The organism is Catenuloplanes atrovinosus (assembly GCF_031458235.1).
Lineage (GTDB): Bacteria > Actinomycetota > Actinomycetes > Mycobacteriales > Micromonosporaceae > Catenuloplanes > Catenuloplanes atrovinosus.
The window spans coordinates 6023556-6079117 of record NZ_JAVDYB010000001.1; the positions used below are offsets into that span (position 1 = coordinate 6023556).

At 72.7% G+C, this 55562-nt stretch carries 56 protein-coding genes, 1 pseudogene and 1 riboswitch (2 of these 58 cut by a window edge); of the genes and pseudogenes, 25 read left to right on the forward strand and 32 right to left on the reverse strand.

What is annotated here, in order from left to right; genetic code table 11:
- The 3 genes from J2S41_RS26620 to J2S41_RS26630 form a co-directional block, all read right to left on the reverse strand.
- On the reverse strand, nt 1-556 hold the 5' end (the start) of the coding sequence (locus tag J2S41_RS26620) for a glycine--tRNA ligase (RefSeq protein ID WP_310371563.1). Its footprint begins 824 nt before the window's first position; 556 of the gene's 1380 nt are visible here — the first part of the coding sequence; the start codon lies at nt 554-556; the stop codon falls past the left edge of the window.
- A 68-nt stretch (nt 557-624) separates the two neighbouring features.
- Nucleotides 625-1128, reverse strand: coding sequence for a hypothetical protein (locus J2S41_RS26625; protein ID WP_310371565.1), 504 nt, complete (start codon nt 1126-1128; stop codon nt 625-627).
- A 23-nt stretch (nt 1129-1151) separates the two neighbouring features.
- Nucleotides 1152-1493, reverse strand: a complete 342-nt coding sequence (locus J2S41_RS26630) for an antibiotic biosynthesis monooxygenase family protein (protein WP_310371566.1) — start codon at nt 1491-1493, stop codon at nt 1152-1154.
- A 62-nt stretch (nt 1494-1555) separates the two neighbouring features.
- Between J2S41_RS26630 and J2S41_RS26635 the strand changes: the two genes are divergently transcribed.
- The 8 genes and pseudogenes from J2S41_RS26635 to J2S41_RS26670 all read left to right on the forward strand — a co-directional run bounded on the left by J2S41_RS26635 (nt 1556) and on the right by J2S41_RS26670 (nt 7152).
- The gene (locus tag J2S41_RS26635) at nt 1556-1801 is read left to right on the forward strand and encodes a hypothetical protein (protein ID WP_310371567.1); all 246 of its coding nucleotides are present in this window, start codon (nt 1556-1558) and stop codon (nt 1799-1801) included.
- 63 nt (nt 1802-1864) lie between these two features.
- On the forward strand, nt 1865-2860 hold the full coding sequence (locus J2S41_RS26640; protein ID WP_310371569.1) for a metal ABC transporter substrate-binding protein: 996 nt from the start codon (nt 1865-1867) through the stop codon (nt 2858-2860).
- Entirely contained in the window at nt 2860-3633 is a 774-nt protein-coding gene (locus J2S41_RS26645) for a metal ABC transporter ATP-binding protein (protein WP_310371570.1), read from the forward strand. The genes J2S41_RS26640 and J2S41_RS26645 overlap by 1 nt, the downstream gene beginning before the upstream one ends.
- Nucleotides 3630-4505, forward strand: a complete 876-nt coding sequence (locus J2S41_RS26650; RefSeq protein ID WP_310371572.1) for a metal ABC transporter permease — start codon at nt 3630-3632, stop codon at nt 4503-4505. The genes J2S41_RS26645 and J2S41_RS26650 overlap by 4 nt, the downstream gene beginning before the upstream one ends.
- A 28-nt stretch (nt 4506-4533) precedes the next feature.
- Nucleotides 4534-4827, forward strand: a pseudogene (locus J2S41_RS26655) (ArsR/SmtB family transcription factor); the annotation flags it as partial.
- Between the two features lie 74 nt (nt 4828-4901).
- Entirely contained in the window at nt 4902-5315 is a 414-nt protein-coding gene (locus J2S41_RS26660; RefSeq protein WP_310371574.1) for a Fur family transcriptional regulator, read from the forward strand.
- 121 nt (nt 5316-5436) lie between these two features.
- Nucleotides 5437-5919: a hypothetical protein gene (locus J2S41_RS26665; protein WP_310371575.1), complete on the forward strand. Its 483-nt coding sequence runs from the start codon at nt 5437-5439 to the stop codon at nt 5917-5919.
- Between the two features lie 648 nt (nt 5920-6567).
- Nucleotides 6568-7152 carry a hypothetical protein gene (locus J2S41_RS26670; RefSeq protein WP_310371577.1) on the forward strand — a complete coding sequence of 195 codons (585 nt, stop codon included), beginning with the start codon at nt 6568-6570 and terminating at the stop codon, nt 7150-7152.
- Here J2S41_RS26670 and J2S41_RS26675 read toward each other — a convergent pair.
- The 6 genes from J2S41_RS26675 to J2S41_RS26700 all read right to left on the reverse strand — a co-directional run bounded on the left by J2S41_RS26675 (nt 7121) and on the right by J2S41_RS26700 (nt 13021).
- Complete coding sequence (locus tag J2S41_RS26675) at nt 7121-9064, reverse strand: acyl-CoA dehydrogenase family protein (protein WP_310371578.1); 1944 nt, start codon at nt 9062-9064, stop codon at nt 7121-7123. The two genes, J2S41_RS26670 and J2S41_RS26675, sit on opposite strands and share 32 nt — an antisense overlap.
- Nucleotides 9065-9127: 63 nt before the next feature.
- Nucleotides 9128-9652 (reverse strand): DUF6328 family protein, encoded by a 525-nt coding sequence (locus J2S41_RS26680; RefSeq protein WP_310371581.1) that lies wholly within the window; start codon nt 9650-9652, stop codon nt 9128-9130.
- Between the two features lie 55 nt (nt 9653-9707).
- A complete protein-coding gene (locus J2S41_RS26685) occupies nt 9708-10496 on the reverse strand; it encodes an AAC(3) family N-acetyltransferase (RefSeq protein WP_310371582.1) in 789 nt (262 codons plus the stop codon).
- On the reverse strand, nt 10493-11305 hold the full coding sequence (locus tag J2S41_RS26690) for an alpha/beta fold hydrolase (RefSeq protein WP_310371583.1): 813 nt from the start codon (nt 11303-11305) through the stop codon (nt 10493-10495). Before J2S41_RS26690 ends, J2S41_RS26685 begins: the two co-directional genes overlap by 4 nt.
- A gap of 52 nt (nt 11306-11357) precedes the next feature.
- A complete protein-coding gene (locus tag J2S41_RS26695; protein WP_310371585.1) occupies nt 11358-12083 on the reverse strand; it encodes a TIGR03943 family putative permease subunit in 726 nt (241 codons plus the stop codon).
- Complete coding sequence (locus J2S41_RS26700) at nt 12080-13021, reverse strand: permease (protein WP_310376552.1); 942 nt, start codon at nt 13019-13021, stop codon at nt 12080-12082. Before J2S41_RS26700 ends, J2S41_RS26695 begins: the two co-directional genes overlap by 4 nt.
- 151 nt (nt 13022-13172) lie before the next feature.
- Nucleotides 13173-13281, forward strand: a riboswitch (TPP riboswitch).
- Between the two features lie 74 nt (nt 13282-13355).
- Here J2S41_RS26700 and J2S41_RS26705 point away from each other — a divergent pair.
- The 5 genes from J2S41_RS26705 (at nt 13356) to J2S41_RS26725 (ending at nt 18440) form a co-directional block, all read left to right on the forward strand.
- Nucleotides 13356-13943 (forward strand): ECF transporter S component, encoded by a 588-nt coding sequence (locus J2S41_RS26705; protein WP_310371587.1) that lies wholly within the window; start codon nt 13356-13358, stop codon nt 13941-13943.
- Nucleotides 13944-15335, forward strand: coding sequence for an ABC transporter ATP-binding protein (locus J2S41_RS26710; RefSeq protein WP_310371589.1), 1392 nt, complete (start codon nt 13944-13946; stop codon nt 15333-15335).
- Nucleotides 15332-16102: an energy-coupling factor transporter transmembrane component T family protein gene (locus tag J2S41_RS26715; RefSeq protein WP_310371590.1), complete on the forward strand. Its 771-nt coding sequence runs from the start codon at nt 15332-15334 to the stop codon at nt 16100-16102. Before J2S41_RS26710 ends, J2S41_RS26715 begins: the two co-directional genes overlap by 4 nt.
- Before the next feature lie 104 nt (nt 16103-16206).
- The gene (locus J2S41_RS26720) at nt 16207-17928 is read left to right on the forward strand and encodes a PHP domain-containing protein (protein ID WP_310371592.1); all 1722 of its coding nucleotides are present in this window, start codon (nt 16207-16209) and stop codon (nt 17926-17928) included.
- Entirely contained in the window at nt 17928-18440 is a 513-nt protein-coding gene (locus J2S41_RS26725; RefSeq protein ID WP_310371594.1) for a hypothetical protein, read from the forward strand. The genes J2S41_RS26720 and J2S41_RS26725 overlap by 1 nt, the downstream gene beginning before the upstream one ends.
- Before the next feature lie 15 nt (nt 18441-18455).
- Here the strand turns inward: J2S41_RS26725 and J2S41_RS26730 are convergent, their stop codons facing one another.
- From J2S41_RS26730 to recO, 4 genes are all read right to left on the reverse strand, one after another.
- Nucleotides 18456-20582 (reverse strand): putative bifunctional diguanylate cyclase/phosphodiesterase, encoded by a 2127-nt coding sequence (locus J2S41_RS26730; protein ID WP_310371596.1) that lies wholly within the window; start codon nt 20580-20582, stop codon nt 18456-18458.
- Nucleotides 20563-21384 carry an SAM-dependent methyltransferase gene (locus J2S41_RS26735; RefSeq protein WP_310371598.1) on the reverse strand — a complete coding sequence of 274 codons (822 nt, stop codon included), beginning with the start codon at nt 21382-21384 and terminating at the stop codon, nt 20563-20565. The genes J2S41_RS26730 and J2S41_RS26735 overlap by 20 nt, the downstream gene beginning before the upstream one ends.
- Before the next feature lie 109 nt (nt 21385-21493).
- On the reverse strand, nt 21494-22318 hold the full coding sequence (locus J2S41_RS26740; RefSeq protein WP_310371600.1) for an isoprenyl transferase: 825 nt from the start codon (nt 22316-22318) through the stop codon (nt 21494-21496).
- An 18-nt stretch (nt 22319-22336) separates the two neighbouring features.
- Complete coding sequence (recO, locus tag J2S41_RS26745; protein WP_310371602.1) at nt 22337-23098, reverse strand: DNA repair protein RecO; 762 nt, start codon at nt 23096-23098, stop codon at nt 22337-22339.
- A 90-nt stretch (nt 23099-23188) separates the two neighbouring features.
- Between recO and J2S41_RS26750 the strand changes: the two genes are divergently transcribed.
- Complete coding sequence (locus J2S41_RS26750; RefSeq protein WP_310371604.1) at nt 23189-23965, forward strand: DUF4097 family beta strand repeat-containing protein; 777 nt, start codon at nt 23189-23191, stop codon at nt 23963-23965.
- Here J2S41_RS26750 and J2S41_RS26755 read toward each other — a convergent pair.
- The 6 genes from J2S41_RS26755 to J2S41_RS26780 all read right to left on the reverse strand — a co-directional run bounded on the left by J2S41_RS26755 (nt 23924) and on the right by J2S41_RS26780 (nt 29483).
- Nucleotides 23924-25012 carry an acyltransferase family protein gene (locus tag J2S41_RS26755; protein ID WP_310371606.1) on the reverse strand — a complete coding sequence of 363 codons (1089 nt, stop codon included), beginning with the start codon at nt 25010-25012 and terminating at the stop codon, nt 23924-23926. The genes J2S41_RS26750 and J2S41_RS26755 overlap by 42 nt on opposite strands.
- Before the next feature lie 287 nt (nt 25013-25299).
- A complete protein-coding gene (gene era / locus J2S41_RS26760) occupies nt 25300-26184 on the reverse strand; it encodes a GTPase Era (protein WP_310371608.1) in 885 nt (294 codons plus the stop codon).
- Nucleotides 26181-26561 (reverse strand): cytidine deaminase-like protein, encoded by a 381-nt coding sequence (locus J2S41_RS26765; RefSeq protein ID WP_310371610.1) that lies wholly within the window; start codon nt 26559-26561, stop codon nt 26181-26183. The genes era and J2S41_RS26765 overlap by 4 nt, the downstream gene beginning before the upstream one ends.
- A complete protein-coding gene (locus J2S41_RS26770; RefSeq protein ID WP_310371612.1) occupies nt 26554-27918 on the reverse strand; it encodes a hemolysin family protein in 1365 nt (454 codons plus the stop codon). The genes J2S41_RS26765 and J2S41_RS26770 overlap by 8 nt, the downstream gene beginning before the upstream one ends.
- The gene (ybeY, locus tag J2S41_RS26775) at nt 27918-28400 is read right to left on the reverse strand and encodes an rRNA maturation RNase YbeY (RefSeq protein WP_310371614.1); all 483 of its coding nucleotides are present in this window, start codon (nt 28398-28400) and stop codon (nt 27918-27920) included. Before ybeY ends, J2S41_RS26770 begins: the two co-directional genes overlap by 1 nt.
- 39 nt (nt 28401-28439) lie before the next feature.
- Nucleotides 28440-29483 (reverse strand): PhoH family protein, encoded by a 1044-nt coding sequence (locus tag J2S41_RS26780; protein ID WP_310371615.1) that lies wholly within the window; start codon nt 29481-29483, stop codon nt 28440-28442.
- A gap of 352 nt (nt 29484-29835) precedes the next feature.
- On the opposite strand from J2S41_RS26780, the gene J2S41_RS26785 reads away from it, so the two are divergent.
- From J2S41_RS26785 to J2S41_RS26795, 3 genes are all read left to right on the forward strand, one after another.
- Nucleotides 29836-30150 carry a DUF3311 domain-containing protein gene (locus tag J2S41_RS26785; RefSeq protein ID WP_310371616.1) on the forward strand — a complete coding sequence of 105 codons (315 nt, stop codon included), beginning with the start codon at nt 29836-29838 and terminating at the stop codon, nt 30148-30150.
- 8 nt (nt 30151-30158) lie between these two features.
- Nucleotides 30159-31865 carry a sodium:solute symporter family protein gene (locus J2S41_RS26790; protein WP_310376553.1) on the forward strand — a complete coding sequence of 569 codons (1707 nt, stop codon included), beginning with the start codon at nt 30159-30161 and terminating at the stop codon, nt 31863-31865.
- A gap of 179 nt (nt 31866-32044) precedes the next feature.
- Entirely contained in the window at nt 32045-33082 is a 1038-nt protein-coding gene (locus J2S41_RS26795; protein WP_310371617.1) for an SseB family protein, read from the forward strand.
- 42 nt (nt 33083-33124) lie between these two features.
- Here J2S41_RS26795 and J2S41_RS26800 read toward each other — a convergent pair whose 3' ends face one another.
- Both J2S41_RS26800 and J2S41_RS26805 read right to left on the reverse strand, forming a co-directional pair.
- Entirely contained in the window at nt 33125-34474 is a 1350-nt protein-coding gene (locus J2S41_RS26800) for a serine hydrolase domain-containing protein (RefSeq protein WP_310371618.1), read from the reverse strand.
- Entirely contained in the window at nt 34471-34824 is a 354-nt protein-coding gene (locus J2S41_RS26805; RefSeq protein ID WP_310371619.1) for an HIT domain-containing protein, read from the reverse strand. Before J2S41_RS26805 ends, J2S41_RS26800 begins: the two co-directional genes overlap by 4 nt.
- Nucleotides 34825-34904: 80 nt before the next feature.
- Between J2S41_RS26805 and J2S41_RS26810 the strand changes: the two genes are divergently transcribed.
- Nucleotides 34905-37313 carry a beta-glucosidase gene (locus J2S41_RS26810; RefSeq protein WP_310371620.1) on the forward strand — a complete coding sequence of 803 codons (2409 nt, stop codon included), beginning with the start codon at nt 34905-34907 and terminating at the stop codon, nt 37311-37313.
- A 44-nt stretch (nt 37314-37357) separates the two neighbouring features.
- On the forward strand, nt 37358-37879 hold the full coding sequence (locus J2S41_RS26815) for an NUDIX hydrolase (RefSeq protein ID WP_310371622.1): 522 nt from the start codon (nt 37358-37360) through the stop codon (nt 37877-37879).
- Here the strand turns inward: J2S41_RS26815 and J2S41_RS26820 are convergent.
- The 5 genes from J2S41_RS26820 to hrcA all read right to left on the reverse strand — a co-directional run bounded on the left by J2S41_RS26820 (nt 37846) and on the right by hrcA (nt 43300).
- The gene (locus J2S41_RS26820) at nt 37846-39732 is read right to left on the reverse strand and encodes a hypothetical protein (RefSeq protein WP_310371624.1); all 1887 of its coding nucleotides are present in this window, start codon (nt 39730-39732) and stop codon (nt 37846-37848) included. The genes J2S41_RS26815 and J2S41_RS26820 overlap by 34 nt on opposite strands.
- Before the next feature lie 101 nt (nt 39733-39833).
- On the reverse strand, nt 39834-40355 hold the full coding sequence (locus J2S41_RS26825; protein WP_310371626.1) for a GNAT family N-acetyltransferase: 522 nt from the start codon (nt 40353-40355) through the stop codon (nt 39834-39836).
- Nucleotides 40356-40360: 5 nt separating this feature from the next.
- The gene (locus tag J2S41_RS26830) at nt 40361-41092 is read right to left on the reverse strand and encodes a 16S rRNA (uracil(1498)-N(3))-methyltransferase (RefSeq protein WP_310371628.1); all 732 of its coding nucleotides are present in this window, start codon (nt 41090-41092) and stop codon (nt 40361-40363) included.
- A gap of 3 nt (nt 41093-41095) precedes the next feature.
- Entirely contained in the window at nt 41096-42232 is a 1137-nt protein-coding gene (dnaJ, locus tag J2S41_RS26835; protein ID WP_310376555.1) for a molecular chaperone DnaJ, read from the reverse strand.
- Between the two features lie 45 nt (nt 42233-42277).
- The gene (hrcA, locus tag J2S41_RS26840; protein ID WP_310371630.1) at nt 42278-43300 is read right to left on the reverse strand and encodes a heat-inducible transcriptional repressor HrcA; all 1023 of its coding nucleotides are present in this window, start codon (nt 43298-43300) and stop codon (nt 42278-42280) included.
- Nucleotides 43301-43520: 220 nt separating this feature from the next.
- Here hrcA and J2S41_RS26845 point away from each other — a divergent pair, with 220 nt between their 5' ends.
- Entirely contained in the window at nt 43521-44306 is a 786-nt protein-coding gene (locus tag J2S41_RS26845) for a DUF4870 domain-containing protein (RefSeq protein WP_310371631.1), read from the forward strand.
- Between the two features lie 57 nt (nt 44307-44363).
- On the opposite strand, the gene hemW is transcribed toward J2S41_RS26845, so the two are convergent.
- On the reverse strand, nt 44364-45584 hold the full coding sequence (gene hemW, locus J2S41_RS26850; protein WP_310371633.1) for a radical SAM family heme chaperone HemW: 1221 nt from the start codon (nt 45582-45584) through the stop codon (nt 44364-44366).
- 17 nt (nt 45585-45601) lie between these two features.
- Here hemW and J2S41_RS26855 point away from each other — a divergent pair, with 17 nt between their 5' ends.
- A complete protein-coding gene (locus J2S41_RS26855) occupies nt 45602-46366 on the forward strand; it encodes an enoyl-CoA hydratase-related protein (protein ID WP_310371635.1) in 765 nt (254 codons plus the stop codon).
- A gap of 64 nt (nt 46367-46430) precedes the next feature.
- On the forward strand, nt 46431-47288 hold the full coding sequence (locus tag J2S41_RS26860; protein WP_374728166.1) for a hypothetical protein: 858 nt from the start codon (nt 46431-46433) through the stop codon (nt 47286-47288).
- A gap of 155 nt (nt 47289-47443) precedes the next feature.
- Here the strand turns inward: J2S41_RS26860 and J2S41_RS26865 are convergent, their stop codons facing one another.
- The 3 genes from J2S41_RS26865 to lepA all read right to left on the reverse strand — a co-directional run bounded on the left by J2S41_RS26865 (nt 47444) and on the right by lepA (nt 50165).
- Nucleotides 47444-47722, reverse strand: a complete 279-nt coding sequence (locus J2S41_RS26865) for a GlsB/YeaQ/YmgE family stress response membrane protein (protein WP_310371636.1) — start codon at nt 47720-47722, stop codon at nt 47444-47446.
- An 86-nt stretch (nt 47723-47808) separates the two neighbouring features.
- Nucleotides 47809-48303 (reverse strand): NUDIX domain-containing protein, encoded by a 495-nt coding sequence (locus J2S41_RS26870; protein ID WP_310371638.1) that lies wholly within the window; start codon nt 48301-48303, stop codon nt 47809-47811.
- A gap of 2 nt (nt 48304-48305) precedes the next feature.
- On the reverse strand, nt 48306-50165 hold the full coding sequence (lepA, locus tag J2S41_RS26875; protein WP_310371640.1) for a translation elongation factor 4: 1860 nt from the start codon (nt 50163-50165) through the stop codon (nt 48306-48308).
- Between the two features lie 253 nt (nt 50166-50418).
- Here lepA and J2S41_RS26880 point away from each other — a divergent pair, with 253 nt between their 5' ends.
- The 3 genes from J2S41_RS26880 (at nt 50419) to J2S41_RS26890 (ending at nt 52427) form a co-directional block, all read left to right on the forward strand.
- Entirely contained in the window at nt 50419-51414 is a 996-nt protein-coding gene (locus J2S41_RS26880; RefSeq protein ID WP_310371642.1) for a phosphotransferase, read from the forward strand.
- Between the two features lie 136 nt (nt 51415-51550).
- Nucleotides 51551-51820 carry a 30S ribosomal protein S20 gene (gene rpsT, locus J2S41_RS26885; RefSeq protein ID WP_310371643.1) on the forward strand — a complete coding sequence of 90 codons (270 nt, stop codon included), beginning with the start codon at nt 51551-51553 and terminating at the stop codon, nt 51818-51820.
- An 82-nt stretch (nt 51821-51902) separates the two neighbouring features.
- Nucleotides 51903-52427, forward strand: coding sequence for a GNAT family N-acetyltransferase (locus J2S41_RS26890; RefSeq protein ID WP_310371646.1), 525 nt, complete (start codon nt 51903-51905; stop codon nt 52425-52427).
- Between the two features lie 1042 nt (nt 52428-53469).
- Here J2S41_RS26890 and J2S41_RS39940 read toward each other — a convergent pair.
- Complete coding sequence (locus J2S41_RS39940) at nt 53470-54966, reverse strand: chromosomal replication initiator protein DnaA (protein WP_374728167.1); 1497 nt, start codon at nt 54964-54966, stop codon at nt 53470-53472.
- On the reverse strand, nt 54963-55562 hold the 3' portion of the coding sequence (holA, locus tag J2S41_RS26900) for a DNA polymerase III subunit delta (protein WP_310371648.1). Its footprint extends 384 nt past the window's final position; 600 of the gene's 984 nt are visible here — the last part of the coding sequence; its start codon lies off the right edge, out of view; its stop codon occupies nt 54963-54965. Before holA ends, J2S41_RS39940 begins: the two co-directional genes overlap by 4 nt.

The window sequence follows — 55562 nt, forward strand, 5'->3', positions numbered from 1 at the left end:
CGATGCCGAACGGCGGCTTCTTGCGCGCGGCGGTCATCACGTTCGCGAAGTTGACGAAGATGCCCTGCGCGGTCTCCGGGCGCAGGTAGTGCAGGCCCTCGTCGGACTCGACCGGGCCGAGGTAGGTCTTCATCAGGCCGTTGAACATGCGCGGCGCGGTGAACGTGCCCTTGTTGCCGCAGTTCGGGCAGTTGATCTCACCCAGGTCGGTGGGCGTGCGGCCGTGCTTGGCCTCGAACGCCTCCTCCAGGTGGTCCGCGCGGAAGCGCTTGTGACAGGACTGGCACTCGGTCAGCGGGTCGACGAACGCGTCGAGGTGGCCGGAGGCGGCCCAGACGTCCTTGGCCAGGATCACGGCCGAGTCGAGGCCGACGATGTCGTCCCGCTGCTGGACCATGGTCTTCCACCACTGCCGGCGGACGTTGTCCTTGAGCTCGACGCCGAGCGGACCGTAGTCCCAGGCCGACCTCGTGCCACCGTAGATCTCGCTGGACGGGAAGACGAAGCCGCGGCGCTTGGCGAGGCTGACGACGGAGTCAATGCGATCGGCGGGCATGATTTCCTTCTACGCCGGCTGGCGGTCGGCGCTTTGTTGTAGACGACATCGTGCGGAACCGTTGAAGGTTACCCCTGGGTCCCGCAGACTTCGAGCTGAGCCGTGCTCGTGTCCTGTACCAGGATGTACTGCACCCGGACCTGCTGGCCACCGGAATACGTCAGCTGCGCCGGCATGAGCAGATCCGTCTGGTACGGGTCCAGTTCGCCCAACTGGTACGACGAGATCACCGGCCGGCCGGCCATCGAGTCGATGAACTCGCGCCGGGTCTGGTTGTCCTGCTCCCGGTCGCACAGGTAGCTGTAGGCCAGCGAGTAGTCCTCGTCCGCCAGCGCGTCCAGGTATTCACCGACCTGGGCCCGCGCCTGCTCGGTGAGCGCCTGCGTGGTGGTCAGCCCGATGCCGAGCACCGCGACCGCGCCACCGCCGCAGCAGAGCGCCGCCACGGCCGCGGCGATGCCGACGCCGAGCCAGATCCGCCCGGCGCGCCCCTCGGCGGGCGGCGCCGGGAACGGCGGCGCGACCCCGGGCCCGGGCGGGGGCGGCGCGGCTTCGGATCCGGCGAGGCTCATGGCTTCAACACTAATGGCTCGATCTAGCGGTGGGGGTGCGCGGCCCGATCGCTGCCGGCCACCCGCACCTCGCCGCCCGGCTCCGCGGTCGCCAGTTCCTCGAACGCGGACGGCTCGTCGATCGACTCGGCCATCAGCGGGATCGCCGAGACCTTGACGTCGAAGTCGCTCAGCGCCCGCCGGTACGCCCCGACCGAGGCCCACTCGGTGACCAGGCTCCAGTGGGCGGGGTCGTCGAGCGCGCGGGTGAGCCGGCCGGCCTGGTAGCCGGGCCGGGCGGCCAGCGCCGCGAGCGCCGCGCGCCCCCGCTCCTCGAAGCCGCCGGCCGCGTCCTCGGCCACGACGAAGCGGTTGATGACTAGCACCGGCGGATCCTCTCGGCCGACAATCGAAACCCCCATACGGTACGACGAGGAGCAGGTGCCCTGTGACCGGAGTCTTCGCGCGGTTGTCCCGGCTGAACCCGACCGGCGTGTTCCTCGCCACGCTGCTGGTGGTGCTGCTCGGGCTGCTGATCCCCGGCCCGGCCGGCGGCGTGATCCTGCTGGTGCTCGCCGCGGCCGTGACCGCGCTGGCCGCGGCCGCCTGGCGGGTCACCTCGCCGTCGCTGCGCCCGGTGCGGATCGCGATGGTGGCACTGCTGATCGTGGCCGCGATCTGGAAGCTCGGCTGAGCGCGCGTCACATGCACCCATGCGTCTTTGACAATGATTTCCACGCTCCGGACAGTGGAAATCATGTCAAGCAGCAACACCCCCGGCTCTCGGACATCTAGGATATTCCGCCCGCGCCTGGCCGCCGTCGCCGCCACCGCACTGCTCGGTGCCACCGCGCTCGCCGGCTGCGGCGACGACGGCGGCGCCGCGGCCGCGGCCGGCGACCGGCTCGGCGTGGTCGCCGCGTTCTACCCGTTGCAGTTCGTCGCGGAGCGCGTCGGCGGCGACGCGGTCTCCGTCACCAACCTGGTCAAGCCCGGTGCCGAGCCGCACGACCTGGAGCTGAACCCGCAGCAGGTCGGGCAGCTGACCGACGCTCGGCTGGTGGTGTACCTGAAGGGCTTCCAGCCGGCCGTGGACGAGGCGGTCGCGCAGAACAACCCGGACCGCGCGTTCGACGCGAGCACGGCCGTGCCGCTGCTGACCGCGACCGAGAGCGCGCACTCCCACGAGGAGGGTGAGGAGGAGCACGCGGAAGAGGAGGAGGCCGCGGAGGGCGGGAGCGACCCGCACCTGTGGCTGGACCCGACCCGGCTCGCCACGGTCGCGGACGCGGTCGCGGCGAAGCTCGGCGAGGCCGACCCGGGCCACGCGGCCGACTTCACCGCGCGCGCCGCCGCGCTGCGCACCGAGTTGACCGCGCTCGACGCGGAGTTCACGGCCGGCCTGAAGACCTGCGAGCGGCGGGAGATCGTGACCAGCCACACCGCGTTCGCGTACCTGGCCGAGCGGTACCAACTCGAGCAGATCGGCATCTCCGGCATCTCCACCGAGGACGAGCCGTCGCCGCAGCGCCTCGCGGAGGTCGCCGCGGAGGCGAAGGAGCACGGCGCCACCACGATCTTCTTCGAGACGCTGGTCAGCCCGAAGCTGGCGGAGACGATCGCGCAGGAGGTCGGCGCGAAGGCCGCGGTGCTCGACCCGATCGAGGGCCTGGCCGACGGCGCGAGCGGCGACTACTTCACCGTCATGAGGACCAATCTCACGTCGCTGAAGGCCGCACTAGGCTGTTCGTGATGGACATCGTCTCGGTTGAGCACGGGGTGGTCGGCTACGACGGCCGCCCCGTGCTTCGCGACGTCTCACTGACGGTCTCCGCCGGTGAGGTGGTCGCCGTCCTCGGCGCCAACGGCTCCGGCAAATCCACGCTGATCCGCACGATCCTCGGCCTGGTTCCGCTCTCCGGCGGGAGCGTCTCGCTGTTCGGTACGCCGCTGCGGCGCTTCCGGCAGTGGCACCGGGTGGGATACGTGCCACAGCGACTCGACGCGGGCGGCGGCGTGCCCGCCACCGTGGGCGAGGTCGTCGCGGCCGGCCGGCTGGCCCGCCGCGGCATCCTGCGACCGCCGGGCGCGGCCGACCGGGCCGCGGTCGCCGCCGCGCTCGAGGCGGTCGGGCTGACCGGCCGCGCCAAGGACCCGGTCGCCACGCTCTCCGGCGGCCAACAGCAGCGCACGCTGATCGCCCGTGCGCTGGCCGGCCAGCCGGAACTGCTGGTGCTGGACGAGCCGACCGCGGGCGTGGACTCCGCCAGCCAGGTCGCGTTCGCGGCCGCGCTCCGCGGCTTCCTCGGCACCGGCGGCACCGTGCTGCTGGTCGCGCACGAACTGGGCCCGCTGCAACCGCTCATCCGGCGCGCCGTGGTGGTGCACGACGGGCGGATCGCGTACGACGGGCCGGACGTGCCCGCGCCCGCCGGCCACCACGCCGACGCCGGGCACGACCACCAGCATCAGCACTGCGCCGAGGACCCGAGCCTGGCGATCGTCCGGGGAGCGGTGGACGGGTGACCCTGTTCCAGTACGACTTCATGATCCGCGCGCTGGTCGGCGCGCTGGTGATCGGCCTGACCGCGCCCGCGCTCGGCATCTACCTGGTGCAGCGCAAGCTCTCGCTGATCGGCGACGGCATCGGGCACGTGGCGCTCACCGGCGTCGGCGTCGGGCTGCTGACCGGCCAGTCCCCGGTGCTCACCGCCGTGATCGTGGCCGCGATCGGCGCGATCGGCGTGGAGCTGGTCCGCGAGCGCGGGCGCACCTCCGGCGACCTCGCGCTGGCCGTGCTCTTCTACGGCGGCATCGCGGGCGGCGTGGTGCTGGTCGGCCTCTCTCCCACCGGCACCGGGAACAGCCTCACGGCGTACCTCTTCGGCAGTCTCACCACCACCTCGGTCGACGACCTGACCGTGATCGTGGCGCTCGGCCTCGCGGTGCTGATCACCATGGTCGCGCTGCGGCCCGCGCTGTTCGCGGTCTGCCACGACGAGGAGTACGCGCGCGTCTCCGGCCTGCCCGTGCGCGCCCTCAACCTGCTGCTCGCCGCCACCACCGCGGTCACCGTCACGATCGCCATGCGCGCGGTCGGCCTGCTGCTGGTCAGCGCCCTGATGGTGGTCCCGGTCGCGGCCGCGCAGCAGGTCACCCGCGGGTTCCGCGCCACCATGGCGCTCGCCATGCTGATCGGCGTGGCCTCGGCCGGCGCCGGTGTCACCCTCGCGGGGGAGGCGAACACCGCGCTCGGCGCCACGATCGTGCTGCTCACCATCGCGGTCTTCCTCGGCCTGGCGGTCGGCGCGGGCGTGTGGCGCCTGGTCCGCCGCCGGATGATCCCCGCCGCCCCCGTCACCAGCACCGAGCCACCGGACGTGGTGCTCAATCATTGACCGTGCCGGTCGGTTGTACGGTTGCTAGGTGACCGGAGCGACGGGGTATGGGGCCTACGAGGCCGCGAGTGAGCTCCTCCGTGCCCTGTCCGCGCCGATCCGCGTCGCGATCGTCACCGAGTTGGCCAAGGGCGAGCAGTGCGTGCACGACCTGGTGGAGACGCTGGGCGCGCCACAGCCGCTGGTCTCCCAGCACCTGCGCGTGCTGCGCGGTGCCGGGGTGGTGCGCGGTTCCCGCCGCGGCCGGGAGATCGCCTACACGCTCGTGGACGAACACATCGCGCACATCGTGGCGGACGCGGTGAGTCACGCCGGCGAGTCCGGCGCCACCGTCGTCACCAGCCGCCCCCAGGACACCGTGCACAGCCACGCGCCCACGCCCGCCGGAGATGCCCGATGATCGCTGAGAACACGGCCGGTTCGGCCGCCGTCCGCAACACCCGCCAGCGCCACGCGGTCAGCTCGCTGCTCGCCGAGGTCGAGGGCTTCCACAGCGCCCAGGACCTGCACGCGATGCTGCGCGACCGCGGCGAGCGCGTCGGCCTCACCACGGTCTACCGCACCCTCCAGGGCCTCGCCGACAGCGGCGAGATCGACGTGATGCGCCCGCCCGGCGGCGAGCACCTCTACCGCCGCTGCAGCTCCGGCCACCACCATCACCTTGTCTGCCGCTCCTGCGGCAGCACGGTCGAGGTCGAGGGCCCCGCCGTCGAGTCCTGGGCCGACCGGGTCGCCGCCCAGCACGGCTTCGTCGACGTCAGCCACACCCTGGAGATCTTCGGCACCTGCAAGTCCTGCGCCGACGCCTGATCCGCTCTCCCGGCACCGCACCCACTCGGCACGCCAGGGCGCGAGCCGCCACCGGCACCGATGTGCGGAGCGCTACACGGCCGCACCGGTCGACGTCGCGATCCGGGAGCACGGATTCGCCGTGAAAGCGACGATGTCGCGTCGTGTGGTATTCGACCGCAGCGTTTTTGTCGGCCACGGCACTCTCCTTGACCGCGGCACTCTCCTTGACCGCGGCACTCTCCTTGACCGCGGCACTCTCCTTGACCGCGGCACTCTCCTTGACCGCGGCACTCTCGGCAACCGCGGCACTCTCGTTGACCGCGGCACTCTCGTTGACCGCGGCACTCTCGTTGACCGCGGCACTCTCGTTGACCGCGGCACTCTCGTTGACCGCGGCACTCTCGGCAACCGCGGCACTCTCGGCAACCGCGGCACTCTCGTTGACCGCGGCACTCTCGGCAACCGCGGCACTCTCGTTGACCGCGGCACTCTTGGCAACCGCGGCACTCTCGTTGACCGCGGCACTCTTGGCAACCGCGGCACTATCGGCAACCGCGGCACTATCGGTAGCCGCGGCGCCCTCGTCGACCACGGTGCTCTGTTGACAGCGGTGCTGTGTTGACAGCGGTGCTGTTGCCGACCGCCGCCGAAAAATTTTGCCCGAAATTTCCGCTTATGTCGGCCTGACGACCTCCTATCCGTCAATCCACATGCGCCGTGCGCCGTGCGCCGTGCGCCGTGCGCCGTGCGCCGTGCGCCATGCGCCATGCGCCATGCGCCATGCGCCATGCGCCATGCGCCATGCGCCATGCGCCATGCGCCATGCGCCATGCGCCATGCGCCATGCGCCATGCGCCGATCATAAGTTCGCATTGCCGCCGGCCAAATCCGATATTTCGGCGCCATCGGCGCGATCGCCGATAAGTAGCGTGACTATGTGAGCCGCAGGCACCTTATTTGACTCGAATAACGTGCCTACGGCTCACGTAGTCACGCTACTCATGGCTCCTCGAAAGGATGGTCAGCGTCGGAGCGGCCATCCTTTGCGACCGACACCGCCGCAAATCACCACCGAAGCCAGCCAGCAACATTTATAACGATATTTCGGGCGCAGCGCGCCCGAAATATCGCCACCGCCGGAAGCCGCTCCGTGACGCGGACGTGATGGCCCCCGGAACGAGTCCCCCGCGCGGGGAAGGGCGGTGGGACCCGGCGTGCGACCGCACACCGCGTGGGGGACCCTGGGCGCGTGAAGATTTACGCGGATCGTATGCCCGTGTTCGTCCGTCAGGTTGTCACGGATCTGCTGGTGGTGGCGTGGGTCTATGCCTGGATCAGGTTGGGGCTCTGGCTGCGGGACCTGATCGAGAAGCTCGCCGTGCCCGGTCAGAAGCTGGAAGAGGCCGGCCAGGGCATGGCCGGCAATCTGACCGACGCGGGCAACAAGGTGGGGCGCGTGCCGATCGCGGGTGACGAGCTGACCGCGCCGTTCACGCAGGCGGCGGAGGCGGCACGGGGGCTGGCGAACGCGGGGCGCGATCAGCAGGAACTGGTCGCGGACCTGGCGTGGGCGCTGCCGTTGGCGCTGGTGGCCGTACCGCTGGGGCTGGTGCTGTTCGCCTGGCTGCCGCTGCGGCTGCGGTGGATGCGCCGGGCCGGGTCGGCGGCGGAGGCGCGCGGGTCGATCGCGGGGCGGGATCTGCTGGCGCTGCGCGCGCTGACCGGCCAGCCGGTGCGCCGGCTGGCGAAGCTGAACCCGGACGTGGCGGGTGCCTGGCGGCGCGGCGACGAGGCCACGCTGGACGCGCTCGCGGCGCTCGAACTCAGGTCGTTGGGGTTGCGGGGGAAGCGGTAGGCAGGCGCCGCCGGACGTCCGGGACCGTAGCCGGGCCGGGTTGCCACGGCGCCACCCACTCCCCCGCGCCGCCGGGCGGGATGATGCCGCGCTCGAGGAACGCGTACCGCCCGGCCAGGATGCGCCGGGCGGCGGCGTTGTCGACCGAGTCGGTGTTCTCCCAGAGGGTGGCGAAGAGCGCGTCCGCGCGCAGCCGGGCCTGGCGGCTGAACAGGTCGGCCAGCTCTATCACCTCGGGGTGGGCGGCGGCCTCGGCGCGCGCCCGCACGCAGGCGGCGGAGATGGCGAAGAGTTCGGCGCCGATGTCGACGATGCGGGCCAGGAACGCCTGCTTCCGTTCGAGCCTGCCCTGCCAGCGGCCCATCGCCCAGAACGTGGACCGGGCCAGTTTCCGCGAGCAGCGCTCGACGTAGCGCAGGTGCGTGGCCAGGTGCCCGAAGTCCGCGTACGCCCCGGGGGTCTGGCCCTTGCCCACGGCCAGCGTGGGCAGCCACTTGGCGTAGAACGCGCCGGCCCGGGCACCGGCGCGCGCCTTGCCGGTCAGGCCGACGTCCGGGTCGATGATGTCGCCGGCGACCTGGAGGTGGGCGTCGACCGCCTCGCGCGCGATGAGCAGGTGCATGATCTCGGTGGAGCCCTCGAAGATGCGGTTGATCCGCAGGTCGCGCAGCTGCTGCTCGGCGGCGAGCGGGCGTTCGCCGCGCGCGGACAGCGACGCCGCGGTCTCGAAGCCGCGCCCGCCGCGGATCTGCACCAGCTCGTCCGCGACCTGCCAGGCCAGCTCGCTCGCGTAGAGCTTGGCGAGCGCCGCCTCGATCCGGATGTCGCCGCGGTCCTCGTCCGCGAGCAGGCAGGACAGCTCCAGCATGGACTCCATGCCGTAGGTGGAGGCGGCGATGAAGGACAGCTTCTTCGCGACCGCCTCGTGCCGGCCGACCGGCTGTCCCCACTGGACCCGCGCGGCGGACCAGTCGCGCGCGGCTGCCAGCGACCACTTCCCGGCGGCGACACACAGCGCGGGCAGCGAGAGCCGGCCGGTGTTGAGCGTGGTCAGCGCGATCTTCAGTCCCTTGCCGACGCCGCCGACCACGTTGCGGTCGGGGACGAAGACGTCGTGGAAGCGGGTGACGCTGTTCTCCAGGCCGCGCAGGCCGAGGAACTCGTTGCGGCGCTCGACCGTGATGCCGTCGCTGTCCGCCTCGACCACGAACGCGGTGATCCCGGCGTCCGGCACGCGTGCCATCACGACCAGCAGCGACGCGATCGTACCGTTGGTGGCCCAGAGCTTGATGCCGTTGAGGCGGTAGCCGCCCTCGACCGGCGTGGCCGTGGTGCGCAGCCGGGCCGGGTCGGAGCCGGAGTCCGGCTCGGTGAGCAGGAACGCGGACACCTCGCCGGCGGCGAGCCGGGGCAGGAACGCGCGCTTCTGCGCGTCCGTGCCGAAGAGCTTGAGCGGCTGCGGTACGCCGATCGACTGATGCGCGGACAGCAGCGCGGCCAGCGCCGGGCTGACGGACCCGACCAGGGTGAGCGCGCGGCAGTAGTGCAGGTGGGAGAGGCCGAGCCCGCCGTACCGGGAATCGATCTTCATGCCGAAGGCGCCGAGCGCGGCGAGGCCCTGGAAGACCTCGTCCGGGATGCGTCCCTCCCGCTCGATGCGCTCCGCATCCACCTCGGCGCGCAGGAACGCCTCCAGCCGGCCGAGGAACTCCGCGGCGTCGCCGGCCCGGGCCGGGTCGTCGTCCGGCCACGGGTCGATCAGGTCGAGGCGGAACCGGCCGAGGAACAACTCCCGGGCGAAGCTGGGCCGGTCCCAGTCCTGGGTGCGGGCCTCCTCCGCGACCCGGCGGGCCTCACGCGCGGTGACGTCGGCGCCCTGGCCGGCGGGCGTGTTGCGCTCTGTGGTCGTCACGGCTTAACCCCTGACACGGTACGGGCGCGCGCCGTACCCTCCTGGACAAGACGCTACCCGCTGTCAGCGCGGGTTGGGCAGCGCCGGCTCCCTCTTCTCCTCCGCATAGGCGACGTCATCGTCGTCATCGTCCGCCCACGCGCGCCGCGACCAGGGCAGGAACGCCCAGAACGTGGCGAACCACAGTCCGGTGACGACGGTGAGCACGATCGCCCAGGTGACGTTGAGCAGGAAGTCGGTTATCACGAAGACGGAGCTGACCATCGCGATCAGCATGAACGCGAGCCCGCCGGTGGCCATCCGGTGCGCGAACCGGACCAGTTCAGGCTTGCGGCCCTGGCGGAACAGCGCCCGGTGGAACGCGACCGGCGAGATGATCATCGCGGTGGCGAACGCGGCGGCGACCAGCGCGACCAGGTAGACGTCCTTCTGGAGCTGCGTGGTCTGCCCGAACCCGGAGGCGAACGGCAGCGTCAGCAGGAACGCGAAGAGGATCTGCACGCCGGTCTGCGCCACCCGCAGCTCCTGGAGCAGATCCGCGAAATTGCGGTCCCAACGCTGCTTCTCGGTCTCCTTGCTGTGCGCCATGCCCGCCCTCCGTACGTTCCATCAGGGCTCTGTGGATGCCCCTGCGGAATGAAGATCAAACCCGGTGAAGCGGCAGCCAGCGAGCGGCGAAGTCGACGACGGCGGGCAGCGCGGCGAGCGTGCCGGTCCCGGTGCCGGCCGGCCCGGTGCGGACCGGGACGAACTCGGCGAGATCAGCGCCGATCAGCTCGAAATCGGACTCGTCGAACGCCACGTCCTCCCAGGTCGCCCACGTGCGCGCGCCGTCCGGGCCGCGAACCGCGCCGCCCTCGGTGTGCCGGGGCGCGGCACCCCAGCGGTACTCGGCAAGGTGGAACGCGGTGCACGTGTCCCAGCCGGTGCCGAGCATCAGCACGTCCGCGCCGAGCCGGTAGAGCCCGCCCAGCGGCGAGGTCTCGCCGAGCCCGTCATCGAGCGCGTGCCCGGCCGTGATCTCCGCGGCGCGCGGCCCGAGCGCGGCGAACGACACCTGCGGGTGGTCGCTGCGGCGCGCGCCCGGCCAGGTGCGCACCTGCTCCGCGACCGCGCCCATGGCCCGGCTCGGCGTGCGCGCCGGGTCGAACGCGGGCGTCTCGGCGCGGATCACGTCCCACCACTCCACCGGCACCGGCGGCGCGGCCCAGCGGGCCGGGTCCGAGTTCACCGGCGTGTGCGTGGGGACGACCAGCGTGCCGTCCGGGCCGAGCACGTCGCGCAGCGCCAGCACCACCGCCTCCGCGCCGCCGCACACCCAGCCGATCGCACGCAGCGAGCAGTGCACCAGCAGGACGCCGCCGGGACGGACGCCGAGCGCGGCCAGGTCCGCGGCCAGCGAGGACCGGGTCGGCGGCAGCAGTGAGATCACTTCGGGACGATACCGGCCCTGGTCAGGATCGCGTCGGCCAATTCCCGGGGCGCCCGCTCCGGAATCCAGTGGTCGACGCCGGGCAGCTCGACGAACCGGTAGTCCGCGCGCACGTACCGCGCGGTGCGTTCCGCGCCGGTGCGGCCGAGCGCGGGGTCGCGGTCGCTCCAGACCAGCGCGGTGGGCACGTCGATCGGCGGGGTGCGGAGCGTGCTCTGCGCCCGGTACCAGTTCAGCGCCGCGGTCAGCGCGCCGCGCTCGCGCATGCGGGAGACGTACCGGTCGGCGCGCGCGGCGATCAGCATGCCGCGCAGCGCGCGGGCGCCGAACGCGAGCAGCACCGCCTCGGCCAGGAACCGCCGCCGGAACAGCAGCATGTACGCGGAGCGCCGGCGCTGGTCACGGTCGTTGCGCACCGCCCAGGCGAACGCGTGCGGGTGGGGCACGGAGACCGCGGTGAGCGTGCGCACCCGGTCCGGGTGTTCGCCGGCCAGCGCCCAGGCCACGGCCGCGCCCCAGTCGTGCCCGCAGACGTGCGCGGACTCCAGGCCGAGCGCGTCCAGCACCGCCACCGCGTCCGCGACCAGCTCGTCGATCCGGTACGCCGCGGCGCCGGACGGCCGCGCGCCGGGCGAGTATCCGCGCTGGTCCAGCGCGTACGTCCGCATCCCGGCCGCGTGCAGGTGCGGCACCACCAGGTCCCACTCCGCGCTGTGCTGCGGGAAGCCGTGCAGCAGCAGGATCGGCTCGCCGTCGGCCGGCCCGCCGGCGAACACGTCGAACGTCAGCCCGCGAGCCGCTATGAGCATTTCTCGACCTGCCGTTCCGGGGGCGGCCCGCTTGGGAGTGGTGGAGAAACACTCATTCGTACTGCTGCTTCGGGGCCGGAATCTCCTGCCACGTCTCGACCTCCAGGTATGGCACCGTCGCCTCGTTGACCGGGTCCTTGGCCGTCTGTGCGGTGTACGCCCCGGTGACCTCGATCCAGGTGTCCGAGGGCACGTTCGCCGGCACGTTGCCGCTCAGCCCGACCTTGATCGGCCGGCCGTCGGCGGCGCAGCAGCTGAGGATCATGCGCGCCAGCATGGGCTGCCCGTCCGGGCCCTGCGTGACGAAGCCGGTCAGCAGCAGCCGGCGGTCGGTCAGCGAGCGCCCCTCGTCGAAGACCGCGCGGGAGGCGTAGTCGAGCATGGTGATCTCGACCGGGTCGCCCTCGGGCAGCGGCGGGTAGTCGGACTCGGCCTGCCGGCCGGCGAGCGCGGTGCCGGACTGACCGGCCGCGTACGCCCCGAGCGCGGGCGGCGCCACCAGCAGCAGCCCGAGCACCGGCAGGATCAGCAGCCAGCCGACGCGCGGCTCGTGGTGCGCGTGGCCGTCACCGTGGTCGTGATCGTGGACCTCGGCGCGGGACGGGCGCAGGTCGTACCAGAGCGTCATCACGCCGGCCGCGATGAGCAGCAGCGCCGAGGCGATCAGGAACGGTTGCAGCGCCTCCTTGACGTACCTCAGATAGAGGTCGCCGATCGACGCCTTCAGGATCGCGCCGCCGAACAGCAGCATGATCACCGCTTGAGCCTGCCGGTTCACAACAGCACCCACCCCATGCCGGAAGCCACCAGCACCGCCGCCACGAACGTCGCCGGCGCGAACCGGGTGGCGAAGCGGCGCCCGAAGACACCGATCTGCATCGAGATCAGCTTGAGGTCGACCATCGGGCCGACCACCAGGAACGCCAGTCGCGCGGTGAGCGAGAACTGGGACAGCGAGGCGGCCACGAACGCGTCCGCCTCGGAGCAGATGGACAGCAGCACGGCGAGCACGGCCAGCGCGAGCACGGCCAGCACCGGCTGCTCGGCCAGGGTCTGCAGCCACGCCTCCGGCACCACCACGTTGATCGTGGCGGCCGCGGCGGCGCCGACCACCAGGAAGCCGCCCGCGTGCGTGATGTCGTGCCGGGCCGCGGCCCAGAACGCCTGCATCTTGGAGACGCCCTCCAGGTCCGGGCGGTGTGGCAGCTTGATCCACTCGGCCTTGCCGACGCGCAGCCAGAGCCAGCCCATCAGCATCGCCACGATCAGGCTCGCGGCGGCGCGAGCCACCACCATCTCCGGATTGTTCGGGAACGCGACCGCGGTCGCGGCCAGCACGATCGGGTTGATCGCGGGCGCGGCCAGCAGGAACGCGAGCGCGGCGGCCGGGGTGACGCCGCGCCGGATCAGCGACCCGGCGATCGGCACCGACCCGCACTCGCAGCCGGGCAGCACCACGCCGGCCGCGCTGGCCACCGGGACCGCCAGCGCCGGGTGCCGGGGCAGCGCCTTCGCCCAGAACGAGCGCGGGACGAACACCGCGATCACCGCGGACAGCAGCACGCCGAAGACCAGGAACGGCACGGCCTGCACCATCACCGAGACGAAGACCGTGGTCCAGGTCTGCAGGATCGGTGCGGAGATCAGGCCACCGAGTGGGTTGCGGAAGATCACCAGCAACACGAGCAGGACGGCGAGCACCTCGACCGACCCGATCCGGTCGCCGAGCCACTTCCGGCGCGGCGGTTTGGGATCGGGTGGCGGCGGGGCCGCCCAGTCGATCTCGTCGCCCGAGAAGGTCTGCGTCACACCCACAACCCTAGCCGGAACCCCCCGCTCACCCTGAGGTAGCGTCGGGAGACAACTTCACATCCGACAGGGGAGCGCACAGCGCTGAGAGTGCGGCAGAGTCGCCGCAGACCCTCAACCACCTGATCTGGGTAATGCCAGCGCAGGGAGTTCGGTCGTCACCTCATCGCCGCGCCACGAGTCCGTCCACCGGGCCCGTGGCGCGCGTCTTCCCCCCATCGTGTTCAGGGGGCATACCGTCATGAGCAACTCTTCCAACAGATGGCGCACCGTCGACATCGTCGTCGCCTCGGTGATCGCCGCCGCGTTCGGCGTGGTCTTCTGGGCGTGGAACCTGCTGTGGGGCGCCACGGACGCGGCGTTCGCGTTCTTCCCGCCCGTACACGCGGTGATCTACGGCGTCTGGCTCGTCCCCGGCGTACTGGCCGGGCTGATCATCCGTAAGCCCGGCGCCGCGCTCTACGCGGAGACGCTGGCCGCGATCATCTCCGCACTGCTCGGCAACGCCTGGGGCACCACGGTGATCCCGCAGGGCCTGCTCCAGGGGTTCGGCGCGGAGCTGGCGTTCCTGGCGACCGGCTACCGCTCGTTCCGGCTGCCGGTCGCGGTGCTGTCCGGGCTGCTGGCCGGGCTCGCGGCCGGGCTGTGGGACACGTTCGTCTACTACGCCGCGAACGAGCTGTGGGCGTTCCGGGTCCCGATGATCGTGATCACCGCGCTGAGCGCGGCCGTGATCGCGGGCGCCGGCGGCTGGGCGCTGACCCGCGCGCTGGCCGCCACCGGCGTGCTGGACCGGTTCCCGTCCGGCCGCGACCGGGCCCCGGTCTAGATGCGGGCCGACGTCCGGGGCTTCGGGTGGCGGTTCGCCGGCCGGCGGGACTGGGCCGTGCGCGGCCTGGACCTGACCGTGGAGGCCGGCGAGCGCGTGCTGCTGCTCGGTGCCTCGGGCGCCGGCAAGTCGACACTGCTGGCGGCGCTCGCCGGCCTGCTCCCCTCCGACTCCGGCGAGTCCGAGGGCACGATCAAGGCCGACCGTCCGGGGCTGCTCTTCCAGGACCCGCAGGCGCAGCTGGTGATGAGCCGCAGCGGCGACGACGTGGCGTTCGGGCTGGAGAACCTGGGCACGCCGCCGGGCGAGATCTGGCCCCGGGTGGACGAGACGCTGGCCCGCACCGGCTTCCGGTACGGCCGGGACCGGTCCACGGCCGCGCTCTCCGGCGGCGAGGCGCAGCGGCTGGCGCTGGCCGGCGTGCTCGCCATGCGGCCCGGCCTGCTGCTGCTCGACGAGCCGACCGCGAACCTGGACCCGGCCGGCGCCGTGCTGATCCGCGACGCGCTGGCCCGCGCGCTCGCCCCGGACACCGCGCTGATCGTGGTCGAGCACCGGGTGGCCGAGGTGCTGCCGCTGGTCGGCCGCGTGGTGGTGCTGGCGCCGGGCGGCGGCGTGCTGGCGGACGGCCCGCCGGACCGGATCTTCGCGGAGCACGGCGCCACGCTGGCCGAGGCCGGCATCTGGGTGCCCGGCCGTCCGATCGCGCCCCGGCGGGCGTCCCGCGCGGCCGGCGACGAGCTGCTGCGCGCCTCGCGCGTCGCGGTCCCCGGCCGCCTGCCCGAGACCGACCTGGCGGTACGCGCCGGGCGCGTGCACGCGGTCCTCGGCCCGAACGGCGCCGGCAAGTCCACGCTGGCCCGGCTGCTCGGCGGCCTGCTCGCCCCGGGCGCGGGCGCGGTGCGGGCCGCGCCGGCGCTGGCCGGGCCGGACGCGTCCCGTCCGCCGCACCGGTGGCGCGCCGCCGCGCTGGCCGGCCGGATCGGCTCGGTCTTCCAGAACCCGGAGCACCAGTTCCTCGCGGGTACGGTCCGGGACGAGCTCGCGCTCGGCCCGCGCCGCCTGCGCCGCCCGCCCGCGGAGGTGACCGCGACCGTGGACGGCCTGCTCGACCGGCTGCGGCTGACCCGGCTGGCCGGCGCGAACCCGTTCACGCTCTCCGGCGGCGAGGCGCGGCGGCTGAGCGTGGCGACCGCGCTCGCGGCCGGCCCGTCCGTGCTGGTCCTGGACGAGCCCACGTTCGGCCAGGACCGTCGCACCTGGACCGAGCTGGCCGACCTGCTCGCCGGGCTGCGCGACGACGACGGCGCCGCGGTCGTCGCGGTCACCCACGACCCCGACTTCGTCACCGCGCTCGCCGACGACGTCACCACGCTCGGAGCCGGCTCGTGACGCCGGTCCTGGCCCGGCGGAACCCGGCCGCGAAGCTCGCCGCCGCGCTGCTGTTCTCGCTGCCGCTGATCGTGACGCTGGACCCGGTCGCGCCGGCCGTGGCGATCGCGGTCGAGCTGGCCGTGCTGCCGCTGGCCGGCGTGCGCCCGCTGACCCTGCTGCGCCGGGCCGCGCCGCTGCTGCTCAGCATCGGCGGCCTGCTGGTCACCGTGCTGCTGTTCGCGGCCGACCGGTCCGGCGCCGTGCTGCTGGACGCCGGCCCGCTCACGCTCACCACCGGCGTGCTGTGGACCGCGCTCGGCCTGACCCTGCGCGTGGTGGCGGTGGCGCTGCCCGGCCTGATCGTGCTGGCCACCACGGACCCGACCGACCTGGCCGACGCGCTGATCCAGAACGCCCGGTTCTCGCCGCGGTTCGCCATCGGCGCGCTGGCCGCGTTCCGGATGGTGCCGCTGCTCACCGACGAGTGGCACGCGCTGGCCGCGGCGCGCCGGGCCCGGGGCGTGGACGCGGGCGGCAACCCGCTCACCGCCGTACGGATCTTCGCCTCGACCGCGTTCGCGCTGCTGGTGGGCGCGATCCGGCGGGGCGTGCGGCTGGCCACCGCGATGGACGCGCGCGGCTTCGACGCGCGCACCCCACGGACCGTGGCGCGGCGGCAGCGCTTCGGCCCGGCCGACGCGGTGCTGATCGTCGCGGCCGGCGGGCTCAGCGCGACGGCGCTGACCGTGAGTGCGCTGGTCGGCACGTTCCGGCCGATCTTTTGAAGATCAATGCGCATGTTCGCATACGTGCCCACGACACGTCACCCTCCGTTTGCCCGGGAAGACGAGCGTGACCATCGGATCATCGCGAACTCAGGAGATGCGACATGGGCCACGGCCACCCGCACACCCACGATCATGACCACGGTCACTCCCACGACCACGACGGCGCTCCCACGCCGGAGGCGCTCGACCTGTCCATCCCGGACAGCGAGCTCTCCCCCGCCGACGTGAGCCGCCGGGGCTTCCTGCGCAGCGCGGGCCTGCTCGGCGCCGCGGCCGGCCTGACCGGCGCGGGCACCGCCGCGGGCGTGCTCGGCACGCCGGAGATCGCGGTCGCGCACAGCGGCTCCACCAAGCAGGGCGACTTCACCTGGCGCGCCGGCGACCACCACATCCACACGCAGTACAGCAGCGACGCCAAGTACCGGGTCGCCGACCACGTGCAGCACGGCGTGGCGTACGGGCTGGACTGGCTGGTCATCACGGACCACGGCGGCGCCACGCACGCCAAGATCGGTGTCGAGAAGGTCAACCCCGACATCGTCGCGGCCCGCGAGCTGTTCCCCGAGGCGCTGGTCTTCCAGGGTCTGGAGTGGAACATCCCGGCCGCCGAGCACGGCACGATCATCGTCCACCCCGGCAAGAAGGAGGTGGAGGTCCTCAAGGAGTTCGAGAACAACTTCGACGGCAGCGTCAAGGGCGCCAGCTCCCAGTCCGCCGCGAACGAGGCGCTGGCCATCGCCGGCCTCAACTTCCTCGCCGCCGCGAAGAAGGCCCGCCGGGTCAACGACGCGATGTTCTTCGCGAACCACCCGTCCCGCAAGGGCCTGGACTCGCCGCACGAGATCCGCGGCTGGCGCGACGCGCAGCCGGAGATCGCGCTCGGCTTCGAGGGCGCGCCCGGCCACCAGGCCGCCGCCATCCCCACCGCCAACTTCGGTCCGGGCGGCGGCCGTGGCTTCTACGACAGCAGCCCGGGCGCGGACTCGTTCCCGGGGTACCCGCTGGAGAGCTACCGGACCTGGGGCGGCTTCGACTGGATGACCTCCACGGTCGGCGGCCTCTGGGACAGCCTGCTCGCCGAGGGCAAGCCGTGGTGGATCACCGCGAACTCGGACTCGCACAACGTCCTCTGGGACACCTCGGTCCGCGGCGCGAACAGCGACTTCAACGCGAACGGCCGCTACAACGACCCGCAGCACGGCTTCAAGCCGGACGTGACCGCCGGTGACTTCTGGCCGGGCTTCTACAGCCGCACCCACGTCGGCGCCGCCGGCGGCGACTACCGCCACCTCATGGACGGCCTGCGCGCCGGCCGCGTCTGGGTGGACCACGGCGGCCTGATCAAGTCGCTGGACGTGCGCGCGCGGGTGCAGGGCGACCGCAACCGCAAGGGCGGCACCCCGCTCGGCGGCGTGCTGAAGGTCCGCAAGGGCACCCCGGTCGAGGTCACCATCGACGTCGAGCTGGCCGACAAGCCGAACTGGGCGCAGTTGCTCCCGGTGCTGGCCCGGGTCGACCTGATCATGGGCGCGGTCACCGGTGCCGCCGCGAACCGCGACGTGTTCACCGCGCCGCAGACCAAGGTGGTCAAGTCGTTCGAGGTCGCGAAGGGCAAGAAGACCGTCTCCTTCACGTACTCGTTCGGCCGGGTCTCCTCGCCGTTCTACTTCCGCGTGCGCGGCACGGACGGCAACTTCACCCAGACCGGCATCTACGGCGCCGCCGTCGACCCGGTCGGCCCGAAGCTCGACGTGGTCGGCGACGCTGACCCGTGGCTGGACCTCTGGTTCTACGCGAACCCGATCTGGGTCCTGCCCTACTGATGTCCACCGTCCATCTCGGGCTGAGCCTGGGACACGCCACCGACCCGGACGCCGAGCACTGGCTGTCGGACCACCTGCCGGCCGCGCTCGCCGTGCCGGGCCTGGTGGCGTGCACGCACAACGTGCCCTCGCCGTACCCGCACGTCGCTCTGAGCTTCGCGGCTCCCGAACACGTCGACCTGCCCGAGACGGACCCGGAATTGCGGGCGGCGGCCGACGAGGCCGCCGCCCGGCACCGGGACCGCGTGTCCGGACGCGCGGTCATCTTCCCGGGCGTCGAGGCGCTCACCGGCACGCTGACCGCGGCCGAGATCCTGGAGCTGAGCGCGATCGAGCGCGTCGCCGTGCTCGGCGGCGCCGACGCCGCCCCGGACGCGGTCGTCGAGACCCGCGACTTCGTCCGCCCGCTGATCCGCTCCGGCAGGCTGGAGCTCGTGCTGGTCCCGATCGTCGGCGGCCGGTTCGCGCCCTTCGAGGTGCCCAACCCGACCCCCTGCTGCGCCGACCACTGAGCGGGACCGGCGCCGTCAGGGCGTGGCGGCCAGGCGGGCGCTGAAGGCGTCGGCGGGCTCCGCGCGGGCGTAGTGCCAGCCCTGGACCATGTCGCAGTCGAGGGTACGAAGCAGCGCCGCCTGGTCGGCGGTCTCGACGCCCTCGGCGACGACCGTGAGGCCGAGCGCGTGCGCCAGCCGTACCAGGGCGGCCAGGATCTCCCGGTCGACGCGGTCCGGGAGGTCGGCGCGGGTCTTGCCGGTGACGAACGTGCCGGCCAGCTTCAGGCCGGTGACCGGCAGGTGGCGCAGGTAGGCCAGGTTCGAGTAGCCGGTGCCGAAGTCGTCGATCGCGATCCGCACGCCCAGGTCGGCCAGGGAGCGCAGGCGGCGCAGCGGCTCGCCGGTGGTGCCCATCAGCGTGCTCTCGGTCAACTCCAGCTGCAGCGCGCCCGGCTCCAGGCCGGTGGCGGCCAGCGCCTCGCGCACGTCGGCCACGAAACCGGGCTCGCGGAGCTGGCGGACGGCCACGTTCACGCTGACCAGCAGCGCCTTCTCGGGGTGTGCGGCGCGCCAGCGGGCGGCCTGGCGGCACGCCTCGCGCAGCACCCAGCGGCCGAGCGGCACGATCACGCCGGTCTCCTCGGCCAGCGGCACGAACAGGTCCGGGCGGAGCAGCCCCAGTTCCGGGTGCTGCCAGCGGACCAGCGCCTCCACGCCGGCCAGGCCGTCGTCGCCGAGCCGGACCAGCGGCTGGTACTCCACGAAGAACTCGTGCTGGGCCAGCGCGCGCGGCAACTCGGCGGAGAGCCGGTAGCGGCTGATGTCGGTGGCGTACCGCTCCGGGTCGAAGAACGCCCAGCGGTCGCGGCCGTCCGCCTTCGCCCAGTAGAGCGTGGTGTCCGCGGCCTTCATCAGCTCGGCCGCGCTGGTGTCGCCGCCGGCCGGCCGCTCGATCAGCCCGGCGCTGGCGGAGACCGTGAGGGAGCGGCCCTCCAGCCGGACCGGGCGGCGCACCGCGGCGAGCGCGGCCTCGGCCACGCCGACCAGTTCCGCGGTGCCGGACGAGCGCGGCACCAGCACGACGAACTCGTCGCCGCCCATCCGCGCGACCAGCGTGCCGTTCGCGGCGCCGCCGGAGACCGCGGCGGCGAGCCGGCCCGCGACCGTACGCAGCAGCTGGTCACCGGCCGCGTGCCCGAGCGTGTCGTTGATCGCCTTGAAGCCGTCCAGGTCGAGGTAGCAGAGCCCGACCCGGCCGTCCGTCTCCGGGTCGGCCAGCGCCTCCTCCAGCCGGGTGAACAGCAGCGTCCGGTTCGGCAGGTCGGTCAGCGGGTCGTGCAGCGCCTGGTGCTCGAGCTGGAGCTGCAGCCGGTGCCGCTCGGTGATGTCCTCGACCATGGCGACCACGTACCGCGGGGTGCCGTCGTGCGCGCGGACCAGCGACACCACCAGGTCGGTCCAGATGCTGCCGCCGCCCTTGCGCGCGTACGGCTTCTCCAGCCGGAAGTGGTCGAGCTTGCCGTCGATCAGGTCGCGGTACCGGTCCCAGACACCGGGCGCGTCCTGGGGGTGGATGAACGTGGTGACGTTCTGCGTGAAGAACTCCTCACGCGTGTATCCGAACATGTCGCAGATCGCGGAGTTCACGTCGATGATCGAGCCGTCCAGCTCGGCCACGCCGATGCCGATCACGGCCTCCGCGAAGATCGCCCGGAACCGCGCCTCGCTGGTCCAGCGGGCCTCCTCCGCGGCGGACCGGGCGGTGAGCGCGGCGTCCCGGATGCTCTCCTGTTCGGCGAGCGTGCGGTCCTTCAGCGCGCGGGCGAACCCGGCCGCGAGCGCGCCCTGCATGGCCGCGAGCCGCGGGGTACGCCCCAGCTCCGCGGCCGGCCCGGCCAGCTCCTCGCCGAGCACGGTGAGCGTGCGGTCCAGCGAGGCCGGCTCCGTGAAGTGGTCCTCGACCAGCGCGAACCCGATGCTGTACGGCGTGACCGGGTCGTAGCGGTCGGCCTCCAGCGTGCCGGCGAGCCGCTTGGCCGAGTCGGTCAGATAGTCGATCAACTCTCGGTGCGCCATCGACACGTAGCTGGTGCGGCTGATCGCCCGGGTCCAGGCCCGGGCGAGGCGCTCCGCGAGCGGTTCAGCCGATTCGGGCGACACCCGCAAACCCCGGGTAGGTGGCGGCGTCCGGGCCGACGTCCTCCGGCGAGTCCGGGCGCCACAGCGGCATCTGGACCACGCCCGGCTCCACCAGCTCCAGGTCGCCGAAGAGCGCGGCGATCTCCGCCCGGTCCCGCATGCGGAACGGGCTGGCGGTCCGGTTGTAGATCTCCTCCGCCTTGTCCGCCTGGTCCGGCTGCCCGGAGCGGTCGTTACTGGCGTGCGAGATGACCACGAAACTGCCCGGTGCCACGCTCTGCGCCAGCGTCGCCACGATCGCCTCCGGCTTCTCGTCGTCCGGCACGAAGTGAAGCACGGACACGATCAGCACCGCCACCGGGCGGCTGAGGTCGACGGCCTCGAGCAGCGCCGGCTCGTCCAGCAGTTCGGCGGGGCGGCGCAGGTCACCGGCGACCACGGTCGCGTTCGGATTGCCGGCCAGGATGGCGCGGCTGTGCGCGAGCGCGACCGGGTCCCAGTCCACATAGGCGATCCGGGCGTCCGGGTTGAGCGCCTGCGCCACCTCGTGCACGTTGCCGACCGTGGGGATGCCGGAGCCGAGGTCGATGAACTGGTCGATGCCCTCGGCGACCAGCGCCCGTACCGCGCGGCGCAGGAACGCGCGGTTCTCCTGCGCGTGCTTCGGCAGGTCCGGCATCGCCTCGAGGACCTTGGCGGCGAACGCCCGGTCCACCGCGAAGTTGTGCGATCCACCCAGGTAGTAGTCGTACACGCGGGCGACACTGGGCTTGGTCAGGTCGACCTCGGCCGGCGCCCAGACGGGACGTTCCGCACCTTCCATGGGACAACCTTCCATCGCGGCAATGGGTCCGCGACAGCATAGGGGTCGTCCACATCAGAACGTGTATCGAAGTTCGCGTCTTCGGATGATGCACAAACCAACTGAGTCGTCAGTCATTCTCCGGCTTCGGCGGGGGCACCGGGTTCGGCAGCGCGCCACCGAAGCGGCGGTCCCGCTGGGCGTAGAGCTCGCAGGCGTACCAGAGGTGGCGGCGGTCGAAGTCCGGCCAGAGCGTGTCCAGGTAGACCAGTTCGGCGTAGGCGGACTGCCAGAGCAGGAAGTTCGAGATGCGCTGCTCCCCGGACGGGCGCAGGAACAGGTCGACCTCCGGCACCTCGGGGTGGTAGAGGTACTTCGCCAGCAGCTTCTCGTTGACCTTCTCCGGCTTGACCCGGCCGGCGGCCACGTCGCGCGCGATCGCCTGCGCCGCGTCCGCGATCTCCGCCTGACCGCCGTAGTTCACGCAGAACTGCAGCGTCAGCGTGGTGTTCTTCCGGGACATCTCCTCGGCCGTGGTCAGCTCGCCGATCACGCTCTTCCACAGCCGGCCGGCCCGGCCGGACCAGACCACGCGCACGCCCAGGTCGACCAGCTCGTCCCGGCGGCGGTGGATGACGTCGCGGTTGAAGCCCATCAGGAAACGCACCTCGTCCGGCGAGCGCCGCCAGTTCTCCGTGGAGAACGCGTACGCCGACAGGTACGGGATGCCCAGCTCGATCGCGCCCTCGATGGTGTCGAACAGCGAGTGCTCGCCCGCCTCGTGCCCCTTGGTCCGGGCCAGGCCGCGCTCCTTGGCCCACCGGCCGTTGCCGTCCATCACGATCGCCACGTGCTTCGGCAGCGAGTCCGCGGGCAGCGACGGCGGACGCGCACCGGACGGGTGCGGCGTGGGCGGGCGGACGGGCGCCGTACTGCGCCGGGTGAGGGCACGCATGATATGTCGGTTTCCTAACTAACTGCGGTCGACCAGCGGCAGGGAGCGTAACCCGCGCTCCAAATGCCACTGCAGGTGCGCCGCCACCAGGCCGCTGCACTCGCGCTGGTGGGAGGGGTCCGCGCCGTCCGCCGTCCGCCAGTCGCCCTTGGCCAGCGCGCTCATCAGCTCCAGCGTGGCCGGCGCGGGGTGCGCGGCGCCGGGCGGGCGGCAGTCCGGGCAGACGCTTCCCCCGGCCGGTACGGAGAACGCGCGGTGCGTGCCGGGCTCGCCGCAGACCGCGCACTCGGTGATCGCCGGCGCCCAGCCCGCCAGGCCCATGCCGCGCAGCAGGTAGGCGTCCAGCACCAGGGTGGCCAGGTGCTCGCCCGCGGCCAGCGCGCGCATCGCGCCGAGCGTGAGCTGGAACATGCGCAGCGACGGCTCCCGCTCCACCGGCGTGAGCCGTTCCGCGGTCTCCGCCACCGCGCTCGCGGCCGTGTAGCGCGGATAGTCGGCCAGGAACCGCTTGCCGTACAGCTCGACGGCCTCGACCTGGCTGACCGTGTGCAGGCCGCCGCCGTGGTCCTTGGGGTCGCCGGCCAACTGCAGGTCGACGTGACCGAACGGCTCCAGCCGCGCACCGAACCGGGAGGTGGTGCGCCGCACGCCCCGGGCGACGGCGCGCAGCCGGCCGTGGTGCCGGGTCAGCAGCGTGATGATCCGGTCCGACTCGCCCAGCTTCTGCACGCGCAGCACGAGTCCGTCGTCGCGGTAGAGCTGCCGGGGTATGCGGGCCACCCTCCCATTCTGCCCCCTGAGCACTATCAGGGAGTTCTCAGGGGAAAGCTTGGATCCGGGGTACGGGACGCGCGCACTACGGTCGGGGGCATGACCAGACGTACCACGGCGGTGGCCGGGATCGCGGTGCTCGCCGCGCTCAGCGCCGGCTGTGACCCGCGGAACCTCCGCGAGATGGAGTTCCGGACCACGGAGACGGTCGGTATCACCGAGGTGCGCATCGTCGGCGGCGACGGTGGCGACGTGATCGTGACCACCGCCGACCGCACGGACACCCAGGTCGACCGCGTGGTGCACTACAGCACCGCGACCGCGCCGGACACCGCGTACCGGATCGAGGGCACCGCGCTGGTGATCGACGCGGACTGCGGCCCGCAGTGCGGCGTCGACTACACGGTCAGCGCGCCGCGCGGCGTGCGGGTCACCGGCCGCAGCGACTCCGGCGACGTGCGGCTGACCGGCGTCGGCGCCGTGGACCTGAAGGTCGACTCGGGCTCGCTCACGGCCGACGGCGTGTCCGGCCCGGTCCGCGTCGAGTCGGACTCCGGCGACGTACGGCTGGCGAACGTGACCGGCACGACCGACCTGCGTGTGCAGTCCGGGACGCTGGAGGGCCGCGGGCTGGCCGGCACGGTGACCGCGGCCGTCGAGTCCGGGGACGCGGACCTGGCGCTCGCCGCGCCCGCCTCGGTCACCGTGACCGTGGACAGCGGCGATCTGACGCTGCGGGTGCCGGACGGGAAGTACCGGGTGCGCACCGCCGCCGACTCCGGGCAGGTGGACGTGGGCATCGACAACGACCCGGCCGCCACCGCCGTGCTGGACCTACGCGCGGACAGCGGCGACCTGAACGTCTTGCGCGGCTGAGACCAGCACCTCCTCCGCTGGCAGCGGCTTGCGGGGCCGCACCGGCACGGCGCCGCCCGGGATCAGCTCGGGGCGGCGCCGGGCCGCGACGTCCTCGATCCAGCCGAACGCGGCGACCGCCACCGCGAGCAGCAGCAGCACGGCCGCGAGCTTGACCGTGACCGCCGGCGCGCCGGTCTGCGGCCAGCCGAAGCGGGTCGCCACCCAGCCGAGCCCCACGATGATCGGTACGTGCCAGAGGTAGATGGTCAGCGCGCGGCTGTTGAGCAGCGTGACCAGCCGGTCGAGGCGCGGGCGGCGGCTGAGCCAGGGCAGCGCGTCCGGCGCCAGGCCGAGCGCGATCAGCACGAACGCGGTGGACCAGAGCGCGTTGCCGATCCGGATGTCGTTGAGGTCGTATCCGCGCGGGCCCGGATGGGTGAGGAACCAGGCCGCGCCCGCGACCGCCAGCACGCCCGCGATCGGCACGAGCCGGCGCCAGGTGAGGCGGCGCAGCATGCCGTCGTGGTGGGCGAAGCCGAGCAGCCAGGCGCCGAAGTAGAGCCCGATGTCGCGCAGCACGTAGTTGTCGATCGCGACCAGCTTCAGCTCGGTGACGACCAGCAGCACGAACGGCGCGGCCAGCGTGGGCAGCGGGAACCGGCGGAACAGCGGGAGTGCCAGCGGGGAGAGCGCGACGAACCATAGGAAGTCGCGCAGGTACCAGTTGGCGGAGAGCGCGGCCAGCCCCAGGCCGCTGGCCGGCGGGTCGATGAACGGCGCCACCCAGAACAGGATGCGCCAGTCCCAGTCGAGCCCGGTGGCCAGCATGACCGGCAGGAAGATCGCCATCACGGCCCAGAGCGAGGGCAGCAGCCGGCGCATGCGGCGGCCGATCGCGGAGACGCCGAAACGATCGACCGAGGCGGCCATGAGCGAGCCGCCCAGCGCGAACATCACCGACATCGCGGGCAGGACGACGGTCAGCGCGGCCAGACCGGTGACGTGATAAACGACCACCCGGAGGACGGCGGCCGCACGCAAAAGGTCGAGATATCGATTTCTCATCTACCCAAGCCTGGTCGGGCCCGGCGCGGTCCGCCCCGGACGGGAATCAGCAACGGGAAGCCGGTGAGCCTTTACCCCGAAAGGGCGACCGTCGAACCGTGGGCCGCGCCCCGGTTCAGACGGACAAAATGCTCCAAAATGCTGCGGAAGGCTCCATTTACGCGCATCACGGCAAGCCTACCGGGGTACGGATGAGTAACCACGGACGGGCGGAGTGGACAAGAACACTCCTACCCGCCCGAACCGTTATAGAGATCGTTTCGTGCGCGAAATGCGCATAGACGCAGCTAAAAGCCCAGGCGGCGGAGCTGTTTCGGGTCGCGCTGCCACTCCTTGGCCACGCGAACGTGCAGGTCCAGGTAGATCCGGCGGCCGAGCAGCTTCTCGATCTCCACCCGGGCGCGCGTGCCGACCTCCTTGAGCCGGCTGCCCTTCGCCCCGATCATGATGGCCTTCTGGCTGGAGCGCTCGACGTACACGTCCGCGTAGACGCGCAGCACCGACTCCTCCTCCACCATCTCCTCGACCAGGACCGCGATCGAGTGCGGCAGTTCGTCCCGCACGCCCTCCAGCGCGGACTCGCGGATGAGCTCGCCGATCAGCACGCGCTCCGGCTCGTCGGTGAGGATGTCGTCCGGGTAGAGCTGCGGGGACTCCGGCAGGTACTTCGCCATCACGTCGGTGAGCGTGCCGACCTGGTCGCCGGAGACCGCGCTGACCGGCACGATCTCCGCGAAGTCGCCCAGCTCGTGCACGGCCAGCAACTGCTCGGCGAGCTGCTTCTTGGAGACCAGGTCGGTCTTGGTGACCACGGCCAGCACGGTCGCCTTCAGCTCCGCGATCTCGCCGGTGATGAACCGGTCGCCGCGGCCCACCGGCTCGTCCGCCGGGATGCACAGGCCGATCACGTCGACCTCGCTCCACGTGGTGCGGACCAGGTCGTTCAGCCGCTCACCGAGCAGCGTGCGCGGCCGGTGCAACCCCGGCGTGTCGACCAGCACGATCTGGCCGTCCGGCCGGTGCAGCACGCCGCGGATGACGTGCCGGGTGGTCTGCGGCTTGCTCGACGTGATGGCGATCTTCTGCCCGATGATCGCGTTGGTCAGCGTGGACTTGCCCGCGTTCGGCCGGCCCACGAAGCAGGCGAAGCCCGCCCGGTACGCCGCCCTCATTCCACGACCGTGCCGAGGACGGTGCCGTCCGGGCCGGCCACCACGATCGGTGCGTCCGCGGCCAGGTCGCGCACGGCCGCGTGCCCGGAGCCGTCCAGCGCGGACGCCTCGGTCACCACGGCCGCCGCCTCCAGCCGGGTCGCGCCGGCGGCGACCGCGGACGCGACCGCCAGCTGCAACGCGGTGATCGCCAGGGACGGCAGCGCCACGGTGGCGGCCGCGTACGTCCGGCCGTCCTGATCCCGCACGGCCGCGCCCTCCACGGCGCCGGCCCGGGCCCGCGCGCTGCGCGCCAGCGTCACCAGTTTCGCGTCCTCGGCGGCGAGCGTCACCTCCCCGGCCGGGGCCGGTACGGCGGTCATGGTGGGCTCAGGCATCAGCGGTCTGCCTCTCGTCGGCGCTCGTGTCGTCCTCGGCGGCTGCCTCGCCCGCGGGCCCGTCCTCGGGCGCGCGGCGCACCAGGACCGAGTCGATCCGGTTCCGCCGGCCCGTGGTGCCCTCGGCGACCAGGCGCAGCCCGCCCACATTAGCGGTCGCGCCCGGGATCGGGACGCGGCCCAGCGCCTGGGCGAGCAGGCCGCCCACGGTCTCGACCTCGTCCGCGGGCAGCTCGACCGCGAAGATCTCGCCCAGGTCCTCGATCGGCAGCCGGGCGGTGACCCGCACCGCGCCGTCCGCCAGCCGCTCGACCGGCGGGCGCTCGTCCACGTCGTACTCGTCGGTGATCTCGCCGACGATCTCCTCGAGGATGTCCTCGATGGTGACCAGGCCGGCCGTGCCGCCGTACTCGTCGACCACCACGACCAGGTGGGTACGGGCGGCCTGCATCTCGGAGAGCAGGTCGTCCACCGGCTTGGACTCCGGCACGAACGTGGCCTCGCGCATCAGCTCCGCGACCGGCGTGGCGTCCGCGGCCGGATCGTCGCCCTGGGTGCGGCGGATCACGTCCTTGAGGAAGATCACGCCGAGCACGTCGTCCACGCTCTCGCCGATCACCGGGATGCGGGAGAAGCCGGAGCGCATGAAGAGCATCAGTGACTGCCGCAGGCTCTTGTGGCCCTCGATCCACACCATCTCGGTGCGCGGCACCATCACCTCGCGCGCGATCGTGTCGCCCAGCCCGAAGACCGAGTGGATCATCTCGCGCTCGCCGTGCTCCACCACGCCGCGCTGCTCGGCCAGGTCGACCAGTTCGCGCAGCTCCACCTGGCTGGCGAACGGGCCCTCGCGGAAACCCTTGCCGGGGGTGAGCGCGTTGCCGATCAAGATGAACAGCGACGCGAGCGGGTTGAGCGCGCGGCCCAGCCAGCGCACCAGCGGCGCGGTGGCGCGGCCCACCGCGTACGCGTGCTGGCGGCCGACCGTGCGCGGGGCCACGCCGACCGCGATGAAGCTCACCACGGTCATCGCGCCCGCGGTGATCAGCGCGGCCCGCCACCCGGCGCCGAACGTGTCCACCGCGACCAGCGCCACCAGCGTGGTGGCGGTCAGCTCGGAGAGCAGCCGCAGCAGCAGCAACAGGTTGATGTGCCGGGCGGCGTCCGACGCCACGATCTGCAGCGTGTGCGCCCCCCGCGCGCCCTCCCGGGCCTGTTCCGCGGCGCGCGCGGGCGAGACCGCCGCCAGCGCCGCCTCGGTCATCGCGAAGACCCCCGCGAGGACGACCAGCCCGGCCGCGATGAACAGCAGCTGGAGGTCGGGTAGCCCCGCGGGGACGGCCGATGCGGCGAGCATCAGGAGGGTTCTTTCGCCGATCGGCGCTGGGCCTGCCACCCGCTGAGCAGGCGGGCCTGGAGGCCGAACATCTCCCGCTCCTCCTCCGGCTCCGCGTGGTCGTAGCCGAGCAGGTGGAGCGCGCCGTGCACGGTGAGCAGGTGCATCTCGTCCGCGGCGGTGTGCCCCGCGGTGACCGCCTGCTTGGCCGCCACCTCCGGGCAGAGCACGATGTCGCCGAGGAGCGCGGGCTCGGTGCCGGACGACTCGCCCGGCCCGTGGTCCACGCTCCCCTCGTCCATCGGGAAGGCGAGCACGTCGGTGGGGCCGTCGCCGCCCATCCACCGGTGGTTCAGCTCCGACATGTACTCGATGTCGACGAGCAGGATGGACAGCTCGGCGAGCGGATTCACACCCATCTCGTCGAGGGCGTGCCGCGCCACGTCCAGGATGGCATCGGTGTCGACGTCGACCCCGGACTCGTTGGCGATCTCGATGGACACTGCGGTTGTCGTCTCTTTCCCTGTTTCCCGTTGCCGTGCTCAGCGCCGGCGGCCGGCGCGGCCGTGCACGTTGGCGGTGCGGACCTGTCCTGCCTGGTCCTGGTCGGCGTCCCACTTCGCGTACGCGTCGACGATGTCGCCGACCAGGCGGTGACGCACCACGTCGGCGCTGCCCAGCTGCGCGAAGTGAACGTCCTCGACGCCGTCCAGGATCTCACGCACGGTACGCAGCCCGCTGGTGGTGCCCCCGGGGAGGTCCACCTGCGTGACGTCGCCGGTCACCACGATCTTCGAGCCGAAGCCGAGCCGGGTGAGGAACATCTTCATCTGCTCGGGCGTGGTGTTCTGCGCCTCGTCGAGGATGATGAACGCGTCGTTGAGCGTGCGACCGCGCATGTACGCCAGCGGCGCGACCTCGATCGTGCCGGCCTGCATCAGGCGCGGGATCGACTCCGGGTCGAGCATGTCGTGCAGCGCGTCGTAGAGCGGCCGCAGGTACGGATCGATCTTCTCGTTCAGCGTGCCGGGCAGGAAGCCGAGCCGCTCGCCCGCCTCGACCGCCGGCCGGGTGAGGATGATCCGGTTGACCTGCTTGGCCTGCAGCGCCTGGACCGCCTTCGCCATCGCCAGGTACGTCTTACCGGTACCGGCCGGGCCGATGCCGAAGACGATGGTGTTGGCGTCGATCGAGTCCACGTACCGCTTCTGGCCCAGCGTCTTCGGCCGGATGGTCCGGCCGCGCCGGGACAGGATGTTGAGCGTCAGCACGTCGGCCGGCCGCTCGGCGGTGCCCTGCTGGAGCATGCCGACGGTGCGCCGCACCGCGTCCACCGTGAGCGTCTCGCCCTTCTCGATCAACTCGACGAGCTCGGCGAAGAGGCGCTCGGCGAGCGCGTTGTCGGCGGGGGCGCCGGTGATGGTGATCTCGTTGCCGCGGACGTGCACGTCACACGCGGGCAGTGAACGCTCGATGAGCCGGAGGATCTCGTCGCCCGGGCCGAGCAGGTTCACCATGATCTTCGAGTCGGAGACCGTGATCTTGGTCTGCGCCCGGGCGTTTCCCGGGTTTGGTGTGCCGGTCATAGTGCGGCCCGCGGGCCTCCGCCACCTGCTTCCGATCTTGATGCCGCACCCCGTCGGCGCGGCGGGCGAGTAGCTGCCATCGTATCGGGTCAACGCCGGAGGCACCGACGCCATTTCCCCGGGTGGCACGCCGGTTTCGGCGCCCGAAGATCACTCGCAGTATCCGACCGATCACGGTGACGGATGCAATTAGCTGCACCATCCATGCACTTCCCGTGCATGGATAACGATTCAGTCGAGATTTCCATCGGGTTACTGCGCGACCACTCAGCCGACGACAGTATTCGATCGCCGTACGGCGCAATTCGACGTTCCTTGCTCGGGAAACAATCCTTTCCGAATGGAGTCCGGCATGGCCGATGACTTCTATGGCCGCGCGCCATATTCAAGATCAGCACGATCATCCGGGTCACGATCACGATCACGACCGGATCGGTACGTACACCCCGACGGCCGCACCGGCACGGCCGACGAGGAGCGCCCCGACTCGAGCCCGTGGCACTGGCTGCTCTGGGTGCCGATCGTGATCCCGCTGATGCCGGTGCTCTACAACGACATGAACCCGCGGTTCCTCGGGCTGCCGTTCTACTACTGGTCCCAGCTGGCCTTCGCGGGGCTGGCCTCCCTGGTCATCACGGTGGTGCACCTCGCCACGAAGGACCGGTGACGATTCCGATGCCGTCCTTCGCCGACAACCAGACCCAATTCTGGATCTTCGCTTTCGTCTTCGGCGTCGTAACGATCATGGGATTCGCGGCGGGCCGGTGGCGCCGCCCCGCCTCCATTCACACGCTGGAGGAATGGGGGCTCGGTGGCCGCGCGTTCGGCAACTGGGTCACGTTCTTCCTGCTGAGCGGCGATGTCTACACCGCCTACACGTTCGTGGCCGTGCCCACGCTGGTGTACGGTCTCGGCGCCGCCGGCTTCTTCCCGGCGCCGTTCCTGGTGATCGTCTACCCGATGCTGTTCGTGGTGCTCAGCCGCTTCTGGTCGGTCTGCCACGTGCACGGCTTCGTCACCCCGGCCGAGTTCGTCCGGGCCCGGTTCGGCTCACGCGGGCTGGGCGCGCTGGTCGCGGTGCTGGGCATCACGGCCACCATGCCGTACATCGCGGTGCAGCTGATCGGCATCGAGGCGGTCTTCACCGTGATGGGCCTGCCCGGCGGGTGGCCGCTGACCGCCGCGTTCGTGGTGCTGGCGCTCTACACGTTCAACTCCGGGCTGCGCGCGCCGGCGCTGATCTCCATCGTGAAGGACGCGCTGGTCGTCTGGACCGTGCTGGCCGCGTTCATCATCGTCAGCTCGAACGCCAACGGCTGGGACGGCGTCTTCCGGGTCGCGGAGGCCCGGTTCGCCTCCACGCCGCGCACCGACGACGGACTGCTGCTGGACGGGCACGACCAGCTCAGCTACGTCACGCTCGCGCTCGGCTCGGCCGTCGCGCTGTTCCTCTACCCGCACACGCTCACCGGCGTGCTCGCCGCCCGAAACCGCGGTGTGCTGCGGCGCAACCTCGCCGCGCTACCGCTCTACACGCTCACCCTCGGCGTGCTCATGCTGCTCGGCTTCGCGGCGATCTTCAGCGGGATCGAGCCGGTCGGCGGCGACCGCAACACGGTGGTGCCGCTCTGGTTCAACTCCGCCTTCCCGGAGTGGTGCGCGGGCCTGGCGTTCGCCGCGATCGGCGTCGGCGCGATGGTGCCCGCCGCGATCATGTCGATCGCCGCGGCGAACCTGTTCACCCGGAACATCTACCGCGAGTACATCCGGCCGGACGCCAGCGAGGCGGAGGAGACCACGGTCAGCAAGATCGCCTCGCTGACCGTGAAGTTCGGCGCCGTGCTCGTGATCCTGCTGCTCAACACGCAGTTCGCGGTGGACCTCCAGCTCATCGGCGGCGTCGTGATCATGCAGACGCTGCCGGCCGTGGCGATCGGCCTGTACACGAGCTGGCTGCACCGCTGGGCGCTGATCGCCGGCATCGGCGCCGGGCTGGTGGCCGGGCTGGCGATGCTGTACCAGATCCCGCAGGTGGGCGGGCCGGACGGCGCCACGGTGATCCGCGAGCACTTCGGCGGGTCGGCCTGGCCGCTGGCCAACCTCGGCCTGGACACGGAGAGCAGCATCTACGTCGGCGTGGTGGCACTCGCGGTGAACCTGCTGGTCGCGGCCGTCCTGACGCCGGTGCTGCGCGGCATCGACCGCAACGGCGGCGCGGACCGCACGCGGCCCCGCGACTACACGGCGGACGAGGGCGACCCGACGGTGCGCCGGATGAGCGAGCTGGTCGACGGCGGCACCGACACCGAGGGGCGCGAGCACCCGCTCCTGGTGCCGCGGCAGACCCGGTACACGCCGGCGACCACGTACCGACGGCGATGAATACCTCGGCGGTGGGTCGTCACAGTGCGTGACGGCCCACCGCCGGCCCGGCATTCGATGTCCGTCATTCGTCTCTTCGCGTCGACTTCGCGCGTCCGGCAGCTACAATCGCGCCACCGCCGCCACCCCGGCCGGCGGCATGGCCTGCGGTGACGGCCGGAGCACGGGGAGGTAGGGGCATGGGCGAGGCGGGCTGGGCGGGCCTGCTGACCGCGGTTCACGACGCACTGTTCGCATGCGATCGGGAGACGCGGTTCGCACTGGCCGGCACCGACAGGCGACTGTGGCTCACCGTGCGTGCGGACTCCGTGACGGCGGAGATCCCGGCGTACGACCCGGCGATGCTGACCGAGCTGGACTGGCGCCCACCGGCGCCGGGGCAGGGCGTGTGGACCTACGAGGTGCCGCGCACGGTCGAGCACGTGGAGTGGCTGTGCCGGTTCGCGGTGCACGGCGCGAGCCTGCTGATCACGCCGGACCCGGGCACGCTGACGTTCTACGAGTCGGACCCGGAGGCGGACCCCACGCCGGCGCCGGTGCTGACCGTGGTGCCGGACCTCGCGCCGGAGCCGTCCGCCCCCGAGCCGCCCGAGCCGCCCGCGCCCGAGCCGGCTGCCACGCTCACGGTCGTGCCGGAGCCGGCGGAGGCGCCGCCGGCGTCCGCGGCGTTGACCCTGGTGCCGGAGCCGGAGTTCATCGTCGTGCCGGAGGCGGAGGCCACGCTCGCGCTGCCGGTGGCGGTGCGGACGGCCCCCGTACCGCCGGCGCCGTTGACCGTGGTGCCGGAACCGGAGGCCGCGCCGGTGTGGCCGGAGGACCCGCTGGCCGCGCTGCGCGCCGTGCTGTCCGACGCGGTCGCGTCGCGCGACCTGACCGGGTACGTGTCCGCGCTGCGCACGGCCGCGGTCTCCATGCCGCTGCTGGACGACCCGTCGCCGGAGACCGGCGTCCGCCCGGCCGTGGTGCGCGGCGCGGACAACGCGATCTTCCTGCCCGTCTTCACCTCGCCGGACGGGCTGGCCGAGTTCGCCGGAATCGGCGTGCCGTTCCTCACCGTCTCCTTCGACGACCTGCTCAACGACTGGCCGGAGCCGGACTGGGGCATGATCGTCGACCCGCGGGCGGAGTGGACGCTCACGCTGACCGCGGGCTCGCTGGCCGAGCTGCGCGCGTTCACCGCACCGGCCGGCACGCTCCCGGAGGCCGCGGCCGGCTGAGCCGCGGGCGTCCCCCGGCGCCGCCGCGGGACGCCCGGCCGGTCACGAGACGCCGTCGAACGTCTCCTGGGTGCGGGTGAAGCGGTAGGTCGCCCAGTGCATGCGGACCACCGTGCCGGTCTCGTCGCGGGTGAGCCGCAGCAGCTCGCCCACCTCCCGGCCGGAGACGGTGCGGAGCACGTCCGCGCGGTCCGGCAGCGGTGTGAAGATCGCCGGGGGCCGGTCGGCCGGCGCGTCCGGGTAGCGGGCCTGAAGCGTGCCGCCGTGCCAGGAGAACACGTGCTGGAAGCCCTCGGCGAACCACGGGCCCAGCACCGAGCGGTACGCCTCCGGGACCGGCGGGCCCGGCCGCCACGGCGTGATCTCCGCCGGGTCGGACTCCACCGCCGCGCTCAGCAGCGTGTGCGACAGCTCGTGCGTCACGTCCGCGGTCCCGGACGAGCCGAGCACGGCCACGCCCATCGCGCCGGGCGTGCCCGGGCCGCCGCGCCGGCCGTACACGCTGGCCAGGAAGCCGGGCATGGCGCCGTCGTGGCCCACGTGCACGATCCGCGGGCCGGGCTGGAAGAGGATCAGGCCCAGTCCGATCGAGCGCGCCCAGACCGTCTCGTCCCACGGCGTGGCCGGCCAGCGCATCTCGTCCAGCGTGGCCGGCGCCAGCACCCGCCCGGCCGGGTCGATCGCGGCCGGGTCGGCCAGGAACGCCGCCCACCGCGCCATGTCCGCGGCCGTGCTCCACAGCTGCGCGGCCGGGCCCGCCGCGCGCATGTCGAACGGCGGCTCCGGGCGCGCGGTGTCCGAGTACAGGTCGACCAGGTAGCCAACCGCGGCCCGCTCCGGCCGGTCGACCGTGGTGGCGTGCAGGCGCAGCGGGCGCAGCACCCGGTCGTGCAGCACCTCGGCCCAGGTTCCGCCGCGGCGCCGGGCCACCACCTGGCCGAGCAGTGCCAGGCCCAGGTTCGAGTAGTGGAAACGGCGGCCGGGCGGCAGCACCCGCTCGGCCCGGGCCAGCTCGGCCAGCAGCGCGCCGGTCTCCGGCGTGACCAGCGTGTCCCACACGTCTCCCCACGGCTCGCGCTGCAGGCCGGACGTGTGCGACAGCAGCCGGCGGATGGTCAGCTCGCCGTGCGCGGGCACGTCCAGGTGCCGGCCCAGCGGGTCGTCCAGGTCGAGCAGGCCGTCGTCACGGGCCTGGAGCACGAGCACCGCGGTCAGCGTCTTGGTGACCGAGCCGATCCGGAACCGGGTGTCGTCGTTCAGCGGGCGGTCCGTGCCCGAGGTGCCGATCGCGGCCGTCCAGAGCGGACGGTCCGCGCGGTGCAGCGCGACCTGGAGCGCGGGAATCCGGCCCTCGGCCTGCGCCGCCTGTACCAGACGGAGCAGCGAGGTCACCGAGGGCTCAGCATCGGGCCGAGCGGGGCGCCGCCGACCACGTGCGCGTGCACGTGGAAGACCTCCTGCCCGCCGTACCCGCCGGTATTGAAGATCGTCCGGAAGCCGTCCGTGAGCAGCCCCTCGGACCGGGCCACCGCCGCGGCCGCGGCCAGCACCTCGCCGGCCAGCCCGGCGTCCGCCAGCGCGAGCGCGGCGACGTCGGCGTGATGCTCCTTCGGGATCACCAGGACGTGCACCGGCGCCTTCGGGCCGATGTCGCGGAAGGCCAGCGTGGTCTCGGTCTCGTGCACCACGTCGGCCGGGATGTCCCCGGCCACGATCTTGCAGAACAGGCAGTCAGCGCTCATCCGGAAATCTTAGAGATGCCCGGGCGGCGGAGCTGACAGGATCGGACGGTCGGCGAACACGAGGCGAGGGCGGTGCGGGCATGTCGGACGACGCGCGGCGGGAGGAGGCGGTCGAGCGCGCGGTGGCGCGGCTCGGCGTCGAGGACAAGGTGCGGCTACTGTCCGGCCAGGACTTCTGGGCGCTCCCCGCGCTGCCGGAGATCGGGCTCGCGTCGCTGGTCATGTCCGACGGGCCGGTCGGCGTGCGCGGCACCGGCTGGGCGCCGGACGACCCGTCGGTGGTGCTGCCCAGCCCGACCGCGCTGGCCGCGACCTGGGACGTGGAGCTGGCCCGCACGGCCGGCCGGATGCTCGGCCAGGAGTGCCGGCGCAAGGGCGTGCACGTTCTGCTGGCGCCGACCGTCAACCTGCACCGATCCCCGCTGGGCGGCCGGCACTTCGAGTGCTACTCGGAAGATCCGCTGCTCACCGGCGAGGTCGGGGCCGCGTACGTGACCGGCGTGCAGGACCAGGGCGTCGGCACCACGGTCAAGCACTTCGTCGGCAACGACTCCGAGACCGATCGGATGAGCGTGGACGTGCGCATCGGCGAGCGCGCGCTGCGTGAGCTGTACCTGGCGCCGTTCGCGCGGATCACGGCCGCGGGCGCGTGGGGCGCGATGGCCGCGTACAACACGGTCAACGGGCTGACCATGACCGAGCACGGCCCGCTGCAGAACGACGTGCTCAAGCGCGAGTGGGGCTGGGACGGCGCGATCGTCTCCGACTGGACCGCGGCGCGCAGCACGGTGGCGAGCGCGCTCGGCGGTCTCGACGTGGTGATGCCCGCGTTCGGCGACCCGTGGGGGCCGGCCCTGCTGCGTGCCGTGCGCGCCGGCGAGGTACCGGAGAAGGTCCTGGACGACAAGGTACGCCGGGTGCTGCGCCTCGCGGCCCGGGTCGGCATCCTGGACGGCGCGCCCGGAGTCCGGCCGTCGCTGCCCGCGCTGGACGGCGCCCAGGTGGCCCGGGAGATCGCGACCCGGTCGTTCGTGCTGGCCCGCAACGAGCGGAACCTGCTGCCGCTGGACGGCGGCGAGCTGCGCAGGGTGGCGCTGCTGGGCGCGCTCGCGGCGGACGCGCGGGTGCTCGGCGGCGGCAGCGCGCAGGTGTTCCCGCCGTACGTGATCTCGCCGCGCGACGGGCTGGCCGCGGCGCTGCCCGGCGCGTCCGTGGTCTATGCGCCGGGCGCCGACCCGCGTCCGCACCTGCCCGCCCTCGCCTGCGACGGCCTGACCGCCACGCTGCGCGGGTCCGGCTTCCGGGTGTTGCACAGCACGCCGCTGCCGGTCGCGACCGTACGGTGGATGGGCGCGCCGCCGTCCGGCGTGGACCCGGACGCGCTCTCCACCGTGGAGATCACCGGCCGGCTCACTCCACCGGCCTCCGGCGTGCACGAGCTGTCGATCATCGGGTTCGGGCAGGTCGTGCTGCGGGTGGCCGGCGACGTGATCTTCGAGGGCGCGGTCTTCGCGGACGACGCGGACCCGGAGACGGTGTTCCACGAGTCGGTCGAGCGCCGTTTCCCGGTGCCGCTGACCGCCGGTGAGGCGGTCGACGTGTCGCTGACGCTGGAGGTGCGGCCCGCCGTCGCCGGCTTCGTCAACGTCGGCCTCGGGTACGCGCCGCCCGGCCCCTCCCCCGACGAGCTGCTCGACCGGGCCGTCGCCGCCGCCCGCGACGCGGACGTGGCCGTGGTCGTGGTCGGCACCACCGAGGAGGTCGAGTCCGAGGGTTTCGACCGCACCACGCTCGCGCTCCCCGGCCGCCAGGACGAGTTGGTCCGCCGCGTGGCCGCCGCCAACCCGCGCACGATCGTGGTGGTGAACGCCGGCTCGCCGGTGCTGATGCCGTGGCTGGACGAGGTGCCGGCCGTGCTGCTCACCTGGTTCCCCGGTCAGGAGGCCGGCGCCGCGCTCGCCGACGTGCTGCTCGGCCTGGCCGAGCCCGGCGGCCGGCTGCCCACCACCTGGCCGCGCCGCGACGAGGACGCGCTCTCCACGACGCCGTCCGGCGGCATCCTCGCCTACGAGGAGGGCGTCTTCGTCGGTTACCGGTCCGGCACCGCCGCCGCGCCGCTGTTCCCGTTCGGGCACGGGCTGGGCTACACCACGTGGTCGTACGAGTCGATCGCGGTCGAGACCGACCCCGCGCACGCCGGCACCGTCGTGGTCCGGCTGCGCAACACCGGCTCCCGCCCCGGCCGCGAGATCGTCCAGATCTACCTGGGCGCGGCCGTCGGCACCACGGTCGACCGCCCGGACCGCTGGCTGGCCGGCTTCGCCCCGGTGTCCGCCGCCCCCGGCCACACCGTGGAGGCCCGCATCCCGCTGCCGCCACGCGCCTTCCAGATCTGGGACGACGGCTGGCAGGCGGTCCCCGGCACCTACCGCGTCGAGGCCGCCCACTCCCTCCACGACCGCCGCCTGACCACCGAACTGAGCATCTGACCGGCCACGCCCGGCGGTCGCACGGCGTCCGGCAGGATGGGCGGGTGGGTGTGATCAAGCATGCGACCGCGAGCGTGTTCCTGTTCGGCCGCGTGGACGGTGGGTGGCGGCTGGGGTTGATCCGCCATCCGCGGTTCGGGCGGTGGATGCTGCCGGGCGGGCACGTGGAGCCGGGCGAGAACCCGGCGGAGGCCGCGCTCCGGGAGGTGCGTGAGGAGGCCGGGCTGGCCGCGACCCTGCTCGCGCCGCACGCGGGCTCGTTGCCGGGCTATCCGGCCGCGGCCCGCGTACCGGTGCCGGTGTGGATCACGGAGCAGGACGTGCCGCCGGAGAGGCGCCTGGCGTCCGCGCACGTGCACGTCGACCACCTCTACCTGGCCGTCGCCGGGAGTGCCTCGCCGACGACCGATCCGGAGCTGCCGTTCCGCTGGTACGCCCGGGAGGAGCTGTCCGGCCTGGAGATGTTCCCCGACACGCGCGGCGGGGCCGAGCTGCTGTTCCCGTTGATCGAGGAGCTCGCCGGCCCGGCCGGTCAGCCGGCGTCCGCCGGCACCTCGAAGTTGTAGAAGGCGCCGTACTCGCTCCACGTGCCGTCGGCCTTCACCGCGTAGACCATCAGGCGGTAGCGCCCCTCCGCCTCCGGCGTCCAGGTGACGGTCGCCCGGCCGTCCGCGCCGGCCGGGACCACGGCCGGCTCGCTCTCCCAGTCGAAGGAGTAGCGGTACTCGGCCACCTCGGTCCAGCCCGGCGGCGGGGAGAACGTGAACGTGCCCGGCACGCCGACGCCGCCGCCGGGTGGCCAGACGGTGTTGTCGTACACGTCGGCGCGGATGCCGGGCTCCGGGGTGAAGGCGTAGCTCCAGGTCGCCGCCATGGAGACGAAGCCGTCCGCACCGATGCCGCGGATCGTCACGTACTCGCCGTTCACCTCGGTCGCGACCAGGCTGTAGTGGGCCACACCGTCCGCGTCCGGCACGACGGTCTCGGCGGCGTTCTGGCCGCGGACGACCTCATACCGGGTGGCCGTGACGCCCGGCGCCGGGGTGATCGTGAGCTGGACCGGCCGGTTCCACTCCGGCGTGCCGCTCTCCGCCGTCACGTCCGGCATGGACCACGGCACGTTGAGGTCGTAGCGGGCCGGCGCGGAGACGTTGCCGGCGAGGTCCACCGACCGGACGAAGAGCGACATCGAGCGGTACGAGTCCGGGTTGACCGCGACGGTGGCCGTGCCGCCCGGCCTGTCGGCCCGCACCCGATCCGGCGCGTCCAGCGGGTCGGTGCACTCCCACTGGCCGTACCGACCCGGCTTGATCTCGCGCAGGCACGGCCAGGTGGTGTCCCAGTCGTACCAGTCGTACTGGAAGCCCGCGATGTCCGGGTCACCGTGGCCGTCGAGCACGAAGACCGGCTTCACGCCGGCCGGGCCCGGCGCGTCCCCCGCCGGGAAGTTGGTCGAGGTGACCACCGGCGCCGAGGGCTTGACGCCGTCCCAGGTGAAGTAGCACGTGTCCGACCAGGCCGAGGTCTCCGTCCCGTCGAGCGCCCGCGCCTGCCAGCCGTACGCCTGGTTCTGCGCCAGGTCCGCAGCCGGCACGGTGACGGTGGCGACCCGGCCGGACTCCCGCTCGGTGGAGTCCAGGTAGGTCCGGCGGGCGTCCGGGCTGCCGACCGGCCAGACCGCGAACTCGGCCGTCAATTCCTCCCCCTCGTCCGCGTCGGTCAGCCGGGCCTGCAGGGCCGCGGTGCCCATCGCCGGGTACGGCGCGGCCTTGACGCACGACCGGCCGGTGGTGAAGAGGTTGTCGCTGTCGACCGCGGGGACGGTGTTGTACGACAGCCTCAGGGCGACGTCGTTGTACCAGTTGAGCCGCCGGCCGTACGCCGGGTCGGCCTCGTGTGCGGCGGACACCCGCAGCACGAACGTGATGAGCCGCTGCCCGGCGGCGCTCGCCTCGGCGACCGCGGCGCCGACGTCGAAGCCGATCCGCGCGGTCGGGCAGTACTCCGGGGTCTGGATCTCGTCGAGCTGCGCCAGCTCGGCCGGCGCCCGATCCCAGGCGGGCGGTTCCGGGACCGGCTCGGTGCGCCACAGTTCGATGGAGCGCTTGGTGCAGTCGGCCGCGGTCCGCTCGGTGACGTAGACCGTTCCGCCGGTGACCAGCGCGCCGTCGTAGCGGGAGAGATCGAACGTCGCGTAGACGCGGGAGGTGTGGGACACCCCGGCCTCGTCCTGCCAGGTGCCCAGCGGCAGATGGGTCCGGTTGTCGTTGGGGAACGCCACACCGGGCGCGGCCGAGTCGGTCCAGCCGGTCACCACCCGTGGCGCCGAGCCGGAGTGCCAGGCGGCCGCGGCGATGCCCGGTGATCCGAGCACGACGCCGAGGCCGGCGACGATCGCCGCGACCCATGTCCTCTTCACGTGTGCTTCCTCTCCGACCGGCGGATCCGCGCCGGCCGACGAGAGTCAACTATCCGGTGTGGATCGAGAGCAAGGCCTTTGCCGGTACGCACACGGAACGTTCACGAACGGCGCAGCAGGTAGAGGTGCGAGTCGACGCCGGCGATCGGGCCGGACCAGGTGCGGGTGAAGCCGGCGCGTTCCAGCGTGCGCCAGGAGGCCACGTTCGCCGTGAACGGCGCCGCGACCACGGCCTCGAGGTGCGGGTGGCGGTCGAGTGTGGCCGGTGCGAGGTGGCGGATCGCGGCGGCGGCCAGGCCGCGGCCGGTCAGCGCGGGATCGCCGATCAGGTAGTCGATGCCGGCGGCGGGGACGGCGAACGCGCCGGTGGCGAGCAGCGCGTCGGCCCAGTCGGGGTGGTCCTCGATCAGGTAGCGCTGGATGAGGCCGACCGGGCGGCCGCCGGACTCGATGGCGAAGGCCTCGGTCGGCTCGCGGCCGGCGATCCGGTCGGCGTAACGACGGCGGACCGCGGCGGGCTCGGTCGACGCCTCCCACCAGCGGGCCACGTGCGGCTGGGCGAACCACGCGACGACCGTGTCCAGGTCGTCCACGGCCAGCGGGCGCACCGTGACGCCGGGCACGGCGGTCACCAGCGGCCGAGGCGGGCGGAGAGGACGGAGAGCGCGGCCACCCCGGCGGTGGAGGTTCTCAGGACCAGATCACCGAGGCGTACGGGACGCGCGCCGGCGTCGGCGAACGCGTCCAGCTCGGTGGGGGCGATGCCGCCCTCCGGGCCGACGACCAGGATGATCTCGCCGGCGGCCGGCAACGGGACGTGGCTGAGGCGGTCGGTGGCCTCCTCGTGCAGCACGAACGCGGCGGCCTCGCCGCGCAGCCGGTCCGCGACGCGCGCGGTGCTCAGCGCGCCGGGCGCGATCGTGGGCAGCCAGGGGCGGCGGGCCTGCTTGGCGGCCTCGCGCGCGGTGGCGGCCCACTTGTCGCGGGCCTTGGTGCCCCGGTCGCCCTTCCAGACGGTGACGGAACGGCCGGCGGACCACGGGATGATCTCGTCCACGCCGGTCTCGGTCATCGCCTGGACGGCCAGCTCGCCACGGTCGCCCTTGGGCAGGCCCTGCACCACGACCAGGCGCGGGTCCGGACTCTCGGCGTACCCGCGCGACACGATCTTGATCTTGAGGCTGCCCTTGCCGGACGCGAGCACGAGCGCGAGCGCGGTGCCGCCGCGACCGTCGGCGAGGATCAGCTCCTCGCCGGCGGTCAGGCGCTGCACGTTCGCCGCGTGGTGTCCCTCGGGGCCGTCCAGGGTCCACTCGTCGGCCGCGGGCAGCGACTCGACGAGGAAGAGTGGCGCCGACACCCGCTAGTGCCCGTTGAAGGCGTCGCGCATGCGGGAGAAGAAACCGCCCTGCTTGGACAGCTCGGCCACGTCCTCCCCGCGGGTCTTGGCGAAATCGCGGAGCATGCGCTCCTGGTCGGAGGTGAGCTTGGTGGGCGTTCGCACGTCGAGGTGCACGAACAGGTCGCCGCGGCCCTGGCCGCGCAGGCGCGGGACACCCTTGCCGCGGATTCGCATGGTGGCGCCCGGCTGGGTGCCGGCGCGGACGTCGATCTGCTCCTCGCTGTCCAGCGTCTTGATGGTCAGCCGGGTGCCGAGCGCGGCCGAGGTCATCGGCACGGTGACGCGGCAGTGCAGGTCGTCGCCGCGGCGCGAGTAGACGTCGTGCGGGCGCTCGTGGATCTCGACGTAGAGATCACCGGCGGTGCCGCCGCCCGGGCCGACCTCGCCCTGCTGGGCGAGGCGGATGCGCATGCCGTCCTCGACGCCGGCCGGGATCTTCACGGTCAGCGACCGGCGGGTGCGCACCCGGCCCTCGCCCGCGCAGGTCGGGCACGGGCTCGGGATGACGGTGCCGTGGCCCTGGCAGACCGTGCACGGCCGGGACGAGACGACCTGGCCGAGGAACGTGCGCTGCACGGACTGCACCTCGCCGCGGCCCTGGCAGGTCTCGCAGGTGGCCAGGTGGGTGCCGGCCGCGGTGCCGGCGCCGGAGCAGGTGGTGCAGATGACCGCGGTGTCGACCGTGATCGGCGCCTCGACGCCGAACGCGGTCTCCTGCAGGTCGAGCTCCAGCCGGAGGATCGCGTCCGCACCCGGGCGGGTGCGCGGGCGCGGGCCCCGGGTCGCGCCGGCCGCGGAGCCGAAGAACGCGTCCATGATGTCCTGGAACCCGACGAACGGGCCCGCACCGCCGGGGCCGCCCGGGGCGCCACCGCCGCCGGGGGCCAGCGGGTCACCGCCGAGGTCGACCATCTGACGCTTCTTGTCGTCCGAGAGCACCTCGTACGCCGCGTTGATGTCCTTGAACTTCTCGTGCGCCTCGGGATCCGGATTCACGTCCGGGTGGTATTGGCGGGCCAGCTTGCGATAGGCCCGCTTGATGTCGTCGTCGGTCGCGTCCCGGCTCACGCCGAGGATCCCGTAGTAGTCCCTGGCCACTGCGTTCGGTGTCCCCATGTCTGTCTGGATCAGGAATGCCGGCGGTTAGTTCTGCGCCAGCAGTTCACTCACGTAGCGTGCCACGGCTCGCACCGTCGCGATGTTGCCGGGGTAGTCCATCCGGGTCGGGCCGAGCACGCCCAACCCGCCCACGATCGTGCTGTGCGGCCCGTAGCCGGTGCTGACCACCGCCGCGGACCGCAGGTTGTCGACCTGGGTCTCGTCGCCGATCATCACCCGCGTGGTGGTCGGCTCGACCTCCCCGAACAGCTTGAGCAGGATCAGATCCTCCTCCAGCGCCTCGAGGATGGGCCGCAGCGAACCGTGGAAGTCCAGGATGCCACCCCGGGTCAGGTTCGCGGTGCCCGCCAGGACAACCCGCTCCTCGCGCCGCTCGACCAGCGTCTCCAGCAGTACGGACGAGAGCACGGCCATGGTCGGCCGCTGCTCCGGCCGGATCTCGTCGAGCAGCGTCTCCACCAGCGCCGGCGTGTCCACCAGGCGACTGCCGCAGAGCTTCTCGTTGATCCGGGTGCGCAGGTCGAGCACCACGTCGGTGTCGGTCGGCTCGGGCAGCTCCACCAGGCGCTGCTCGACCCGGCCGGTGTCGGCGATCATGACCAGCATGAGCCGGGTGGTGGAGACCTGGACCAGCTCCAGGTGACGCACCGACGACCGGGCCAGGCTGGGATATTGCACGACCGCGACCTGCCGCGTGAGCTGCGCCAGGAGCCGGACAGTGCGATGCACCACATCGTCGAGGTCGACGGCGCCGGCCAGGAACCGCTCGATGGCGCGGCGCTCGGCCGGGCTGAGCGGCTTGACCCGGGACAGCCGGTCCACGAACAGCCGGTAGCCGCGATCCGTGGGGACGCGGCCGGCGCTCGTGTGCGGCTGCCGGATGTAGCCCTCCTCCTCGAGCACCGCCATGTCGTTGCGCACGGTGGCCGGGGAGACGCCGAGATTGTGCCGCTCGACCAGGGCCTTGCTGCCGACCGGCTCCTGCGTCGCGACGTAGTCCTCGACTATCGCGCGCAGAACGGCGAGCTTGCGATCGTCCAATGGCATCGCCAACCTACCTTCCCGCCGGTCCCCCAGGATCCTCTCGCCGATGCTGCTGCACTGCTGGCACTCGACTGTAGCGAGTGCCAGTCTACGTCGCACGTGCGCGAGAAGCGATGATCACTTTGCTCTACATATGCGATATTTCTGATATCTGGTAGGCGCGCCGGAGGCGGGCGGTACCGGGTACTGGCCTGAGTTGATCGACCCCTCTACCGTGGCGGGCATGACCGAACCGCCTCGTCCGCCTGGTGAGGGCTACCCGGGTCACAACGACCCGACCGCTCCTATGCCGCCGTCGTACAGCACGCCACCGCCCCCGGACGGCGGTGGGTACCCGCCCCCCACGCCGCCGACCAGCGGGGCCGGGGCCTACCCACCACCGACCAGCGGAGCCGGGGCATACCCACCGCCCACCAGCGGAGCCGGGGCATACCCGCCCCCCACCAGCGGAGCAGGGGCATACCCGCCACCCACCAGTGGGGGTGGCGCCTACCCGCCGCCCACCAGCGGAGCTGGGGCGTATCCGCCGCCCACCAGCGGTGGTGGTGCCTACCCGCCGCCGGCCGGCGGTTACGGTCCCCCGCCCGGTGGCGGCACCCCGCCCGGCGGCTACGGCGCGCCGCCCGGTGCCGGCTACGGTCCGCAGTTCGGCCAGCCCGGCTACTCCGGCGCCAAGGCCAACTACGCGAACGACGACAAGACCTGGGTGATCCTCGCCCACATCGGCGGCGTGCTGTTCGGCTTCCTGGCCCCGCTGATCGTCATGCTGGTCAAGGGCAACGAGTCGCAGGTCGTCCGCGCGCACGCGGTCGAGGCGCTCAACTTCCAGATCACCTGGGGCATCGCGGCGCTCGTCTCGCTGGTGCTCACGGCCTGCTCGTTCGGTCTGCTGTTCTTCCTGCCCGGCATCGTGTGGCTGGTCGTGGTGATCTTCGGCATCATGGCGACCATCAAGGTCAACGACGGCGAGTGGTACACGTACCCGATGACCTGGCGTGTCGTGAAGTAGACAGGACGAGTTCCGTCCCGACCCCGTGCGCCGACCTCACCCGGCCGCGGGGTCTCTTCATGTCAGCAGGTCGCGGATCACGCCGTCGGCGAGCAGGCGGCCGTCGCGGGTGAGCACGATCCGGCCCGCGTCGTAGGCGTCCGGCTCCAGCAGGCCCCGGACCAGCGCGCCCTTGGCCCCGGCGCGACCGGCCTCGTCCAGCGCGGCGAGCGGCAGGCCCTCGGCGAGCCGGACCCGGAGCATCACGTCCTCCAGGTGCCGGTCGGCGTCGGTGAGCAGTTCCCGGGCCAGCGCGGGCGTCTCGCCGGCGGCCAGGCGCTTCGCGTACGCCGCGGGGTGCTTGACGTTCCACCAGCGCACGCCGCCCACGTGGCTGTGCGCGCCGGGGCCCAGGCCCCACCAGTCGCCGCCGGTCCAGTAGAGCAGGTTGTGCCGGCACCGGGCCTCGGGCGTGGCGGCCCAGTTGCTCACCTCGTACCAGTGCAGGCCCGCGGCGGTCAGCGCACGATCCGCGGCCAGGTAGCGGTCCGCGGCCACGTCGTCGTCCGGGTACGGCAGCTCGCCGCGGCGCATGCGGGCGGCCAGCCGGGTGCCGTCCTCGACGATCAGCGCGTACGCGCTCACGTGGTCCACCCCGGCGTCGATCACCGCGGCCAGCGAGCGGTCGAAGTCGTCCGCGGTCTCCCCCGGCGTGCCGTAGATCAGATCCAGGTTGACGTGCTCGAACCCGGCCTCCCGGGCCTCGATGGCGGCGGCCGGCGCACGGCCCGCGGAGTGCTGCCGTTCGAGGATTCGCAGCACGCCCGGCGCGGTCGACTGCATGCCCAGCGAGACGCGGGTGAAGCCGGCCGCGCGCAGGCGCCGAAGATACGACAGATCAACCGATTCCGGGTTGGCCTCCGTGGTCACCTCCGCGTCGGCCGCGAGCCCCCAGGTGTCGTCGATCGCCTCCAGGATGCGCGCGAGGTCGTCGGCCGGCAGCAGCGTCGGCGTCCCACCCCCCACGAACACCGTGTCCACCTTTTCCGGTTTTTTCGTCATAACGTGGGAGGCGAGACGCAGCTCGGCCAGCACGGTTTCCGCGTATTCGTCCCGGCTCGCCCCACCGCCCAGCTCGGTCGCGGTGTACGTGTTGAAGTCGCAGTACCCGCACCGGCTCGCGCAGAACGGCACGTGCACGTAGACGCCGAAGCCACGCCGGCCGGAGGCCTCGAGCGCGGCCGGGGGCAGCGCGCCGTCACGGGGTACGGCCTCGCCGTCGGGAAGTTCGCCTGGCACTCCACTAGTGTGCCCGCATGACGTCCGCGCTCCTGCGGGTGGCGGCCGGCACCGGGGTGGCGACCCTCACGCTGGACAGCCCGCACAACCGCAACGCCCTGTCCACCCCCCTGATCGCGGCGCTGTCCGAGGCGCTCGCCGCGGCCGTGGCCGACCCGGCGGTCCGGGTGATCGTGCTGTCCCACACCGGCCCGGTCTTCTGCGCCGGCGCCGACCTGAAGGAGACCGCGGCCGCGTTCGACGGCGACGGCACGCTGCCGGTGGTGCCGCTGGCCGACCTGCTGGCCTCGCTCTGGGAGTCACCGAAGCCGATCGTGGCGCGGGTCGGTGGCCCGGCGCGCGCGGGCGGCATCGGCCTGATCGCGGCCGCGGACATCGTGGTCTGCGCGGAGGAGGCGACGTTCGCGTTCAGCGAGGTCCGGCTGGGCGTGATCCCGGCGGTGATCTCCGTGCCGGTGCGCCGCCGGATCTCGGCCCGGGCCGCCGCCGAACTGTTCCTGACCGGTGACGTCTTCTCCGCGGCCCGCGCGGCGGAGATCGGGCTGGTCACCCGGGCGGTGCCGGCGGACGCGCTGGACGAGGCCGTGGAGGCGTACTGCGCGTCGCTGATCAAGGGCGCGCCGGCCGCGCTCGCCGGCGCCCGGCGACTGCTCCAGGACGTCACTGTGCGTGACGAACTGGCCCGGATGGCGGACGCCTCGGACCACTACTTCCGATCCGCGGAGGGCCGGGAGGGCATCCTGGCGTTTCGGGAGAAACGCGCGCCGACCTGGGTCCCCTGACCAACTCGTCCGGGCGGCGGCGGAGCGTCGGTAAGCTTGACGCCTCAGGACGTGGGGGTGACGATTGCGGATACGGGGAGTTGTGACCGTCTGCGCGGTTCTGGCTCTGGTCGCGGCGCTCGGCGCCCTTGCCGCCCGGCACGATTGGCGCGACACCCTCCCCGCGGTTCCGCTCGTGCTGGCCCACGCGTGCGTCGTCACGGCGGACGGCCAGGTCAACCTGGACGCGCATCAGATGGCCAACGCGGCCACCATCGCCGCGGTCGGCATCCGGCAGGAGATGCCGGAGTACGCGGTGGTCGTGGCGCTCGCCACCGCACTCCAGGAGTCGAAGCTGGAGAACCTCTCCGGGGGCGACCGCGACTCGGTCGGCCTCTTCCAGCAGCGGCCCAGCCAGGGCTGGGGCACGCCCGACGAGATCCTTGATCCGCGGTACGCGGCGGCCCGGTTCTACGGCGCGCTGCGCAAGGTCGAGGGCTGGGAGGACATGCGTGTCACCGACGCGGCCCAGCGGGTGCAGCGCAGCGCGTTCCCCGAGGCGTACCAGAAGTGGGCCGAGGAGTCCGAGGTGCTGGCCAAGGCGCTGTTCGGCAAGGCCACCGGCGCGGTCTCCTGCACGATCAGCGGCGAGCCGGAGGTCCGCGGCGCCGCGGCCGCGGCCGCGCTCGCCGACGGCCTCAGCGCGGACTGGGGCAAGCTGCGCGCCGCCACGGCGGACCGGGCCGGCCTCACGGTCGAGGTGCGGGACGACCGCGACGGCTGGCGGTACGCGCACTGGCTCGTCTCGCACGCCACCGACCACGGCGTCGAGCGCGTGCTCTTCGGCGGCCTGGAGTGGGACGCGAAGGACGGCGACTGGTCGCCCATCGCGGGCGTTCCGGCCGCGGGCACCGGCCGGGTCGTGGCCGAGGTCTTCGACTGAACCGGCGCTCATTACCCAGCCGCGCGCGCGGACAATCACCATTCACGTGAATAGTCGAATTCAGTCATGCGCCCTTCACATCACCTACAGGTAGTGGGATATGCGCATGAAAAAGCCCGGCCGCGTGACGCGGCCGGGCTCGGGACCCGAAGAGGTCAGTAGCGGCTGACGCTGCGGCGGCCGGCGAAGCCGGTGACCAGCGCCACACCGATGGCGGCCAGCACGACCTGGGTGACCAGCTCGCGCCAGTCGAAGCCGGCGGTGTCCGCGTAACCCATGGTCCGGGCGATCACGGTGCCGAGCAGGGCGGCCGCGACGCCGATGACCAGGGTCAGCCACAGCGGGATGTTCTGACGGCCGGGTACGACCAGACGGCCGAGCGCGCCGATGACCAGACCGACGATGAGAGCGGTGATGATGCCCATGAGGGTCATTTGAGTCGCCTCCTACTCCGGGGTTTTGCACGAATCCTCGTCGTGTGTGATCGATGGATTCCCGGAGTGCGCGGAAACCAAACCGCCTATCGCAATAACAATTTCCGGGCGTCCCCGAGAGCGCGGTCCATCGTCTCGAACGCCATCGCCGGCGGCGCGGCGATCGGGAACCAGGTCAGCTCCGACGCCTCGTCCCGGTCCAGCGTGATCGACGCGCCGGCCGGCAGCGTGGCCAGGTAGATGCAGTCGAGCACGGGCAGCGTCTCGTCCTGGTACTCGTACGAGCCCAGGTACATGCCGACCAGCTCGCCCAGCGTGATGTCCACGCCGAGTTCCTCGCGCGCCTCGCGCACGCCGGCCTCGGCCGGGTGCTCCCAGCCGTCGCAGAAGCCGCCGGGCAGCTCCCACCGGCCGGCCCGCGGCTCCCGGGCGCGCAGCAGCGCCATGAACTCGGTGCCGGACTCGGACAGGATGATCAGCCCGGAGGTGGGGCGCGCGTTCACGTACACGTGGTAGCCGCAGGACGCGCAGACCGACGGCGGTGCGGTGGGCAGCGCCGCACCGCACCGCGAGCAGTGCACCGTCACTTCTTGCCCGTGCCCTTGCCCGCGTCGCCGCTGTCGGAGGTGTTCAGCGCCGCGATGAAGGCCTCCTGGGGCACCTCGACCCGGCCGACCATCTTCATCCGCTTCTTACCCTCCTTCTGCTTCTCCAGCAGCTTCCGCTTCCGGGAGATGTCACCGCCGTAGCACTTGGCCAGCACGTCCTTGCGGATCGCGCGGATCGTCTCGCGGGCGATGATCCGGCTGCCGATCGCGGCCTGGATCGGCACCTCGAACTGCTGCCGCGGGATCAGCTTCTGCAGCTTGGAGGCGATCGTGACGCCGTAGTTGTACGCCTTGTCCTTGTGCACGATCGCGCTGAACGCGTCCACCGGGTCGCCGTGCAGCAGGATGTCCACCTTCACCAGGTCGGACTCCTGCTCGCCGGACGGCTCGTAGTCCAGCGACGCGTACCCCTTGGTCCGGCTCTTGAGCTGGTCGAAGAAGTCGTAGATGATCTCGGCGAGCGGCAGCGTGTAACGCAGCTCCACCCGCTCGCTGGACAGGTAGTCCATGCCCTTGAGCTGGCCGCGGCGCCCCTGGCAGAGCTCCATCACCGCGCCGACGTAGTCATTCGGCGCGAGGATCGTGGCGCGCACGGTCGGCTCCCAGATGGAGGCGATCTTGCCGGCCGGGAACTCGCTCGGGTTCGTGACCGTGACCTCCTCGCCGCCCTCGATCTGCACGCGGTAGACCACGTTCGGCGCGGTGGAGATCAGGTCGAGGCCGAACTCGCGCTCCAGCCGCTCCTGGATGATCTCCAGGTGCAGCAGGCCGAGGAAGCCGCAGCGGAAGCCGAAGCCGAGTGCCGCGGACGACTCCGGCTCGTAGACCAGGGCCGCATCGTTGAGCTTGAGCTTGTCCAGCGCGTCGCGCAGCGCCGGGTAGTCCGAGCCGTCGATCGGGTAGAGGCCGGAGTAGACCATCGGCCGCGGGTCCTTGTAGCCGCCCAGCGCCTCCGTGGCCGGCCTGGAGTTGATCGTGACGGTGTCACCGACGCGGGACTGCCGCACGTCCTTCACGCCGGTGATCAGGTAGCCGACCTCGCCGACGCCGAGCGCGGTGCCCTTCTGCATCTCCGGCGAGATGACGCCGATCTCCAGCAGTTCGTGCACCGCGCCGGTGGACATCATCTTGATCCGGTCGCGCGCCTCGATCTTGCCGTCGATCACCCGGATGTAGGTCACCACGCCGCGGTAGATGTCGTACACCGAATCGAAGATCATCGCGCGGGCCGGCGCGTCCGCCTCGCCCTTCGGCGCGGGCAGCTGCCGGACCACCTCGTCGAGCAGGTGCGCCACGCCCATGCCGGTCTTGCCGGAGACCTTGAGGCAGTCGTCCGGCTCGCAGCCGATCAGGTGGGCGAGTTCCTCCGCGTACTTCTCCGGCTGCGCGGCCGGCAGGTCGATCTTGTTCAGCACCGGGATGATCTGGAGGTCGTTCTCCATCGCCAGGTACAGGTTCGCCAGCGTCTGCGCCTCGATCCCCTGCGCGGCGTCGACCAGCAGGATCGCGCCCTCACAGGCGGCCAGGCTGCGCGACACCTCGTAGGTGAAGTCCACGTGGCCCGGCGTGTCGATCATGTTGAGGACCGCGGTCTCGCCCGCGCGCTCGCCCTCCCGCACGGTCCACGGCATCCGTACCGCCTGGGACTTGATCGTGATGCCGCGCTCGCGCTCGATGTCCATCCGGTCGAGGTACTGCGCCCGCATCTGGCGCGCGTCCACCACCTCGGTGAGCTGCAACATCCGGTCCGCCAGCGTCGACTTGCCGTGGTCGATGTGGGCGATGATGCAGAAGTTCCGGATGGCGCCGGGATCGGTCGCGCCGGGGTCACGCATGGGTGGCACGTTCGTCCGTTCTTGTCGTCGAGGCCGCTGGGTTCACGCGTCGGATCGCACTCCATGGTCCCATGCCGCCGACGCCGCCCGGCGACCCGCCGGTAGAAGAGCACAAGACCACGAGCATCAGAGGGTACGCCCGGGAACTCCCCCGCCTCGATCGCTTCGCGGCCCGGTGCCGTCACGCGCTCCGCGCGCTGCCGTAGTGCCCCCTGCGGTAACGATTTCCGGCACCGCCGGGCAGGATGGGGCGATGGGTGTGGTCTCGCTGCCGGAGGTCCCGTACGGTGCGACCGCGCTGCGGCCGTCGTGGGCCGACCTCCCCGAGGGGTTGCGCGCCGCGATCGCGGCGCGCCTGGAGTCGCCGGTGGTCTGGGCCACGACCGCCGGAGGCGGGTTCACCAGGGGATTCGCCGGCGTGCTGGACACCGGCTCCGGGCGGCGATACTTCGTGAAGGCCGCGTCGCTGTCGCACGAGCGGCACCTGGCGGACTGGCAGTACCGCGAGGTGGCGATCACCGGCGCGCTGCCGGAGGCGGTCCCGGCCGCGCGCCCGCTGTGGTCGCTGACCGCAGCCGGGTACTACGCGACCTGCCTGGAGGCGGTGGACGGGTCCGTACCGCGGCTGCCCTGGTCCCCGGCGGAGCTGAACGCCGCGCTGGACGCATGGGCCACCGCGGCGGACGCGCTCGCCTCCCCACCGGCGGAGCTGACCGCGATGGACCTGCCGCCGCTGCCCGGCCTGCTGCGGCACGAGCTGTCCTGGTGGACCGAGATCGTCGCCGGCCGGGAGCCGGCACCCCCGATGCCCGAGTACGCCGCCGGGCGCCGGGAGGAACTGGCCGCGCTGGAGCGGCTGGCCCCGGACCACGCGGGCGGCGACGGCGTCATCCACGGCGATCTGCGGCTGGACAACGTCATGATCGACGGCTCCGGCCGGGCCTGGATCTGCGACTGGACCTGGTGCTGCCGCGGCGCGCCGTTCTTCGACACCGCCACGCTGCTGGTCACCGCGCACGCGAGCGGCCTGGACGCGGACCGGCTGTTCGCCACCCACCCGACCGGCCGCGACGTGCCCGCCGAGGCGCTGGACGCGACGCTGGCCGCGCTCTCCGGTTACTGGCTGACCAGGGCCGAGTCCGGGCCGAGCAGCGCCTCACCGTATATTCGGGGGCACCAGCGGTGGAGCGGCGAGATGGCGCTGCACTGGCTGGCCACCCGCCGTGGGTGGCTTGCACCTGGTCACTAGCCGTTTTGGCCGGTGGCCGACCGGGCTGGTACTCTGGTCTTTCGCGTGCTGCGGCACCTCGATGTTGCCCGCGCGCACCAGCTTGAACCACCTTTTGTCGTCAGTAATCGCAATTTCGTAAGGACGTGGCTGTCGCGTGGCGAACATCAAGTCCCAGATCAAGCGCAACCGGCAGAACGAGAAGCGCCGGCTGCGGAACAAGTCGGTCAAGTCGTCGCTGAAGACGGCCATCCGCAAGTTCCACACCGCCGCGGAGGCCGGTGACACCACCACCGCCACCACGCTCCTGCGGGATGCCAGCAAGCAGCTCGACGTGGCCGTGAGCAAGGGCGTGATCCACAAGAACCAGGCCGCGAACCGCAAGTCGGCCATCGCGAAGCGTCTGCACTCGCTGACCGCCGCCTGATCCTCCGCACGTCGCGCACGGGCGCCGCACCGGCCTCCACCAGAGGCCCCGCGGTGCCCGTCGTTGCGTTTCCCACACCCTCATGATCATCGCCTCGCTGGACCTGGCCTCCGCCGTGGTCCCCGCCGCCGCCGTCATGGCCGCCGCGTTCGGCCTCACCCCCGCCGAGGAACTCCAGCGCCGCGACATCTTCGCCGAACACGCCAGCCACCCCGGCCTCATCGCCCGCGGCGCGTTCGACGGCCCCACGCTGACCGGCTTCTGCTACGGCTTCCCCGCCGGCGACCGCAGCTGGTGGGAACGCCAGGTCCACCCCCGCCTCGCCGCCGCCGGCGCCGCCTCCTGGCTCTCCCCCGACACCCTCGAACTCACCGAACTCCACGTCCACCCCGCCCACCAGGGCCACGGCCTCGGCCGCACCCTGATCACCGCGGTCTGCGACGCCAGCCCCGCCTCCCGGGTCCTGCTCAGCGTCCGCGTCGAGAGCACGGCGGCCCGGCACCTCTACGCGACGCTGGGATTCACGGAGCTGACGCCCGCGTTCCCGTTCAACGGCATACCACCGCACTACCTGCTCATGGGCGCCTCCCAGCCCCTGCTGCGCTGACCCGCCCGCGTCGGCGACTCTCACCGGCGCCGCCCCCTTGCAGCCGCGCGGCCCTCATCGCAACCACCCCAGCCTTCGCGTCACCGACCGGCTGTCACCGCCAGCGTGGCGGAGCTGATGCCGCTGACCGGGGCTGCGCCGGCGACCGGCCAACACAGACTCCGGCACGGCTACCGGTTCCGGCCTCAGCTGCGGCTTCGGCTCCAGCCCCGGCTCCGGCCCTGGCTCCGGCCTCGGCTCCGGCTTTGGCCCGGCCCCGGCTGCGGCCCGAGCCCCGGCTCCAGCCCTGGCTCCGGCTCCAGCCCCAGCCCCGGCTCCGGCTTTGGCCCGGGCTTCGGCTCCAGCCCTGGCTCCGGCTCCAGCCCCAGCCCCGGCTCCAGCCCCAGCCCCGGCTCCGGCTTTGGCCCGGCCTTCGGCCCCAGCCCCAGCCCCGGCTCCAGCCCCAGCCCCGGCTCCGGCTTTGGCCCGGGCTTCGGCCCCAGCCCCAGCCCCGGCTCCGGCTTCGCTTTGGCCGCAGCCCTGGCTCGGCCGGAGCCGGGCCGGCTTTCGCCTCAGTCCCGGCTTCGGCCCAGCCCCAGCTTCGACTCCGCTCCCGGCTTCGGCCCAGCCCCAGCTTCGACTCCGGTCCCGGCTGCGGCCCGGCCTCGGCTGCGGCCCGGCCCCGGCTGCGGCCCCAGCCCGGCTCCACTCCCGCGCTAACCGAAACCAAGCCGACCGCGTCAGTCAGCGGCTGTCACCGCGTCGGTGTGGGGGAATGCCGCCCCAACTGGATTGGGCCCGATGGGTCACACCACACCAACACGGCCACGTAAACGCGCGGACAGCGGCAGGCCGCCGCTAAACACGGCAGGCCGCCGCTAAAACACGGCAGGCCGCCATAAAACATGGCTGCGGCACCAGTCGGTACCGGCGCCGAACCGATGCCGGTTGCCGGAGCACCAGCCGGTACCGGCGCCAAGGTGCTGCCGATTGCCGGACCTCAGCCAACCGCCGTAGGCGGTGCGGGTGGCCGATTATCCCGGTCGGGGAGGGTTCTGCCGGGTCACTCGTAACGGCGGGTGGCGGACTGCCGGGCTCGCTGCTGCGGAGTATCGGAGTGGCGACCGGCGTCGGAACGCGGATCGATCCGCACATCGCCGTCGCGCCTGCCGGGGGCCTCGGCCGAACGGCGGCCGTGCCCGGCGCCGGGGACCTGTCGGCCGGCCTCCCCGGCCGGTCGCCGGTCGCCGCCGAACCCGCCGGACCGCGGCGCGGACTGGTCGGGGAAGCGGTGCAGGCCACCGTCGGCGGCGCGGCGCGCGGACGGCGCCCCGCCGCTCGTCGGCGCACGGCCACCGCCGGACGCGGACTGCCCGAGAGGCGGCAGGCGGTAGGACTCGTTCGACCGCCGGCCGCTCGGCACGCCGGGGCGACGACCCGGGTTCCCGGGGCCGTCGACGCCGCCCGGCCGGCCCGGCTCACCGGTCCGGCCCGCGCCTGCCTGCCGCAGCGGCTGCGTTCGCTCGCTCCACTCGGGCGTCCGGCTCGGCTCACCCGTCCCCGCCGCACCGGTGTTCCGAAGCGGTTGGGTCCGCTCACTCCACTCGGCCGTCCGGCTCGGCTCACCGGTGCTGGCGGCATCAGCCCGCGGAAGCGGCTGCGTCCGCTCACTCCGCTCAGGCGCCGGAGTCCGATCCACCTGCCCGGGCCAAGTCGGCTCACCCGTCCCGGCCGAGCCGGTCTGCCGAAGGGGCAGCGTCCGCTCACTCCACGCGGGCGTCCGGCTCTGATCCGCCTGTCCGCCTCCGCCTGCGCACGAATCGTCCCGGTCCGGTCCTTCGGACCGCCAGCTGCCGCCGAGTCGCCAATCGTCCTGGACGGCGTGCTCGGGACGTGTTCCCGGGTCCGCGGGGAAAGCCGTCCCCCAGGGACGCACGCCGTCGCCGCCGTCCGTATCCGGGGCACTGGCCGTGCTCGCGGTGCCGTAGACCGTGCCGTGCCGGGGCGTCGCCGGAAGCTCCGTCGCGGGCTCGGGGTCGACCTTCTGACCGGCGAACCGAGGCCCGGCCGGGCCGCGCCCGCCGACGGGACCGGCCGTCCTCGGAGCCGTGTCGGGCCGGATGTTCTCGCCGTGTGTTCCGTCCAGGCCGCGGCTGCCCGCGGCTGTCCGCACATCCGCGGCACCGCGTGCGTGCGCGGCGCCGTACACCTCGCTGTCCGTGGAAGCCGCGTGCACGCCGCCGTCCTCCCGGTCCACGGTGTCGCGGGACGGCTCCGCCTGCGCGGTCGCGGCGCGGGCGGCCAGGTCGCGGCGGACGGCGGCGCCCGCGGTGCCGCGCGACGGGTGGCGGGCTCCGACGCCCGCTATCACGTCGTTCAGCTTGACCATGACGGCGATGGACGCGGGCAGCACCAGGATGCCCCACCAGGTGACCAACTCCGCCAGCGCGAGCAGGATGCCGAGCCCGAACGCGCCCTCCAGGTACACGAAGCAGAGCAGGCCGCCGGGGGTGAGGTGCCGGAGGCGGAGCATCCGGGCGTAGAGCGGCCGGGCCGTCATCGGCCGCCACCTCCGCGTCGGGCGGTCGCGACGGCGACCACGGCGCGTTCGAGGGCGTAGCCGCGGTCCTCGGCGCCGCCCTTGACGGCCGCGTTGCAGTCGGCGGCGGCGCGCATGGCGTCGACCAGGGCCTCGGGGCTCCAGCCACGGGACTGCTTCTGCGCGCGCTCGATCTTCCAGGCGGGCATGCCGAGGGTGCCGGCCAGCTGGTACGCGCTGCCGCGCCCGGCGGAGGCCACGCGCGCCACCGTGCGCACGCCGTCCGCCAGCGCGTCCGCTATCGGCACCGGGTCGACGCCGACGTGCAGCGCCCAGCGCAGCGCCTCGAGCGCGCCGGGCACGTCGCCGACGATCGCGGCGTCCGCGACCGTGAAGCCGCTGACCTCGGCCCGTCCCCGGTAGTAGCGGGCGACCGTCTCCGCGGTGATCCGGCCGTCCGTGTCGGCCATCAGCTGCGAACAGGCGGCGGCAAGCTCGCGCAGGTCATTGCCGACCGCGTCGAGCAGCCCGGTGGCCGCGTCCTCGGTGCACGAGCCGCCGAGCCGGCGGATCTCGTCGCGGACGAACGCGACGCGCTCCCGCGCGCCCTTCAGCTT

Coding starts and splice junctions, on each gene's coding strand:
- J2S41_RS26625 (WP_310371565.1), bottom strand. CDS start 1,128: ATGAGCCTCGCCGGATCCGAAGCCGCGCCGCCCCCGCCCGGGCCCGGG.
- J2S41_RS26640 (WP_310371569.1), top strand. CDS start 1,865: ATGTCAAGCAGCAACACCCCCGGCTCTCGGACATCTAGGATATTCCGC.
- J2S41_RS26645 (WP_310371570.1), top strand. CDS start 2,860: ATGGACATCGTCTCGGTTGAGCACGGGGTGGTCGGCTACGACGGCCGC.
- J2S41_RS26660 (WP_310371574.1), top strand. CDS start 4,902: ATGATCGCTGAGAACACGGCCGGTTCGGCCGCCGTCCGCAACACCCGC.
- J2S41_RS26670 (WP_310371577.1), top strand. CDS start 6,568: ATGCCCGTGTTCGTCCGTCAGGTTGTCACGGATCTGCTGGTGGTGGCG.
- J2S41_RS26680 (WP_310371581.1), bottom strand. CDS start 9,652: ATGGCGCACAGCAAGGAGACCGAGAAGCAGCGTTGGGACCGCAATTTC.
- J2S41_RS26690 (WP_310371583.1), bottom strand. CDS start 11,305: ATGCTCATAGCGGCTCGCGGGCTGACGTTCGACGTGTTCGCCGGCGGG.
- J2S41_RS26705 (WP_310371587.1), top strand. CDS start 13,356: ATGAGCAACTCTTCCAACAGATGGCGCACCGTCGACATCGTCGTCGCC.
- J2S41_RS26710 (WP_310371589.1), top strand. CDS start 13,944: ATGCGGGCCGACGTCCGGGGCTTCGGGTGGCGGTTCGCCGGCCGGCGG.
- J2S41_RS26720 (WP_310371592.1), top strand. CDS start 16,207: ATGGGCCACGGCCACCCGCACACCCACGATCATGACCACGGTCACTCC.
- J2S41_RS26725 (WP_310371594.1), top strand. CDS start 17,928: ATGTCCACCGTCCATCTCGGGCTGAGCCTGGGACACGCCACCGACCCG.
- J2S41_RS26735 (WP_310371598.1), bottom strand. CDS start 21,384: ATGGAAGGTGCGGAACGTCCCGTCTGGGCGCCGGCCGAGGTCGACCTG.
- J2S41_RS26740 (WP_310371600.1), bottom strand. CDS start 22,318: ATGCGTGCCCTCACCCGGCGCAGTACGGCGCCCGTCCGCCCGCCCACG.
- J2S41_RS26750 (WP_310371604.1), top strand. CDS start 23,189: ATGACCAGACGTACCACGGCGGTGGCCGGGATCGCGGTGCTCGCCGCG.
- J2S41_RS26755 (WP_310371606.1), bottom strand. CDS start 25,012: ATGAGAAATCGATATCTCGACCTTTTGCGTGCGGCCGCCGTCCTCCGG.
- era (WP_310371608.1), bottom strand. CDS start 26,184: ATGAGGGCGGCGTACCGGGCGGGCTTCGCCTGCTTCGTGGGCCGGCCG.
- J2S41_RS26765 (WP_310371610.1), bottom strand. CDS start 26,561: ATGCCTGAGCCCACCATGACCGCCGTACCGGCCCCGGCCGGGGAGGTG.
- J2S41_RS26770 (WP_310371612.1), bottom strand. CDS start 27,918: ATGCTCGCCGCATCGGCCGTCCCCGCGGGGCTACCCGACCTCCAGCTG.
- J2S41_RS26780 (WP_310371615.1), bottom strand. CDS start 29,483: ATGACCGGCACACCAAACCCGGGAAACGCCCGGGCGCAGACCAAGATC.
- J2S41_RS26785 (WP_310371616.1), top strand. CDS start 29,836: ATGGCCGATGACTTCTATGGCCGCGCGCCATATTCAAGATCAGCACGA.
- J2S41_RS26790 (WP_310376553.1), top strand. CDS start 30,159: ATGCCGTCCTTCGCCGACAACCAGACCCAATTCTGGATCTTCGCTTTC.
- J2S41_RS26795 (WP_310371617.1), top strand. CDS start 32,045: ATGGGCGAGGCGGGCTGGGCGGGCCTGCTGACCGCGGTTCACGACGCA.
- J2S41_RS26805 (WP_310371619.1), bottom strand. CDS start 34,824: ATGAGCGCTGACTGCCTGTTCTGCAAGATCGTGGCCGGGGACATCCCG.
- J2S41_RS26810 (WP_310371620.1), top strand. CDS start 34,905: ATGTCGGACGACGCGCGGCGGGAGGAGGCGGTCGAGCGCGCGGTGGCG.
- hrcA (WP_310371630.1), bottom strand. CDS start 43,300: ATGCCATTGGACGATCGCAAGCTCGCCGTTCTGCGCGCGATAGTCGAG.
- J2S41_RS26845 (WP_310371631.1), top strand. CDS start 43,521: ATGACCGAACCGCCTCGTCCGCCTGGTGAGGGCTACCCGGGTCACAAC.
- J2S41_RS26855 (WP_310371635.1), top strand. CDS start 45,602: ATGACGTCCGCGCTCCTGCGGGTGGCGGCCGGCACCGGGGTGGCGACC.
- J2S41_RS26865 (WP_310371636.1), bottom strand. CDS start 47,722: ATGACCCTCATGGGCATCATCACCGCTCTCATCGTCGGTCTGGTCATC.
- lepA (WP_310371640.1), bottom strand. CDS start 50,165: ATGCGTGACCCCGGCGCGACCGATCCCGGCGCCATCCGGAACTTCTGC.
- J2S41_RS26880 (WP_310371642.1), top strand. CDS start 50,419: ATGGGTGTGGTCTCGCTGCCGGAGGTCCCGTACGGTGCGACCGCGCTG.
- J2S41_RS26890 (WP_310371646.1), top strand. CDS start 51,903: ATGATCATCGCCTCGCTGGACCTGGCCTCCGCCGTGGTCCCCGCCGCC.
- J2S41_RS39940 (WP_374728167.1), bottom strand. CDS start 54,966: ATGACGGCCCGGCCGCTCTACGCCCGGATGCTCCGCCTCCGGCACCTC.